Origin of the sequence: Winogradskyella epiphytica (assembly GCF_003217215.1) — a bacterium.
Classification (GTDB): Bacteria; Bacteroidota; Bacteroidia; order Flavobacteriales; family Flavobacteriaceae; genus Winogradskyella; species Winogradskyella epiphytica.
The window spans coordinates 74,654-132,324 of the sequence record NZ_QJTD01000002.1 but is presented as its reverse complement, the minus strand read 5'-3'; the positions used below and the strand labels follow the sequence as shown (position 1 = coordinate 132,324).

Below are 57,671 nucleotides of genomic sequence, written 5' to 3'. Positions count from 1 at the left end.
AAATGTTTATAGCTATGATATCTTAAATATGGAGCTAAATTTTTTCCTCGATAATCTTCAAAAGTGTACATACTATGTAAATAACTTTCTCCAGGTGATAACTTGAAATAACGTTTTCTAAATGTGAATGGTTTGCACTTTATGAACATATAGGCTGCAATGGTGTCGTTATCTTTTAGACCAATACAAATTTCACCATTTTTAAGATCTGACAACAAATCTTTTTGTTCTATACCTATAATGGTATTTTTAATGTAATTTATTTCGTCTTCACCGAAAGTTGAAACCTTAAAATTTTTATTACTTCCTCTAATTTGGGGTGGTTCAAATGGACTTGTTGCTTCTTTTACCCAATAGTACGGCATAAAATCAAAACCTATTTTGGCTAAATTATTTCTCACGCCATGCCAAAATAGTCCATGTTGTATTATATTAGAAAACCATTTAATACGATAGCTTATTCCTTTTTTATCTCCTTCCATACCAATAAATTAATTATAAATTCGCCCGTATCTTCCATGACCTGGCTCCATGTCCATTGTGGTCCGGAATTCAGTGGGCGTCATTACCTCTCGATTATTGGCTTTTGCTATTACATGTATACGTTCAATAAGTTCTGTATTTGTAGCCAACCTAGTTCTTTCTGCATCATACCATATATTATCTTCCAAGCCGACCCTTACTCCTTTTCCAATAGCTATAGCCAAAGAATTCATCATTAGTTGACATTTACCAATTCCTGCAATACTAACTAAAGCATCCTTAGGAATATCGTTTAACATCACTCCTGTATGTAGTAAATTAGATTGAGCACAGGCTATATTTCCAAACAGTAAATTATAATACAGCGGAGGACGGATATAATCTTTTTTAACTAAGTAGTACGAAAAATTAATCATTCCAACATCAAAAACTTCTAGCTCTGGAACAATTCCTTTCGTTTTCATGGTCTTCGCTAAGTCTTCAATCATTTTTGGAGCATTTGTACTAGCTACTTTATTAAAGTTTAATGAACTTAATGTCAAACTTCCCATATCTGGTTTAAGATAACCTTCTAACGAAAGAACATCAGCTCTTTTTTCTAAAGTATTAAAATTGCGCCCACTTAAAGATGCACAAATTACCAAATCAGGAGCATATTTTCTTATTCCTGATATCATTTCGGCATAAACTTCCTTTTTATACGTTGGTTCACCACTCTCTTCTTCTCTAGCGTGAATATGCGCCATTGTAATACCTAATTCATAAGCTCGATGAACATCTTCTACAATTTCATTAATTGATACAGGCACATGCGGAGTCATGTCTTTTGTAGGAATCATTCCTGTAGGTGTAAAATTAATTATAAGTTTATTCATACATTTAGATTTGACTAAATCTAATTAAATCAATGAAAAACAGATAATTAATTCGTTAAAATGTGATTATGTCTATATAAAAGGTTAGATCAAGAATTCATAAAACAAAAAACGCAATCAAATGAATGATTGCGTTTTTTATATTATCCTTCGTTAAGTTAAGGTTAAGCGAAGCTTAGTAGCTAGCTTACTTTACTTCTTCGAAGTCTACATCTTCAACATCACTGTTCTCATCTGCAGCTTGTCCGTTAGCACCTGCGTCAGTTGCTCCACCTTGTGGTGCTCCTTGCTCAGCTTGCGCTTTGTACATTTCTTCACTTGCTACTTTCCATGCTTCGTTGATTTTTTCTAAAGCTGGATCGATTACTGCGATATCTTTTGTTTCGTATGCTTTCTTTAACTCTTCAAGAGCAGCTTCAATTGGTTGTTTCTTATCATCAGATAATTTGTCACCAAATTCTTTCAGTTGACTTTCAGTTTGGAAAATCATAGCATCTGCTGCATTTAATTTATCAGCAGTTTCTTTTGCCTTAGCATCTGCTTCTGCATTTGCTTCAGCTTCTGCTTTCATCTTTTGGATTTCCTCTTCTGTTAATCCTGAAGAAGCTTCAATTCTAATGTCTTGTGACTTATTTGTCGCTTTATCAGTTGCAGAAACTTTGATAATACCATTAGCATCAATATCAAACGTTACTTCAATCTGAGGAGTACCTCTTCTTGCTGGTGGAATTCCATCTAAATGGAAACGACCAATTGTTTTATTATCTGCTGCCATTGGACGCTCACCTTGTAATACGTGAATCTCTACCGATGGCTGGTTATCTGCTGCTGTTGAGAACACTTGTGACTTCTTAGTAGGAATAGTTGTGTTTGCCTCAATAAGCTTTGTCATTACATTACCCATAGTTTCAATACCAAGAGATAATGGTGTTACATCTAATAAAAGAACATCTTTTACATCTCCTGTTAATACACCACCTTGGATTCCAGCTCCTAAAGAAACAACTTCATCAGGGTTTACACCTTTACTTGGTGTTTTTCCAAAGAATTTCTCTACGGCGTCTTGAACTGCAGGAATACGAGTTGAACCACCAACCAAAATAACTTGATCAATATCACTCTTAGTTAAACCTGCCGCTTTTAAAGCTGATTGACATGGGTCAATAGTGCGTTTTACTAAATCGTCGATTAACTGCTCAAATTTAGAACGTGTTAATGTACGTACCAAATGCTTAGGTCCAGAAGCTGTAGCTGTTACATAAGGTAAGTTGATTTCAGTTTGACCTGAAGATGATAATTCAATCTTAGCTTTTTCAGCTGCTTCTCTTAAACGTTGTAAAGCCATTGGGTCTTTACGTAAGTCCATATCTTCGTCAGCGATAAATTCTTCTGCTAACCAATCAATAATACGTTGATCAACATCATCACCACCTAAATGTGTATCACCTTCTGTAGATAATACTTCAAATACACCGTCACCTAATTCTAAGATAGAAACGTCATGAGTACCTCCACCAAAATCGAAAACTACGATTTTTTGGTCTGTACCTTTCTTGTCCATACCGTAAGCTAATGCTGCAGCTGTTGGTTCGTTAATAATTCTTCGAACTTTTAAACCTGCAATCTCACCAGCTTCTTTAGTAGCCTGACGTTGCGCATCGTTAAAATATGCTGGTACTGTAATTACAGCCTCACTAACTGATTGACCTAAATAGTCTTCAGCCGTTTTCTTCATTTTTTGAAGAATCATTGCCGATAATTCTTGAGGTGTATATAAACGGCCATCAATATCTACACGTGGTGTGTCATTATCACCTTTTACAACCTTATAAGGTACGCGTTCTGCTTCACTTTTAGACTCAGAATACTTATTACCCATAAAACGCTTAATTGAATAAACAGTTTTTTCAGGGTTTGTAATCGCTTGTCTTTTTGCTGGGTCACCAACTTTAATTTCACCACCTTCTACGAAAGCGATAACCGAAGGCGTTGTTCTTTTACCTTCAGCGTTTGGGATTACAACTGGCTCATTACCTTCCATCACAGAAACGCAAGAGTTTGTTGTACCTAAATCAATTCCAATAATCTTACTCATAATATTTATTTGTTAATAGTTTTCCGCTTACACGGAAATTATAGTTTGTTAATTTTAAATCTCGCTTAGTATTAGTCAATGATTATGCCATGACAAAAAATGTGACATGATGTCAGATTTATACATACGGTAATTCCTTTTTTTATCTGTTACTTTGGTATATACTTTGATAATATAAATAAACATCACCATGAAAATGAAGTTCTTAAAGCTAAATTGTGGAAGCTTTTTACAACTTTATGTTTTTAATGGTGAAGTTGAATTCGAATCGATAACTTTAAACATTAACTAAATAAAAACACTATCACATGAAACGTTTATTATCAGCTCTTTCAGTATTCGCTATACTTTTAACTTCTTGTACAGGAGAACAAGGCCCTCCAGGGTTTGACGGTCGAGATGGCCAAGATGGATTAAACGGAGTTAACTTTGTCGGTCAATCCTTTGAACGAACCATAGATTTTCTTCCGGAAAATAATTATGAAGAATATATTGTCATTCCTAATTCTATAGAACTTTTAGACACCGATATGACATTAGCTTATATTCTTTGGGAGCAGGACCCGAATACAGGTAACGATGTTTGGAGACTAATACCTCAAATTGTTTATACTGATTCCGGTGATCAGTTTCAGTACAATTACGATTATAGCTTTGATGAAGTCCGATTATTTATAGACGCACCTAATAATGTAGATCTAAACACCCTGTCGACAGGGGCGACATTAAATCAAACCTTTAGGATAGTAATTCTTCCGGTTGATTTTATTAATAGCAATAATATAGATGTCACAAATTACAATCAAGTCATAGATTACGTTCAATAAATTGAACATCAATAATTAAGAATACACTTTAAAAAGTCTGACATTAGTTTCAGGCTTTTTTTGTTTCTAAAACTTTATTGATTCAACAAACAAGGTCTATATTTGTATTACAACTAAATGATTTTTACATATGGAATGTATTTCTGTTTTTGATATGCTTAAAATTGGTGTAGGACCATCAAGCTCTCATACTTTAGGGCCTTGGCGAGCTGCAGAACGATGGATAAAAGATCTTAAAGAAAGAAAGCGCTTTGATAAAGTTGAAAAAATCACGGTAGATTTATATGGTTCCCTATCCTTAACAGGAATTGGTCATGCAACAGATTATGCTGTTATTCTTGGTTTGAATGGAGCCGATCCTGAGCGGGTGCCAGTTGATAATATCAATACTATTATTGAAGATGTTAAAACCAATCAAGTCTTAATGTTTAATAACGAAAGGGAAATTCCGTTTGATTTTAAAAATGATATTGTTTTTAATAAGAAGTTTTTACCATTTCACTCTAACGGAATGGAATTTACCGCATTAATCAAAGGCAAAAAATTTAAGTCAACTTATTACTCTATCGGTGGTGGATTTGTAGTTCAAGAAGAACGAAAAGTTTCTAAAGCCAAAGAGATTACCTTCTATTGTACTTTCCCGTACCCAATTTCATATGGCGAAGAAGCCCTTGGGTTTTGTAAACAATTAGATCTTCCTATTTCAGGAGTTGTATTAGAAAACGAAAAATCGATACGTGACGAAGCGACAATAGATTTTGAGTTGAAACGTATTTGGAATACCATGTTGGAATGCATGTACACAGGTTGTCACACTGAAGGGCACTTACCTGGCGGACTTAATGTAAGACGACGAGCTTACGATATGCATAAAATATTAATAGGTGATAATACTTATGAAAACCCAGAAGAATGGCTTCAATCTATTAGAAAATCAGAAGTTAAATTCCGACAAATTTTGAAATGGGTGAGTTGTTTTGCCTTAGCTGTAAATGAAGTCAATGCATCATTAGGACGAGTTGTAACCGCTCCTACCAATGGAAGCGCAGGTGTTATTCCATCGGTATTAATGTACTATTTAGTCATCGAAAATCATGAAGCCGACTTTGAACATATTAAAAAGTTCCTTTTAGTAGCCGGTGAAATTGGCAGTATCTTTAAAAAAGGAGCTACAATATCTGCCGCTATGGGAGGCTGTCAAGCTGAAATTGGGGTGTCTTCTGCTATGGCAGCTGGTGCTTTATGTGAATTACTGGGAGGTTCACCGGAACAAGTACTAATTGCTGCTGAAATTGCCATGGAACATCATTTAGGCTTAACCTGTGATCCGATAGGTGGTTTGGTTCAAATTCCTTGTATCGAACGAAACTCAATGGGTGCGATAAAAGCTATAAATGCTGCAGAATTGGCACTAGGAACTGATCCTGCTAATGTAAAAGTTCCTTTAGATAAAGTCGTGTCAACGATGTGGGAAACAGCAAAGGACATGAGCTCTAAGTATAAAGAAACTTCTGAAGGCGGTTTAGCTGTTGGTGTTAATTTGACAGATTGTTAAAATTCAAAGTGTTTCGAACATGAAAAAGAGGATTTTACTTATCGGATTGAAGATAAGTTGACAAATCTCATTATTTTTACAATTCAATAATCCACATATTATGTCAATAGCAAAAAAAGAATATAAGAGAATTACGGTTAAAACTTTAGTTGATATGAAGGCTAAAGGGGAAAAAATATCAATGCTTACTGCCTATGATTATACCATGGCTAAAATTGTAGATGGTGCTGGTATCGATGTCATATTAGTTGGTGATTCTGCTAGTAATGTTATGGCTGGACATGAAACTACTTTACCCATTACTTTAGATCAAATGATATACCATGCTTCTTCTGTAGTTAGAGGTATTGATCGAAGTTTAGTGGTTGTTGATTTACCATTTGGAACCTACCAAAGTGACCCAAAAGAAGCTTTGCGTTCTGCAATTAGAATTATGAAAGAATCAGGTGGTCACGCCGTGAAAATGGAAGGTGGTAAAGAAATCAAAGAATCTATTAAACGTATTCTTCATGCAGGAATACCTGTAATGGGGCATTTGGGATTAACACCACAGTCTATATATAAGTTTGGAACCTATACGGTTAGAGCCAAAGAAGATCAAGAAGCAAAACAACTAAAGGAAGATGCTTTAATGCTTGAAAAAGCCGGATGCTTTGCTATTGTTCTTGAGAAAATCCCTGCGGCCTTAGCTAAAGAAGTTGCGGAAAGTGTCTCTATCCCGGTGATTGGAATTGGTGCTGGCGATGGTGTTGACGGTCAAGTTTTAGTGCTACACGATATGATTGGAATGACCCATGAGTTTAACCCGCGTTTTTTACGTCGTTATATGAATCTTTTTGAAGATATGACTAAGGCGATTTCACAATATGTGGATGATGTTAAAACGGGAGACTTCCCTAATGAAAGTGAACAATATTAAACAATTTCAGTTTCTTAATTAGACTGAATTCTATTAATGATTTAATAACTACCAATCTTGAAGCTAGAGTCTTTCTAACTAAGCTAAGACCTGTCTAAAATTGCATTTGTGTCAAAAAAAATCCTTTCCAATAAGTCTAATCTACAAGTTCTCTATGAAGATAATCATATCATTATAGTCAACAAACGTGCAGGAGATATTGTTCAGGGCGACAAGACAGGTGATAAGCCACTGAGTGATGTTGTGAAGTCGTATTTAAAAAATAAATACAATAAAGAAGGAAATGTATACCTTGGGGTTGTTCATCGTTTAGACAGACCAACAACCGGAATTGTGATGTTTGCCAAAACCAGCAAAGCCCTGCCTCGTCTTAACAAACTATTTGCCGAAAAATCAGCAAAAAAAACCTATTGGGCACTAGTTAAAAACCCACCACCAAAAACGGAAGACACATTAGTTCATTGGTTAAAAAAGAATCCTAAAAACAATAAATCTACCGCATACCCAAAAGAAGTTGATGGCAGTAAAAAAGCGATTCTTCATTATACGCTAAAACAAACATTGGATAATTTCTATTTATTAGAAGTCGATTTACAAACAGGAAGACATCATCAAATTAGAGTACAATTATCTTCAATTGGTTGTCCTATTAAAGGCGATTTAAAATACGGTTTTGATCGCAGTAATAAAGATGCGAGCATTAGTTTACATGCCAGAACTTTAACGTTTACCCATCCTGTTAAAAAGGAAGAATTAACTATTACTGCTCCCTTACCAAATGACCCATTGTGGAATGCCTGTATTGTTTAAGCTATTTTGAAAGGATATTTTAAATTTAGAACTGTGCCTTTTCCAACTTCAGAATTTAGTTGCAAGCTTGCACTTACTAGTTCTGCTCTTTTTTTCATGTTTATAAGCCCTGCTCCTTTTTTTACAGTATCAACTTCAAACCCTACCCCATCATCTTGAATTTGAATACTCAACGAATCTAATTCATAAATAATTTTAACCACAAGTTGATTGGCCTCTGCATACTTCAATGAATTTGAAAAGAATTCTTGAAGAATTCTGAATAGAATCACTTCGTCTTTATGATTTTCAAAGTGAACTTTATCTCCAGAGATGGATAAAGAAGCTTCAATAAGGCCTGTTTTATTTAATCGGTTTATTTCATTTTGAACTGTGGCGTCGAAACCTAAGTTATAAATGACATCGTGATTCAACGAACGTGACAAAGCCCTTACCTCTTCTAAAGAATCCTTTAATACCTCAGAGGCATTCTGAACTTGAGTTTTCACACCTTCTTGAACGATAGAAGAAACAGCGCTCATTTGCATTGATGCTAACACTAACATTTGCCCAACATTGTCGTGCAACTCTCTTCCAATATATTTTAAAGTTTCTTCTTGAATTTCTTGTTGGGTCTTAATGAGTTCCTCATCAAATTGCTTCTGCTGCTTCACCTTATCTAACAATAATTGGTTTTTTCGTTTTTGGAACATCACAAAAAACATCACAAAAACCACAACTAAAGTCACGAGAAAAAATACCACATATGAAATAAGGGCTATCTCTTCATTGCTTAATGTTTTTTGTACTGAACCGTGTAAAGAAAGCCAAATGTATAGCATGAGTATAGCAAGGTGTTAGCAATTAATAAATATGATCTTTGAAATTTAATAAAGTCGGCATTAATAAGATTTAAATAAGCATCAAAAATAAATAATGGAGTTACACACAAATACCAGAATAACAAACCTGAACTTATGTAAAATATAGGTAATTTATAGAAATACAATATTCTGTCACTTTTCAGCAATTGCTTATAGTATAGCATCACGTATATAAATACTAGTAGTGTTTGTAATAAAATATCATAAGGTACCGATTTTGTAAAAAATGTGCCACTAATAATATAATAGGCAATAGTAAATATCACATATATTAAAACAGAAAATTTAATTATGTTTTTTGATAAATGGTCTTTTACAACCTTTAAATAGAATAAGGCAAAGACTATACTCGAGGCTAAATAGTAAGTATTATATAACCACGTATTTGAAGAGAAGACACTATTCTTTATCCAATTAATTATAGTATTATCGAAATTATTATAATTTAAATAACCATACATGCCAATAGTTTCTACGGCAACCGTTAACCATAAGTACCATACAAATATTTTAATTTGATGGTCTTTTGTTTTAAAATAATAGTAGGCTCCAGCAATAGCAGCTATAAGCTCTACCATGTGTTGAGCCATTAAACTATTGGACATATGTGAATTTTATTGAGGGTAATTTGCACTTGGAGGATAGCCGTGACCTGCTCTGTTTAATCCATTAGCTCCAGGAATATCATCACCTCCATCTTGGAAATAAAATAAACTACCTTCAGATTTATTCATATATCCGGTAGGTGCTAAAAACAATGTGGTTAACCCTTTTTCACTATTCGTATCAGGATACGCACCTAAATACACACGTAAACCATCTAAAATATAGCCCTTGCTCTTGGCTTGATCTTTTGCATACACCAAATAGTTTTCAATATCCTCCAATTTGTACCAAGAAGATCTGTTGTCTTTTTCCTTAAAGTCTTTAAAAAGTGAGTCGTTGATAATAGCATAGCGCACATTATAAGCTTGATCCATGGCTTTCATTTCATCTGGAGTCACAATGCCCGAAGGTTGACTTATAGGTGGTGTTGATACGTCTAAATCTTTATTCGTGTAATAATACATTGCTAGGGCACCAAGGATAATTCCTAGGATGAGTAATCCAAAATTTTTCATTTTTAATTAGTTTGGTTGATTAATAGAGCTTGTAAATTATTGTTTTTAATTCACATATAAAATATTTATGAAATGTTTCGATAAATTAAAGGCTTATTAATTGAAAGTTGATAGTATTACCTGTTGTTTTTTGACTTAAAATATTAATTGCTTTTTTAGTTAATTGTAATACACGAGGATATCCACCTGTGGTTTGTGCATCACGCATTAAAACGATTAATTGGCCTGATGGTGTAAGTTGAATAGTGCCAGGTAAAACAGGCCCCGTTAAGATTGGCTCTAAGTTATTTTTTAAGAAGGGTTGAAGTTGATACGCCATCCTGTTGTTATATTTTGAAACTTGAAAACTTCTTGAGACGAGTAGTGATTTTTGCTCTTTTGAAAGTTTATCGAATTCAGGACCTTCAAATGCTTCTAAAACTTGGTCATCCAGTATGGACGAATCAAACCTCAATGTTGCATTTTTACGTTTATAATTAATTGATAGGTTGCGTACATTTAATATAGATCCTGATTTTATGTTTACATCTTTGGTTATTGCTTTGGCCATACTCCTACTCCCTAATACTTCCTCTGTTAAAAAACCGCCTTCGACTCCTAGATATGTTCTGAAGCCTTTTATTGCATTCCCAAATGATAAAACATCTCCAGTTTTGACATTAATCGAATTAAACATTGGAATTGGTAAGTCATTTAATGTCGGTCTCATGTTTGCTCCTGTTATAGCTATAGCAGTTGATGTCTGAAATTTCAATTGAGCTCCAATCATGGTCATTTCTAAAACAGCTGCATTCTGAGTATTACCTAAAAGTGCGTTAGCAAACAGACTTGAATACGAATCCATAGCTCCTGAAACAGGAACTCCATACGTTCGATATCCAAAACGTCCTTGATCTTGAATTGTTGAGTAAAATCCTGATTTTAAAACTTTAATCATGTAATATCAGTTGATCTGTATTAAAATTTAAACTCTTCACCTCCTTCTCAATTTCCAGGTATTTAGATTTTGTAATTGGGTAGAATTTTACTTGGTCTCCAGCTTTTATAAAACATGGAGGATTATCTTTAGGATTAAAAAATTCAATAGGTGAATTGCCTATGACCTGCCATCCTCCAGGACTATCTTGAGGGTATATTCCGGTCTGTTTCCCACCGATTCCAACTGACCCTTTTTTAATACTTAGATTGGGTGTAGACTTACGGTCTAAATATAGTTTTGAATCAAGTCCTCCCAAATACAAAAATCCAGGTAAAAACCCTTGAAAATATACCGTATATTCAACCTCGGAATGACGCTTAATTATTTCGAGTTTTGACAACTTTTTTTGTTCTGAAAAACGCTCCAAATCTGGTCCTAATTCACCATCATAACATACAGGAATATGATAGGAAATCGTTTCCTTTATATTCGTGTTTTCTGTTTGTCTAAAAAGCTCTTTTAGTCTAAAAACTGCATCATTGATATTATCAATAGTATAATTGTAAATAATTAATAATGATGAGTATGTGTTTGCTACCTCAACTATTTCTTTAAATAAATTAGCACTTATAATTTCTTTATAAAAAAGTACGTCCTGAAGAATTTTTTGCTCTATTTTCATAGGCCATTCTACTAAAATGGAATTCTCGTCATACTGTAAAAACCGAAGATTATAAGCCATGATTTTCTACTGAATTTTAATGTGATTTTCATGTAATCCTGAGGTCAAATGCCTTAAAATATTTAAGGCATTTTTAGTGTCACTATGGACACAAAATGTAGATGCTTTTATAGCTACTTGTGTCCCATTTACAGTTCTAACTTTTTGATGTTTCACCATATTCAAAACATGATTTAAAATCTCCTTTTCACTCTCTAAAACGGCATTTTTATTTGCTCTTGAAACTAATGTCAAATCTTCATTATAATTTCTATCTGCAAAGGCTTCAAATTTAACAGTGACACCTTCATTTGCTGCCAAATTAGCCACGACAGAATTATAGGGTGCATATAATTTAATTGGAGAAGCAATGCTCTTTATGACTTCAACAATGACTCTAGCTGTTTTTTCATCTCTATTAGCTAAATTATATAAGGCTCCGTGAGGTTTAATATGATGTAGTTGTGCGTGTTCATTATGTAGCACCGTTTGTAACAGACGTATTTGATGTTTTATACTGGTATATAAATCTGCTGCAGACATCTCCATAATTTCTCGTCCAAAATTTTCTAAATCTGGAAACGAGGGGTGAGCTCCAATTTTAACTTTATGCGATTTCGCGAGTTGAACCACATTGGTCATAGTTTGTAAATCACCAGCATGACCACCGCAAGCAATACTACATGAAGTTAAGAATGGCATAAGCTCAGGTTCATTACCTATACCTTCACCTACATCTGCATTTATATCTACGCTTACAAATTCGTTCATCCTACACTAAATTAAATACGCTTAAAATTCCTTTAATCCCTAGAAAGATAGTGATAACTAAAATTATTAAGCCAAAGAAATTCTGTAGTTTCGAATTTTTATACGCACCTAATACGCTTGACTTGTTCATGATCCACAATAGAAATCCAGCAATCACAGGCAATAACATGCCATTGGCTACCTGTGCGAATTGTATAATTTCAATAGCCGAAAATCCAATACTTGAAAATACAACACCTAAAACTACAATAACCATCCAAACCGATTTAAACTTTTTAGATTTTAAATCTGCTTTCCATCCGAGACAACCACTTGTTACATACGCTGCTGCTAATGGTGCTGTAATAGCACTTGTGATTCCGGCGGCAAATAAACCGACGGCTAAAAAGTATTTCGCATAACTTCCAAATAATGGTTCTAAGCCAAGAGCTAAATCAGCAGCACTTTCAATAGATTGCTTTTGAATTGCTGAAGCTGCAATAATTATACACATAGATACCGTACCGCCTAAGACCACAGCGATTAATGTATCTCTTTTAGCCAGCGGTAAGTCGCTTTTGTCCTTCCATTTGGTTTTAGCTAAAGACGCGTGTAGAAAGAGATTATAGGGCACTACTGTAGTACCAATTAAAGCGATTACTGTTAAAACACTACCCTCAGGAGCAGTAGGAATAAAAACACTTTTAAAGATTTCAAAGAGATTCGGCTTGGTTAATATAGCTGCAGTAATAAAGGCGATACTCATTAGAATCACAAGGAAAACAAATGCCTTCTCTAGTACTTTGTAATTTCCTATATAAAGCAAAACAAAGGCTACACTTCCAATTATGACGCTTAAAATATTAAGTTTAAGACTTCCTATTTCTAAAACTATATCTCCAACTATAGTCTCCATTCCTAAAGCACCTCCGCTAATGTTCCCCGCTTCATAAGCCGCATTTCCAATAACAACAGCGCTAAGAATTAGTAGTAATGCCACCGCCTTTACCGCAGGATGTTTAATTTCTTCCCTAATAATTTCTGATAATCCTTTTTGAGAAACTATTCCCAATCGTGCCGCCATTTCTTGTAAAATAACAGTCGCAAAAATAGACAAAGCCATTGCCCATAATAAGGTAAACCCAAAATTAACTCCAGCTAAAGTACAGACCGTAACCGTGCCAGGACCAATAAAAGCAGCTGCTACTAAAGGTCCGGGTCCAATATTTTTAAAATATTTAATGATCATCAATCCATAGAGTTTAAGGCGTAAATAGCAAAGCTACCCAACCAATGACCGCCTTCATAGCTATCCCCAACAATACTTGGCCATGAATAATTTATATGTTTATTCGCAATATTTGTTAGATGTTGTAGTTCTGGTATATCTTTCGCAATAAAGTTCAAACTCCATGCGCGAGAAAAATTCACACCATCTAAATGCACTAACTTTCCATCCTCTCTGTCTGAAACCTCTCCGACAGACCAATCAAAGTTCACATCGTTTAATTCGGGTAGAAAATCATTAAACCAAACTTTAAATTCAGACATTGGTAACACTCGTTTCATTAAAGCAGCCTCTTCTAGACACGGCGATAGGAAATCGAACCCACTTGGCTCCCATCCTAAAGGGCAACTTTGGTCATCTTCATAAAACTCTATTGCCCTTTTCTCTATCAATTCTTTTAATTCGATACTATTAGCAACCAAAGCATAATCATAAGCAAAACTTAACCCGAAAGCCGTATTAGAGTGCTCACCAACTCGAATAGGATAGTTTAACTTTGGAAGGAATTCCATATATTTTTCTACCATCAAATCGGTTAAAGGTTTAAGATTACCTTCTAATTCACGCGCTATGGGACTATCCCAAGTATGTAGATCTTCTGCCAATTTTAGTACCCAAGCCCATCCATAGGTTCGCTCAAATGATGCATTGTGTTTTCCTTCGAAATATAGCACCTCCTGTTCAATATTTGCTTTTGATATATTTTGAAGTAGCATCTCTTCAATTTCAGCTTTGTTTTTTAAATCTGGAAAAGTTTTTAAGAGAGATACTAAGCTCCAATGCCCATGAACAGCAGAATGCCAATCAAAACAACCATAAAATGCAGGATGCAATTCTTTTGGTGACTTTAATTCTGAAGCATCAGCTAAAGTTTGATTGAGTTTGTTCGGGAATTCTGTATTTATACAATCAATAGGCAATTGCGCTAAACGATTAGCTTGTTCTAAATTCAAAGTAGGTTGATTTACAATTTCAACTTTATTTAATGTCTTTTGGCTGAAAGATTGACTTTTATTTGAATCTTTGCAACTTAATGTTATTAGAAACAAGAATAAGATATATAGGTTTTTCATATTTTGAAATTTATAGTGTTTTTGTAAGGAAGAATCACAACTGCGGTATTTATGCATTGGGCTCCAGATAAATTGATAACTAAATTGATTTTCTCAGCCCAACCATCCATCACGGTCCAAGCTACGATATTGAATGGCTTCACTTATGTGAGCGCCTAATACGTTTTCTGATTCTTCCAAATCGGCTATAGTTCGAGACACTTTTAATATTCTATCGTAAGCTCTCGCAGATAGGTTTAAATTGTCCATAGCTGTTTTTAATAATTGTAAAGACCCTTCATCTAGCTTACAAAATTGCCTAATTTGCTTGGTACTCATTTGTGCGTTATAATGAATGTTTGGCAAGTCCTTAAATCGTTCTGTTTGCTTTGCTCTCGCTTTAGTGACTCGTTCTCTAATTTTTACGGAAGACTCCCCTTTTCTATCATCTGACAGCTTTTCAAAAGGCACAGGCGTTACTTCTATATGAATATCGATACGATCTAATAAGGGGCCTGAAATTTTTCCCATATAGCGTTGCATTTCTGTAGGTGATGATGTTATTGGCGAATCAGGATCATTAAAATATCCGCTAGGACTTGGATTCATACTTGCTACTAACATAAAAGATGACGGATAGGTCACGGTAAATTTAGCTCTAGAAATTGTCACTTCCCGATCTTCTAATGGTTGACGCATAACTTCGAGGACTTCTCGCTTAAATTCCGGCAATTCATCCAAAAACAGAACACCATTATGGGATAATGAAATTTCCCCAGGCTGTGGGTAACTCCCACCACCAACTAAGGCCACGTTTGAAATCGTATGATGTGGACTTCTGAATGGTCGTTGCGCCATTAAACCGGTATGCTCTTTTACACGGCCAGCCACCGAGTGTATTTTGGTAGTTTCTAATGCTTCACGCAAAGTCATAGGTGGTAAAATACTTGGCAATCGCTTAGCTAACATGGTTTTTCCAGAACCTGGAGGACCAATTAAAATGATATTATGTCCGCCTGCAGCCGCAATTTCCATACAGCGTTTTATGGATTCCTGTCCTTTCACATCAGCAAAATCATACTCAGGAAAATCGAGCTTTTTATAGAATTCTTCACGTGTATTTATAATGGTTTGTTCTAATGGCTCCCCTTTATCAAAATGTTTAATGACTTGCATGATATGCTCTACACCAAAAACCTCTATGCCATCCACAATAGCCGCTTCTTTAGCATTTTGAATGGGTAAAATAAAACCTTTGAAACCGTCTTCTTTAGCTTTGATAGCAATTGGTAGAGCACCTTTAAAAGGCTGTAGACTACCATCTAAAGATAATTCGCCCATAATGATATAGTCCTCTAAATTTTCAGCTTTTATTTGGTTTGAGGCAGTTAAAATTCCGATGGCCAAAGACAAATCATATGCAGAGCCTTCTTTACGCAAGTCCGCCGGCGCCATATTAATAGTGATTTTTTTCCCTGGAATCCGGTAGCCGTTATTTTGAAGTGCAGCAGCAATACGATAATTACTTTCTTTAATGGCGTTATCAGGCAAGCCCACTAAATGATAACCAATTCCTTGATCTACGTTAACCTCAACAGTAATTGTAGATGCTTCTACCCCAAAAACAGCACTTGCGAATACTTTTTTAAGCATAATTGATTAGTTTTCATAAATCTACAAATTAAAGTTGATTAATAAAATCTAAAGCTCTTTGCTCGTTATAATAAATATTTCGCTTTCCTATAAAACCTACATGTCCTCCAAATCTTGGCATCTCTAAATGTAAATTAGGGTTTTCTTTTGCAGCTTTTATAGGGTAACATGTAGCAGACAAAAAGGAATCGTTTAATGAATTGATAATTAAAGAAGGGATTTCAATATGAGGAAGAAACTGGAGGCAACTCGACTTTTCATAATAGTCAAAAGCATCCTTAAAACCATGTGCTTTAGACGTATATACGTTATCAAAATCTATTAAAGTTTTTATTGAATTAAACTCTTCAATCGTCAATTTTTCAGGATATTGAGATAGCTTTGAAACTAATTTATCTTTTAAGTGAGCTAAAAAACGAATCGCATAATGTTTGTTTTTTAAACTTAATAATTCATCACAAGAACCCTTTAAATCACAAGGTGTAGATATACCAATTACAGCTTTAATTTCTTTCGGAATGGAATGGCCTTCACCAACATATTTTAAGGCTAAATTAGCACCTAAACTAACCCCTTTAATAAAAATTTCGTTGTATTGATTTTTAGTTAACACATGTTTAATTACAGCGTCTAAATCCTCTGTTGCACCAGAATGATAACTTCGAAATAATCGATTAGGCTCTCCACTACAACCTCTAAAGTTGACAGCCACAGCATCAACCCCATGATCATTAAACAACTTAGCCGAACCTGTAATGTATGGGCGTTGTGCATTTCCTTCGAGTCCGTGAAGCAGAATAATTAGTTTATTCGGTGTTTGCTCCGCATAACTCCAGTCCAAATCTAAGAAATCTCCATCAGGTAAATCTATTCGTTCTCTTGTTTGCTCTATACCATTTACACTTCTTACCAAACCTGAATATACCGTAGAAACAAAACTTTTCTTCGCCCAAAATGGTGGTTTGTATGTAGAATCTATTATTGGCATTTTTTAGAGTTAAATGTTTGTTTAATATGAAGATAAGTTAGCTTACCTAAAGATTTTTATGAACTGTTATCAATACAGATTTAACATCATCTATTTAAGAATTGTAAATTCGATTGCAGAGTCATTATAAACTTTATGAGTTTGTTTTTGAAAATCTTCTTCCTTGGCTTCAAAAATATTTTCGACATACGTTTGAGGATTTACGTCTATGTATGGAAAAAAGGTACTTTGCACTTGTACTTGGATTTTATGTCCTTTCTTAAAGGTATGAAACACATCTTGCAACTTTATATTCACAGCTGTTTTTTCATTAGGAACAAATGGTTCTGGATGCGTCATGCTATTTCTAAAACGTCCGCGTAACACTTCACTTCTTACCATCATATGATAGTTACTCAGCTTTAAATGATCTTGTATATCCTCTGTGTTTTTTGTGTCAGCAGGAAACACATCAATTACTTTCACTATCCAATCGGCTGCTGTTCCTGTAGTTGAAACATTGAGTTTAGCTAAAATATCACCGGCAAGTGTAACATCTTCTTCTAAAATTTCAGTTTCAAAAGTCAGAACATCCGGTCGTCTTGAAGCAAAGCGCTGATCGTCTGTCATGAATTTCCTCGGTGTAAAAACCACTTTGATATCTTCAGTATAAGGAACAGGTTTTTTAGGATCGCTTATAAAATCGGAAGATGCATATTTTTTGTTTGGTAGTTCCGTTAGTTGCTCATAAGGCTGCATATAATAGTTGGCCTTAATAGTGTTTTCTGGTGGCCAAGAATCAAAAGACTGCCATTCTTTTGTTCCGGTGTTAAACATTTGCGCTTCTGCTAAATCTAAATCTCCATTAGCCTCACCTTTTAAGAAATGATTAAAGAATTTAGTTTCAACATTTTTTTGAAAACGATCAGAGATACTATCTCCAAAATGAATATTACCAACGACTTGTCTCCCGTTGTTCCTAGCCCAATCACCATGACTCCAAGGTCCAAAAACTATGGCATTATAGCTATTACTATTCTCCTCAATACTTTTATAGGTGTTAAATGGCCCATATAAATCCTCAGCATCAAATAATCCGCCAACAATCAAGGTGGCAGGTTTAATGTCTTTTAGATGTTGAATAATCCCTCTACTCTGCCAAAACTCATCATAGGTGACATGATTTTTGATTTGATTCATAAACTCGTTCTCTTCACCATAAAATTTGTCGAGTTTACTTAAAGGTGTATGATCTAAGAAAAATTGGTGTTGATCTTCAGTTTTTATATCTGGAAATTCATACCAAGCTTCAGTAGTTGGATAATCTTTCAAATAACCAAATACGGCGGTTGCTCTCCAATAACTCAATAAAAAGGCTCCATTATGAATAAAATCATCAAAGAAAAAATCACCAATACAAGCTTGAGGCGACACAGCTTTTAAGGCTGGATGCGCGTCTAATAAAGAGTAAGTTGCGTAAAAACCAGGATACGAGATGCCGTAAGTACCAATCTTTCCATTGTTATTCTCAACATTATTTACTAACCATTCAATTGTATCGTAGGTGTCGCTGGCTTCATCAATTTGATTTTCGGTTTTATTGGGAATATAAGCTCTCATATTATCGTAAACCCCTTCACTATTCCAGCGTCCACGCACATCTTGATACACCATGATATTACCTTCCTCCATCAAATATTTATTCGGTCCAATCTGCGATCTAAATTTATCTTCTCCGTAAGGTCTACAGCTATAAGGCGTTCGCATCATAATCATAGGGTAAGTCTTAGAGGTGTCTTTAGGTGAGTAAATCGTAGTGTGCAATTTGATTCCATCACGCATTTCAATCATTACTTCTTTTTTGTTGTAATGGTCTTCAACATTATACGAGGCTTCAACTTCAAACTGTGAGGATTTAGGAGCGACGGGCTTTTCTGTTGTTTTGCAACTTGCAAATGCAAAAACAAGTATTAATAAAAAATAAATTCGGTTGGATTTCATTGTGGTTGGATTTTGAATGGTGTTATCTATATGTTGTAAACGATTTTTCTGTAAGAACTTAAAATACTTAGCGCTTTTAATAATCTTATACTTCCAATGGCGTGAATTCAAACTTTCCACCGTTAAAAAGTCCTTTATCACTTAATTTCAGAGCAGGAATCACCAATAACGCCATAAAAGACAAGCTCATATATGGTGCATTTAAGGTGCTTCCTAATGCTTTAGCCATTTTATCCAATTCGGCATAACGTTTTCCGATGGTTTCCGCATTTTGATCACTCATGATTCCAGCAACTGGTAACGGAATAACTTTTTCTTCTGAATTGCTCACAGCACAGATTCCGCCTTCATTTTCAATTAATAAATTAACAGCTTTACAAATGGCATCGTCCGAAACACCGACGACAATAATATTATGTGAGTCATGACCAACCGAACTTGCAATCGCGCCTTCTTTTAACCCGAAGTTCTTGATAAAAGCAATGGCTGGTTTTTGATTCCCATAACGATTAACCACAGCCATTTTTAAAATGTCAGTTTCTGTATTAGAAACGAGATTTCCATGATCAATAGTTGCTTCTTCAATTAGTTCATTAGTCACTAATTCGCCATCCATACACTCTATGACACGAATTTGTTTGGATTTTGATTCGAATCTAAAATCTGACACTTGTTTTTTGTCAGTATTGAAGTTATTTAAATTTTCAAATTCGACATGTTGAATTTTTGAAATACCATGATCAAAGACTAATTCGCCATTGATATAAGTTTGAAGCGTTTTAAAGTGCTTCAAATCTTCAATAATAATGCAATCGGCTGCATCGCCTAATTGTAATAAACCAACATCCAAATTATAATGCTTCACAGGATTTATACAGGCCGCTGTAAGGACTTTAAATACATCGACACCTTTTGCGACTGCTCTGTCGCATAATTGGTTTATATGCCCTAATAAGAGATCGTCAGGGTGCTTGTCATCACTACAGAACATCATGTTTTCATAATACGCATCTAATAAACCGATTAAAGCTTCAAAATTCTTTGCCGCGCTACCTTCACGAATAATCACTTTCATGCCTTTCTGAAGTTTTTCTAATCCTTCATTATAAGTAAAACATTCATGATCGGTTGAAATACCTGCAGAAATATACTTGCTTAAATCTTCTCCTCGTAATCCTGGTGCGTGCCCATCAACAGGTTTATTATAGTGTTTTGCCCATTCTATTTTTTTGAGCACCTCAGAATCATCATAAATGACTCCTGGATAATTCATCATTTCCGCCAAATACTTTATATCTGGATTCGACATTAGCGTTTTAATATCATCAGAATCGATAACTGCTCCAGCAGACTCAAAACTTGTTGCCGGCACACAAGATGGTGCTCCAAAATTGAACTTAAAAGGTGTTTTCTTTCCATTTTCAATCATGAACTCCACACCTTTTACCCCAAGCACGTTGGCAATTTCATGCGGATCTGAAACTGTAGCCACTGTTCCATGCTTAACAGCGATCTTAGCAAATTCCGATGGGACTAACATAGAACTTTCAATATGAATATGAGCATCTACAAAACCTGGAAGGATATAATGGTTTTCCTTGCAGTCTTTTTCTTCAATGCTTTTTATTTTACCATTTTCAATGGTGATTTCACCTTTAAAGATTTTACGGTTTTCAATATCTACTATGTTTCCTTTTAATTTCAAAATACTTGGTTTTAAATTGGCATCACCTGAGGATCAATACACTTATTTTTACAAATAAGCTCGTTCGAAAATAGAATGATGATTTAATTCTCTAGTGTTATTTTTACTATATGTTTTGTGCTATCGGTAACTTTAAAACGGTCATCCGCGCGTTTACCAATCACCCATACAACTTTGCCATTAGAATTCAACAAACATATTTTCTCCTTCTCTACTAATGATAATTTTTCGTCCTTAAGATACTTACTCACTTTCTTTTTGCCAGACATTCCAATAGGTTGAAAAACATCACCCTCTTCCCAAAGTCTAAGTTCTAACGGGAATTTTAAACGGTATTTATCTACATAAATACTATTATTTGATGTCGTTGTTATGTTTTCAACGGTATCAAATTTTAGTTCTCCTATTGGAGTAGAAATTCGTCCGTTCTGCAACTCATTTTCACTAAGGGTTACCGTTTTTATATTTATCTGTTTTAATTCTGCCAATATCAAATTCTCACGATGTTTAATTAAACGATGTGTATTTGATTTTACCATTTTTCCAGATTCTGCAACTAATAAATTAAGAACATCATTCCATTCTGTAAAACCGTAATCTTTAAACAGTTCGAATAAATAAGCTTTTGGATTAGCTGTCTTAGTGAATTCAGCGATACTATAGGATGTTCCGTATTGATCAGTGGCTACAACCGCTTGTTTCGTAAAGGACTTTATACTTTCATTTACAATAGATGCAGTATCATTAAGATTTGAGAGCGTGTTTTGAAAACTATCCAGTAAATGAGGATTAATTTCTTTTAAGATTGGTACAACTTCATGCCGCAGTTTATTTCTCAAATATTTTCTTGAGGCATTCGAGGCATCTTCTCTCCAAAGAATGCCCTCTGATTTAGCGTAAGCTTCAATTTGTTCTCTTGAAAAGACTAATAATGGTCTCGCAATATTCTCATTTAATACAGGAATTCCGGTGAGGCCATTTAAACCTGTTCCTCTGGAAAAGTTAATGAGAAACGTTTCTAAATTATCATCTGCATGATGTGCGGTAAGAACATAATCGAACTTTAATTGTGCTGCCAATTCTTTAAACCAATCGTACCTTAACTCACGAGCCGCCATTTGTATAGAGCGTTTGTTTTCTTTAGCGTAAGTTTCAGTATCAAAATTTTGAATAAATATCTCAACATCTAAATCTTCGGCTAGCTCCAATACAAAGCCCTCATCTTTATTACTTTCTTCCTCACGCAAATTAAAGTTACAATGAGCCATTGAAAATTTAAGTCCTAATGACTGACATAAGTGTGATAATACCACACTATCAATTCCACCAGAAACTGCGATGACTAGTTTGCTCCCTTTTAAAAACGGAAGATTGTTGTTTATATGGTTTGTGAAGTCTTTGAGCACCTTCCAAAGGTATTGAAATTATTTATTCTCTCAGTGGTCTAAAAAAAGATTCATAATGAATCATATACACCTTTTATTTAAGGGAAAACATATTTGATACATTCAATTTGTAGACAAATTATTTGAAACTATTATGACAAGAATTTTATTAAAATTAGAACTTTTTAGCTAACTTTAAGAAAACTAAATCATTAGGATTATGAGCATACGTGAAGAACTATCATCGAAATCTGCAAAGACGGCCTTTGATAAAAAGGTACTTTCTGCAATACCGCATTTGCATCCTTATGTAAAACACAGAATTTATATCGCTGAAACCACTGGTATTTTACCCAAAAATATGTTTTCGTCCAATGGACTTATTGACGAAAGTATTATCCTTCTCTACGACAAGGGATTTAATGTTGATGCGGAACCTATGGCCGTACGATTAGAATTATTTAAAATAGTGGATAATTTTATGAATGTACTTTTCAAAAATGAAGCTTATCATAAAAACACTATTAGTACAGATGAAATTCTTAAAAAAGAATTAGATAAACTCGGCGAGGATTATACGGTTGATGCGGACTTTGATTATATTTTAAATACTGAATTGAATGACATTTCGTATCATCAAGACCAGTCGGAACCTCTTCACTTATATTCAGATAAGGAAACATCTCTTTTAAAGGCATTCGATCTGAAAGATTTATCGAATCATCAATCTCCTAAGGTATTCGGACAACTCTATAATTGGCTTCCTTTCAATGTGTCAAATATTGTGGATTTATACATTTTTGGAAAATTAGATTTTGAATCAATTGCTAAGATTAAAAAGATTGAACAAAAACGCGTTGAAGATATTTTTAGCAAGGTGAAACGGACCTTTAGACGACATATTGAATAATTGTTATAACACAGAAACTCTATGTTATGGTGCAGCGTATGTTTAGACAGCTCTTTTAAACCATCACTGTTGAAAATTGAGATCTAATTTTCTAGAACCTCTCGCATAGCTTTCGCTTTAACTAAACATTCCTCGTATTCTTTTAGAGGATCACTCTTGGCTGTAATGGCGCTTCCCACTGAGTAGGACACATATTTCTTTGTTGAATTATAAAGAATACTTCTAATAATCACATTAAAATCGAAATCTCCTTTTGGTGTAAAATAGCCCACAGAACCAGAGTATAAACCTCGTTTAGTCTCTTCAAGTTCTTCAATAATTTTCATGGCTGAAATTTTAGGCGCTCCCGTCATACTTCCCATAGGAAAGGTGGTTTTTATAATATCTACGGGATGTATTTCCTCCTTTACATGAGATTGAATGGTAGAAATCATCTGATGAACTTGTAAAAAGGAATATACCTTACAAAGTTCTTTGACAAGAACAGTTCCTTTTGCTGCTGTATGCGATAAGTCATTTCGAACTAAGTCGACAATCATAATGTTTTCACTGCGCTCTTTAGGGTCTTTTGCTAAATCTTTGGCAAGTTGAATATCCTCCTCCTTATTTTCAGAACGTTTGGCAGTTCCTTTTATAGGTTGAGAAATAACGGTATTTCCATCCTTCTGAATATAACGTTCTGGCGAAGCAGACATCAGATACTTGTCTTCAAATTTTAAAAAACTTGCAAATGGTGGTTTAGAAATGTCATTTAATTTTTTGAACGTCTCTAATGGGTTTATTTCACTGTCTTCAGCATAAAATTCCTGACAAAAATTTGCTTCATAAATATCTCCTCTGTGAATATGAGCAAGCATTTTATTTGCTTTTTCGTGGTAATCGTCTTTATGGATTCTGAGTTTGATTTTGAGCTTGTCCGATTTTTGAGATTTCTCAATTTCGTTCAATATCTCCTTATTTTCTATGAACTTTAAATCTTCTTCAATCTCATCGTCAACCATTCTCATGCATTGAATTTCAACTTGATTATCCTTAAATAAAAATAGTTTTTTGGGTTGAAAAAAATACAAATCCGGAAACTCCAAGCCATCAAAGTTTTCGGACTTCAGTGATTCTGTAGTGTTCTTTAAATCATAAGTGAGGTAGCCAAATATCCAATCCTGAGTAGAGGTTTGGTAATCTTTTAAACGTTCAAAAGCATCAAAGAAATCCGTTTTAATTGAAGTAAATGCGTCAACCGCTAACACAGCATCATACTTGCTGTATAAATCTTTATGATTATTTGAATCTAACCAGACAACATCGTCATATTGTTGACTCCAAAGCAATAGATCTTGTTTAAAGCTTTGAATGTTTTTAGGCTGATGAAAATATTTTGTCCTCAATAGAATAATTATTAGCGCAAATTACCGAAATAAAAATTTGATTGGAAACAAAATTACGATTGAAGCCATAATATAAAAACCTAAGAATTGTATATTTCCAAAAATTATAATTTCCATGTATAGTTTAAAAAACGATTTACTACATATTAAAATAAAGTCAAAAGGTGCTGAGCTCTGCAATATAACATCCGTAAAAAATCACAAAGAGTTCATGTGGCAAGCAAATCCTAAGGTTTGGGGCAGTCATGCTCCCAATTTATTTCCCATAATTGGCAGTATGAAAGCTGATAGCTACATTTACAATGACAGGACTTACACTATGCCAAAACATGGATTTGTACGGCATAATGACAAGCTTACAGTATCCAACCAATCTAAGTCAAGTATTGCTTTTAAACTGGTTTCAAACGATGAATTGTATGAGTATTATCCTTTTTTATTCGAATTTGAAATCACCTATACGCTTTCAAACAATACATTGATAATCCATCATTCTGTAAAAAACAAAGACTCAAAACCTCTGTATTTTTCATTGGGTGGTCACCCGGCTTTTAATTGTCCTCTATTAGCAGATGAAAATTATTCGGATTATTTTTTAGAATTTGAAGTAGAAGAGCATAGTTCTACCTACTTACTTAATATGGAAAATGGTTTAGTAACCAATCGAACAAAACCGGTATTTTCAAACGGAAACAAAATTAAATTACATCCTGATTTATTTAATAATGACGCCTTAATATTTAAAGATTTAAAATCTAGAAAAGTTGATTTAACACATAACACGAAAGGAAAAGTGTTAACTGTCGCTTTCAAGGATTTTCCATATTTGGGTATTTGGGCAAAACCCAATGCGCCTTATGTTTGTATAGAACCTTGGTTGGGCATAGCAGACCATGAAAATACAGATCAAAAATTGGAGACTAAAGAAGGTATAATTAAACTTGAAGCTGATTCTACATTTAACGCTGAGTACAGCATTGAAATAGAACAAACGCATTTAGTGTAAGTAGATTATAAATAGTAAATTTGCACAAAACTACATACAGTGACTTTTAACGATCTTAATTTAAATACACCTTTATACAACGCATTAGACGATTTAGGTTTTACCACACCTACTCCAATTCAAGCAGAATCATTTAATGTGGTTGCTGCAGGTAAAGATGTCGTTGGAATTGCTCAAACAGGTACAGGTAAAACATTTGCTTATATGTTACCTATTTTAAAGAATTTGCCTTTTTCTAAACAAGATAATCCTAGGGTTTTAATCCTTGTACCTACACGTGAATTAGTTGTTCAAGTGGTTAGTGAGATCGAAAAGCTATCTAAATACATTAATAATCGTGTATTAGGTGTTTATGGAGGGACTAATATTAACACGCAAAAACAGGCTGTTGCTCAAGGTCAAGATATCATTGTCGCTACGCCTGGTCGTTTATACGATTTAGCGGTCAGTAGAGTTCTACAATTAAAGTCTATTCAGAAATTAGTAATTGATGAGGTGGATGTGATGTTAGATTTAGGGTTTAGACATCAACTCCTTAATATATTCGACATATTACCAGAACGTCGACAAAATATTATGTACTCGGCAACGATGACTAAAGATGTGGACGATTTAATCACCGACTTTTTTAAGAGTCCTGAGAAAATAGCGATTGCTGTATCTGGTACTCCACTAGAAAACATTAAGCAAGAACGTTACGATGTCCCTAACTTTTACACCAAAGTAAATTTACTTAAGCATTTGCTTCAAGATAAAGAGGAGTATTCTAAAGTTCTAATTTTTGTGGCTTATAAAAAAATGGCCGATCGCTTATTCGATCAATTAGAAGATATATTTCCGACCGAATCTTGTGTTATTCATTCTAATAAAACGCAAAACTACCGACTAAGAAGTATTGAACAATTTAGAGAAGGTAGCAACCGATTGCTTGTGGCAACAGATGTTATGGCTAGAGGTTTGGATATTGATAATGTCACTCATGTTATTAATTTTGACACGCCAGACTATCCAGAGAACTATATGCATAGAATTGGTAGAACTGGGCGTGCTGAAAGAGAAGGCCATGCGCTTTTATTCTCTACAGAGAAAGAACAAGAAGGGTTAGAACGCATTGAGGAATTAATGAAAATGAAAATTGACACCCTAACCATTCCTGAAGGTGTTGAAATTTCTACAGAACTTATTGAAGAAGAACGTCCACAAATTAGAGAGCGAAATAATCCAATTAAAAGACGTGATGAAGATGCTCCAGGTCCTGCCTTCCACGAAAAGAAGGATAAGAATAAAAAGGAAAATTTGGGTGGTTCCTATAAGTTTAAAATGGCTGAAAAATACAAGAAACCTAAAACACGTGGTGACAAAAACTACAATAGAAGAAATAAGAAGTAGTATATAACTACTTAACCCACTTCATAATCTGGAAACATCCTATTTATCCGAAATTATTTTCTAAATAATAATCTGAATATATATTTCAAATAAAAAACCCTAATCAAATTAATGAAAAGGGTTTTAATACATCAAGTACGCAGGATCGCATTTTATGTGAACATAAAACTACTATAACCCTAACCTTATAGCTGATCCTGCATTTGCACTTGATTTTCTACTAAATCATTTATAGGTACAATAAGTTTTCCTTTTGAGTTTTTTAACACCACTGAAATACTTTCTACGGCCTCAATTTTATAAGTCTCATTATTAAACACGATGTTTTGTCCTATTTCAAAAGTCTTACGAGCATAAAATGACTTTAATAATTTACCAACAATTTCTTTAGCTCCCAAGCCAAACGCAATCGCAAAGGCTAATAGGAATGCCGCAATAATCATATTGACATTGTTGGTTATGATTTGCGTATCAATTCCTGCTTGGTTTAAAGCTGTAATCGAAATAAACGTTAGCAATAAGAAAAATACGATTTGGCTAATCATCTTTCCGCCAGAAAGGTCCATAGACTCAAATAGTGATTTTAAACCTTTTTTTACAAAATTAGCGAATAGTAGCCCTAACATAAATATGACTAAGGCGGCAAATAATTGAGGTAAATATGCTAATAGATTACTAATTTGATTAGAAATTATTTCTAATCCCATGATATCGGAAGCCGTTATCAGTAAGACGATGTACATTATCCATCGCACAAAATTTGTTATGATTTTTATAGAATCAAAATTGAGTTGTTTTCCTTCAACAATTTCAATTTCATTTAATTTGTCATCAAGCTTATCGGCTTTAGCGATGATTAAAACTTTTCTGATAATTTTCACAATGAGCTTAGTCGCCAACCAACCTATGAGTAAAACAACCAAGGCTCCAATTATATTTGGAAATACTTTAGTCACCTCTAACCACATGGTTGTTAAGGATTGCATTGCTATGTCTTTGAATTCTGTTACTTTGTCCATACTAATAAGATAATGTTAGGGTTTATTAGTTATTATAAAATTAATTACTTCTTTCTGCTCTTAGTGACACTTTCAATGATATAACTAAGATTATACGAAAATAGCTCAGCCAAATCCATAATTAGCTTTGCCATAGCTATATCATGCATCACTTTATCTTTGAGTTCTGCCGGAACTTCCTTCAAAGGTTGGTTTATTTGTTTAAATGGATTCTCCATCTTTCGTATAATTTGTGTACTTAAGTATCAGTTTTTCTTTTGCTCTTTTCAATCGCATCTTAACCGCGCTTTCTCCAATATCAAAAGCTTCGGATAATTCTTTAATTGATAAATTATCTTGATATTTCAATAATAATATCATCTTTTCTTCTGGAGAAATAAGCTCCATAACCTTTTGCAATTGCTCTACCCTCATACTTGCAAACTCATGAGTAGAATCAACATCTTCACCTATATTTTGGATGTCAACATTTTCAGAACTAACTGATTTTTTTTCTAACTTCTTTGCCGTATTTCTAGTGACATAATTCACACAATGATTATAGGTAAATGCGTATAACCATGTAGAAAATTTAGACTTCCCTTTAAAGGTTTTTAACTTAATAAACACTCTTAAAAATACGTCTTGAGTTAAGTCTTTAGCTTCATCTTTTCCATTCGCAAATCCATAGCACATATTGTAAACCATCGAAGAATATCTATCATACAAAACCTCAAACAACATAGTGTTATTGGTTTTTACGATTGCTTCTACGAGCGCTTCATCGGTTAGGCTATGAGCAGCATCTTGCGTCAAGAGTTTATATGGTCGTTTAATCGTTAGTTATAAAGTAAGACACTAAGTTTTTAGTGAAGTCACTCTTAATCAAAAATAAGTGATACTTTTTTAAGAATTACCGCTTTCTTTTTAAAATTAATAAAAAAAGAATCGCACCAGGTAATTTATCGAAACGTCATACACATCTGAAAATGAAAAGAATGCAATTACAAAGTTTGGTATTTTATCTTCTGGATAGTTAGAGTGAGAATTTTTGATTCCTTTTAAAAATGTTATAACTTTATAGAAATAATATCCTAAATCTCAACGTTACATAATTCAGTTTATGTCTTGAACAGCTATTTAATGAACGATTATCTACATAGTACTATTCCTAATTTAAAACCATTTAATTATGAACGCCACCACGATTCTCATTTTATCAATCAGGATTGGGTTCTGGTGAATGGTATTTCTAAAAAGAAATCGATATATACCTTTAGAGAAGATAATATTCTTGAAATTTCAAGAAAAGATGTAGTAATTAAAACCTCTTGGAATATTAGTCTTCAAAACATTTTTACAATAGAGACTGAAGATGGATTAATACAGGTTAAAGCCTATTTTAAAGATGATGATATTTTAGTTCTCAATCATGTAAATAAGAATGAGTTTGCACTCTACATAAATATTACGAATTATGACGATGAATTAAGTTCTGTTGATGATATACAGGATTATTTAAAGAATAAATACCGGAAAAAAGTTAATTCTATTATTTATGATCATGAGTTCTATTATATAGAACGCTCTGAAGAATTTGGACCATTTAAAGTTGAAGAATTAGCGGAGAAGGTAAATTCTGGTGAGATTAGCGGATACTGCTTTGTACGAGATGTTAATGAATACGATTACAGTAATCGTTTGAGAGTTTTTGATTTAATCAATGAGCTCTAATCTCAAATTTTACTTTTAATAATGCTCCATAAAAAAAAAGCGAACTCAACGAGTCCGCTTTTTCTATATGATAATGATCTGCTTTCACAGATTTTTATTCTAAACGTGTAATGCTCTGTCTTCAGTTGCAGCTAAGGCCGCTTCTTTTACAGCTTCAGCAAAAGTTGGATGTGCATGAGACATACGTGAAATATCTTCAGCCGATGCTCTATATTCCATAGCTACAACAGCTTCGGCAATTAAATCGGCACAACGAGCACCAATCATATGAACACCTAATACTTCATCAGTTTCTTTATCTGCTAATATTTTTACAAATCCATCAATATCACCACTAGCTCTTGCTCTACCTAGAGCTCTAAATGGGAATTGACCGACTTTATACTCAACATTATCAGCTTTTAATTCCTCTTCAGTTTTACCTACTGCAGCTACTTCTGGCCATGTGTAAACAACACCTGGAATTAAGTTATAATCGATATGCGGTTTTTGACCTGCTATTGTTTCAGCAACAAATACACCCTCTTCTTCAGCTTTATGAGCTAACATAGCTCCTCTTACTACATCTCCAATCGCGTAAATGTTTGAAGCCGACGTTTGTAAATGTTCGTTAACCTCTACTTGTCCTCTATCGTTAATTTTTACACCTGCAGCTTCAGCATTTAAGCCATCTGTATAAGGACGACGACCAACTGATACTAAACAGTAATCTCCTTTAAACTCAACAAGTTCTCCTTTTTTATTTTCAGCTTTTACAACCACTTCATCTCCATTTCGCTCAACAGATTGAACTTTATGAGATAACTGCATACTGCATTTCGCTTTCTTGAAAACTTTATTCAATTCTTTAGATAGACCAGCATCCATAGTTGGGATGATTCTGTCCATATACTCTATTACAGTCACCTCTGCACCTAGACGACGATAAACCTGACCAAGTTCTAAGCCAATAACTCCACCACCAATAATAATTAAATGTTTTGGAATTTCTTTTAATTCTAAAGCTTCAGTAGATGTTATAATTCGCTCTTTATCTAAAGTGATAAATGGTAAGTTCGATGGTTTAGAACCTGTAGCGATGATAGTTTTCTTCGCTTCAATTTCTTGTGCATCTTTACCTTCGATTTTGATGTGTGTTGCGTCTACAAACGACCCTAAGCCTTCAAAAACGTCGATATTGTTTTTCTTCATTAAATAATCAATCCCACCTGTTGTTTGATCTACAACAGCTTGTTTACGACCAATCATTTTTTCCAAATTCACTTTGATATCACCAGGAATTTCAATCCCATGCTCTTCAAAATGCTTAGTTGCCTCTTCGTAATGATGAGATGAACTTAATAAAGCTTTACTAGGAATACAGCCTACATTTAAACAAGTACCACCAAGTACCGAATATTTTTCAATAATTGCAGTTTTCATTCCTAATTGCGCACAACGTATTGCTGCTACATAGCCACCAGGACCTGATCCTATTATTGCTACATCGTATGATTTCATAAGTGTAATTTTGAATTAAATTTAGATTAGGCAAAAGTACAATTTAGATTACTTATTTGCGAATGACTTGTCAATAAATTTTAACACTCGAAATTCTTAAAAAAAACAGTCCAAACTTTCAGATTAATTGAATCTTCTAAAAGAATGGACTTGTTTTACCCCTAAGCATTAATAGCCCTACAAAGTTGCAGATTTATATACAACCTAACAATACTCAATTTAAGTAATTATTGAATTTATAGCCAATGTTGATTTAGTTTTAACATCCCAACCAACTCACCTGTAGATGAAATATTAAGTTTTTTGAGAATGTTCCTTCTATGAGTATCCACGGTATGTGGACTAATATTAAGTTTTTCGGAAATTTCTTTACTCGATAGATGAAGTATGAGCAATCTTATCACATCTCGCTCTCTATTACTGATATTATCGTTTAATAATTTCTGTGAAAAATTATTAAAATAAATAGTTTCATATTCATTCTTAGCATTTAGCATTTTAGCAGAAGCCGTTATCTCCATTTTTATTTTAGGATGCAAAACGGTATAATGTGCCAATCCAATAATGGGTTTGCATTCTGAATCAAACACTAATGGTGTGGTATTTTGAATAATATTGACATAAGCACCATCGGCATTTTTGAATCTAAAATTCCATGTGTAATTGGCTTTATGTCGTTTGTTTTCTTCTATTTCGCTTAATGTAAATTCCATGAGATGGTTCAGCGCACTTAACCAAGAGTCAATATCGTCTGGATGAATTCGACTCCAGAAATAACGCATTCCTCGAGTCTTCAATTCTTTTGCATCTAAACCTAAACACGCTGCATAATTTTTACTGACATATTCAAAAGTTAAATCTTGAGTGTTGGTAACACAGAAAAAAGTAGAACTATAAGGTAAATACTCATCTAAATCAATAATCTTTTGGATGTGGTCTTCAAGATTTGGTTTATCGTAGGATTTAAATATGACTTTATATAAATCTTTAATTTGTGAATGAATCATGGTGTAAATTAAAAAAAATAATTCACACCTAAAGAGTTATAGCCGTTGTATGTTTAACCTCGTTTATCATAAACATGCTATACGTACTTCCAATATGGTCGATTTTAGTAAGCTTTTTTACCATGAAATTTCTGAACTCTTCCATGTCTTCCACCAATACTTTAATGAGATAATCGTAATCTCCACTAATGTGATAACATTCTAAAACTTCTTCGAGTTTTGCGACCTCTCTTTCGAATTTAACCACATATTCTTGAGTGTGTTGAATCAATTTAATATTACAAAACGCTACGAAATCTTTATCAACACTCTTTTTGTCTACTAATGCTACATACTTATTTATAACGCCATTAGATTCTAATTTTTTTATGCGCTCATAAACTGCTGTTACCGATAATCCCAATGCATGAGCTAAGGCTTTATTTGTTTGCTTGCTGTCCGACTGAAGAAGCTTGAGCAACTTTTTATCTATACTATCAAAAGTCATACTTATAAATTTTCTGATTAAATTGAATAATTTACATAAATCTAGATTTTAAATCTAAATAAATGTAATAATATAGTTTTATATTCTAAATAGAACAAGATACCTTGACAATACATCTAAAATGATTGATTTTTGATTATCTAATCAAAACAAAATTATATGGCATTCAAACCTGCAAACAATATTCAAGATTTACAATACTTCGGTGAATTCGGCGGAGTAAATCCTTCTATATCAGATTCATCTACTTACACCTTCTTATCGGCAAAAACGATGTTCGATACATTTGAAGGCAATGCTGATGGTTGTTATTTGTATTCTCGTCACTCTTCTCCATCTAATTTATATCTAGGAGAAGCTCTAGCCGCAATGGAAGGTACAGAAACAGCAACCGTTACAGCTTCCGGAATGGGAGCCATTACACCTGTATTACTTCAGCTATGTGGTGCTGGAGAACATGTTGTTAGTAGTAGAACTATTTACGGAGGTACTTACGCTTTCTTAAAAAACTTCGCGCCGCGTTTAGGGATTGACACGACTTTTGTAGATATCACTAAATTAGATGTCGTTGAAGCTGCAATAACTCCGCAAACAAAGGTATTATATTGTGAATCGGTGAGCAATCCATTATTAGAAGTAGCTGATATTAAGAGTTTAGCAGACTTAGCTAAAAAGCATAACTTAAAATTGGTTGTAGACAATACCTTCTCTCCTCTTTCTATTTCACCAATTAAATTAGGCGCCGACGTTGTGGTACACAGTTTAACTAAATTCATCAACGGATCTTCTGATACGGTTGGTGGCGTGGTTTGTGGTTCTCAGGAATTAATTGACGATTTACGAAATGTGAACAGTGGAGCAGCAATGTTATTAGGTTCTACTATGGATAGTCTACGTTCTGCTTCGGTATTAAAAAACCTAAGAACCTTGCATATAAGAATGATGCAACACAGTAATAACGCAACTTATTTAGCTGAACGATTTGAAAAAGATGGTTTAAAAACAGTTTATCCTGGATTAGCCTCTCATCCTTCTCATGAATTATTTAAATCCATGATGAATGAAAAATATGGTTTTGGAGGAATGATGACTTTAGATGTTGGTTCTTTAGACAAAGCCAATGCTTTAATGGAATTAATGCAAGAACGTAATCTTGGCTATTTAGCAGTAAGTTTAGGATTCTATAAAACCTTGTTTAGTGCTCCAGGAAGCTCTACATCTTCTGAAATTCCTGAAGACGAGCAAAAAGAAATGGGATTATCAGACGGATTAATACGATTCTCAATAGGTTTAGATGCCGATATCGAACGCACTTACGATATGATGAAATCGTGTATGAAAGAACTCAATATTATTTAATGCTACAATTAAAGTATTAATCTTTTACGGTTAGGTTCTTATAAACAATTAAGTTCCTAACCGTTTTTTATTGTAGCCAAATGCAACCTGTTTAATCCATTTGCATATGGTTTTACAAAATCGTAACATTACAACATCAAACTAAATTAGAATGCAAAACGACGAATCCTCTAACATTGAAGTTGAAGACCAAACTATAATAGACAATAAAGAACTTAATATTTTTGAAGCTCTTATACCTGTTGTGATATTAATGGGAATGCTTGCTTATAATATCTTTTTTGTTGAGGATAACGAGTGGTTTGGCGCTTATACAAATCAAATAATTCTTTTATTAGGAGGAGGCGTTGCTGCTATCGTAGGTTTATTTAATAAGGTATCCCTTAAAATGATGCTGAAAGAAATCTGGGAAAATTTAAGAAGTGTATTTGTTCCTATAATGATTTTGTTTTTGGTTGGCGCGCTAGCTGGTACTTGGCTCATTAGTGGAGTTATTCCCGCCATGGTATATTATGGATTACAGGTTTTAAGTCCAGAAATATTTTTACCAGCTTCTGTTGTGATAGCCGCTGTAATTTCTATTGCCACAGGAAGTTCTTGGACTACGTCAGCTACAGTTGGTATTGCTCTGGTTGGAATTGGAACAGCTTTAGGCATTAATCCAGGCATGATTGCTGGTGCGGTAATTTCGGGTGCTTATTTTGGAGATAAAATGTCGCCATTAAGTGACACGACTAACCTTGCTCCTGCTATGGCTGGTACTGACTTATTTACGCATATAAAATACATGGCCATTACTACCGTGCCTACCATTGTAATTACCTTAGTCGTATTCTCTATAATCAGTGCAAATATTGACCCTACAGGGAGTTCAGATACTGCATTTATTCTTGAAACTATTGATACTTATTTCAATATCACACCTTGGTTATTTTTAGTACCTATAGCAGTAGTTGGCCTGATTCTATTAAAGGTAAAGCCTTTAGCTGCATTAAGTTCTGGTGTTGTTTTAGCCATCGTTTTTGCCTTTGTTTTTCAATCTCCTCTTTTAGAAAAAGTAACAGACTCCTCTACTTCAACAATTGTAAATTCAGTATTAACGGATACAAGCATACAAATTGAAGAAGACGATTATTTAGTTGCATTGAATGAAGCTGATATTGCGAAAATAAATAATGACGAAAATCTTAAAAATGTTTTTGCAGATGATGATTTAAAAGGCATTTACACTACAAAGACATTAACCGAGTTCTTTTCAACCGACTATAACGATACCAAAATTGCTCAAACTAAAGCAGAAAATTTAGATAAATTAATCACCATTAAGCGTTTAAAGAAATTATTTAGCTCTGGCGGTATGAATGGCATGCTATGGACGATCTATCTAATTCTATGTGCTATGGTTTTTGGAGGAATCATGGATGGCATAGGTGCTTTATCGAGAATTACCAAGGTTTTACTCTCTGTAGCTACTACAATTTTTGGTTTGTTTGCTAGTACCGTAGTGAGTTGTTTAGGTTTAAATATTATCGCTTCTGATCAATATTTAGCTATTGTTATTCCTGGTAAAATGTTTAAACAAGCCTATGAAGATAAAGGACTTGCTCCTGAAAATTTAAGTCGAACCCTTGAAGACTCCGGAACTGTAACGTCAGTACTTATTCCATGGAATACTTGTGGCGCGTATCAAAGTGGAGTTTTAGGCGTAGGTGTTGGCGAATACTTCCTATATGCCATTTTCAATTGGTTAAGTCCATTCACCACGCTCCTATTTGCTGCTTTCAGAGTGAAAATCAAAATGATAGCTAGTAAATAGTTTTTAGTTATAGCTTTAAAAGTCTCTCATAGCTAAAACCTATCAACATATAAAATTTAAGAATTAGGTTTGGCTGATAATTTCACTAATGAAACTTATATTTGTTATAGAAAAAAATTAACAATTTAAAACTATAATAATATGGCATTAGTAGGAAGACAATTTCCAGATTTAGAGGTAAACGCAATGAACGAGATGGGCGAAACTTTTAGAGTGAACGTTCTTGAGGAAGCAAAAAATAACAACAAGAAAGTTGTGTTATTTTGGTACCCAAAAGACTTTACTTTTGTATGTCCAACAGAGTTACACGCGTTTCAAGAAGCATTAGGTGAGTTCGAAAAAAGAAACACTATTGTAATTGGTGCATCTTGTGATACTGCTGAAGTTCACTTTGCATGGTTAAACACAGCAAAAGACGATGGTGGAATTGAGGGTGTTACATATCCAATCTTAGCAGATTCTAACCGTAACTTAGCATCAGCATTAGGAATTTTAGACATCTTTAATGAAAGCTATGATGAAGAAACAGGACTTCTTACTGTAGAAGGAGATAACGTAACTTACAGAGCGACTTATATTATCGATGAAGAAGGAACAATTCAGCACGAAAGCATTAACAACATGCCTTTAGGTAGAAATGTAAATGAATACTTAAGAATTGTAGATGCTTTAACTCACGTACAACAAAAAGGTGAGGTTTGTCCAGCAAACTGGGAAGAAGGAAAAGATGCAATGGAAGCTAGCGCCAAAGGTACAGCTGCATACTTATCTACTCACTAATAACTCACATTAGTATTGCGAGTCTGTTGAAAGAACAGACTCGCATCACTAATTAAAACACGACAAGATTATGATACAAGAATTAGAAAAAGACAATTTACAAGACATAATATCAGGAAACGATACCGTAATTGTACAGTATTCTGCAGGTTGGTGTGGTAATTGTCGAATTATGAAACCAAGATTTAAGAAATTAGCAACAGAGCATGAAAATGCAACATTCGTTATTGCAGATGCTGAAAAATTTCCTGAAAGTAGAAAATTAGCAACGGTTGACAATTTACCAACATTTGCTACATTTAAAAATGGCGAATTTAAAGGCCAAGTACAAACGAATAAGTTCGATGTTTTAAAGGAACTTGTTGAAGAAGTAATTTAATTATGAAGCTACCTGTAATTAAGCATTTAACGGAATTCATCGAGAAGAACGATGAAGATTATATCATTGAAACGCTTGAGACTTTGGAATACTTAACAGAGCTACCTTCATTAAAAGATGAAGAACTAGACGTTATTGGTGAAGTTATTTCCAATATGTATGGTGCTTTAGAAGTGAATAAGATGGTGAAAGAAGGCAGCCCAAAGAAGGAAGCGTTAAATGCGTTTATGAAACGTGTAATGGGTTCAATTGACACCTAAATCTCTACAATAAGTCAATCCAGATAAAGCGTTATTACGCTTTAACTTTTTACCTATATGAAGCTTGAAGTAAAAACTCAATCTAAAATTATAGGATTATATAAAACACAATAAAACCACTTTGTTCTTTTGAGAATGACGTGGTTTTTTGCATTTAATTACATGACTCTCAACCTATTTTAATTAATAAAAATTAAATCGACCACTGTTAAATTATTGTAAATGACATAATTGATTCTTACTTTTAAAGTAAAAATCATGGTTTTTAAGAGAACAAATGTTGAAGAGCAGCTACAGTTGTTGAAAAGAAAGCAACAAAATGAAATAGCGATTTTAAATGATGTACGCACCATTTTAGAACAAGATGATGCTAAAGACCGTAAAATCTATGAGGCCTTATCATCAGACCAAACTTCGAGCTGTAACCAATTTAAGTTCGAGTTATTAGACACGAAAAACATCTTTCATATCGATCAAATCAAGTCGATATGTATAGATTATAGATTGCGTTTTTTAGATACCAAATATTTTAAAGGCGAATTACCTTATGAAGCCATTATTAAGATTAAACAGTTAGAAAAAACTCATAAAACAGACCTCCAAGGTTTTAAAATAGTAGCGCCTAGTAAACTGTTTAAACTTGAAAATGCAGACGACCCTCTACTCTTTGCTCCCATTGGAAACGGATACTATTTTTTAATTCATAAATGGGGAAATGATTTACATCCATTTCGAAAATTATTAATGCATCCTTTTAAAAACATAGAAAACCTTGCGATTACAACATTATTGGTAAGCATTTTTGTGACAGGACTAATTCCTGACGGTTTTTTTGGAAATCAAGACACTTCCTCTCAAGCAGGGGTCATTTTTTTATTCATATTTAATATGATCGGTGGTCTGGTCATATACTACGGCTTAGCTACGGGTAAAAACTTTAATCATGCGATTTGGGATAGTAAATATTATAAAACCTAACTATAAAAATAATAGTGCATCATACTTATCTTTTTTGTAACTTACTATATAATTAAAACCCATTTGTATGAGTACTTCAGAATACACCAAAGTTTATTACGGTAATTTTATTTTAGCCATTCGTATTAAAGATGAATTAGAACGTATTGGTATTGTTCCCATTATTAAAGATGAAGGAGAGTCACAACGTTTAGCCGGGTACGGCTCAATGAGCCAAGGTATTCAAGAAATATATGTGCATAATGATGAATTGAAGAAAGCACTTGAAATTGTCGCTCAAGTCAAATCTGATATGGAAGCTTCTTCAGAATCATAGAAAATCTGCGATTGAAGGATATCATATAGTTGTTTTATAAATTTAGAGAAGCTTAATTCACTAGTCTAATTCGTTTAAAACAATTCAAAAATAAAAAAGTTGGTGTCTAAAAAACACCAACTTTTTTATGTATATGATTTTACTGTGTTAAATACAGTCAACAACAATATAATTATGCATTTACCGCATACATCTTATCGCGTTGTTCTTTTATCTTTTTGTCACTCATATACTCATCAAACGTCATATAACGATCAATAACACCATTTGGAGTTAATTCGATGATTCTATTACCAACAGTTTGCGCAAACTCATGATCGTGCGTTGTTAATAATATCGTGCCTTTGAAGTTTTTTAATGAGTTGTTAAACGCTGTAATACTTTCCAAGTCTAAGTGGTTAGTTGGCTCGTCTAACATTAATACGTTAGCTCTCATCATCATCATTCTACTTAGCATACAACGTACCTTTTCTCCTCCAGATAATACGTCAGAAGTTTTTAAGGCTTCTTCCCCACTAAATATCATCTTTCCAAGGAAACCACGAATATGAACTTCTTCTCGTTCTTCTTCTGTTGTTGCGCATTGACGTAACCAATCAACTAGAGTTAATTTGTTATCAAAAAACTCACTGTTATCTAGTGGTAAATAAGACTGTGTCGTTGTTACGCCCCAATCAAACTTTCCTGCATCAGGCTGTTCTTTACCATTTAAAATTTGATAGAACGCTGTAGTTGCTCTAGAATCTTTTGAGTACACAACTACTTTATCACCTTTATTCAAGTTAATATCAATATCTTTAAAAAGAATATCCCCATCTAAACTTGCGGCCAAACCTTGAACATTTAAAATTTGATCTCCTGCTTCACGATCTCGTTCAAAAATAATGGCAGGATAACGACGACTAGAACGCTTAATATCTGAAATGTTTAATTTTTCAATCATTTTCTTTCTACTCGTAGCTTGCTTTGATTTTGCTACGTTCGCTGAGAAACGACGAATAAATTCTTCTAACTCCTTTTTCTTCTCTTCAGCCTTTTTGTTTTGTTGCGCATGTTGTTTTGCCGCTAATTGAGACGACTCATACCAGAATGTATAGTTCCCTGAGAAATGGGTAATTTTCCCAAAGTCAATATCCGAAATATGCGTACAAATGGCATCTAAAAAGTGTCTATCGTGAGATACTACTATGACACAGTTATCGTAATTCGCTAAGAAGTTTTCTAACCAGGAGATTGTTTCATAATCTAAGTCGTTGGTAGGCTCATCCATGATTAACAAATCAGGATTTCCAAATAAAGCTTGTGCTAATAACACACGTACTTTTTGCTTACCATCTAAATCCTTCATCAAAGTATAATGGTGCTCTTCCTTTATACCTAAGTTAGATAACATGGCTGCAGCATCACTATCTGCATTCCAACCATTCATTTCTTCAAACTGCACTTGAAGCTCACCAATCTTTTCAGCATTCTCATCCGTATAATCGGCATAAAGTGCATCAATCTGAGTTTTTAATTTATATAAAGGCTTATTTCCTTTTAAAACCGTTTCTAAAACTGTATCCTCATCATGCTTATTATGGTTTTGTTCTAGGACAGACATACGTTTTCCCGGTTCTAAATGAACAGATCCAGACGTAGGGTCCATTTTTCCCGCGATAATTTTTAAAAATGTAGATTTACCCGCACCATTGGCACCAATAATTCCGTAGCAATTGCCATTATTAAATGTAGTGCTTACTTCATCAAAAAGTACGCGCTTTCCGAATTGAACCGAAAGATTAGAAACTGATAACATATCTTATAACTTTAAACTGTTGCCTTAATAATATTTTAAGGTAATTTTTTGAGAATGCAAAAGTAGAAAAATAAACACAATTTCTCCTATATAACTGAATCAGGAATCATAAAATATCCTTAAAACATGACATTTCACACGATTTATCATCAAATTATAAATTCTGTGAAATTGAATTGTTAGACTTACTGACTTTCAGTCAAATAATCTCTTAAGTTTTAACGAGGCCTTAACAAGAGATACGCCTTACAACCTATATTTTTGTTCTATTAAACCCATATTTAGCCATTTTATGTTACGACGTATAGTTTTTGCCCTCACTTTATTATCTACTACCTACGGTTGTCAAGTTGACCTAAGTAAGAAAAGTAGCTATGCGTATATTGGAGGGGAAATTATTAATCCGAAAAATAAAAATGTACTCCTTTACAATACTAAAGGGAAAATTGTTGACTCACTGACCTTAGACAATAACAATAGATTTATTCATAAGATCGATAATCTTGAACCAGGACTGTATTCTATCACTCATGGTGGCGAATATCAAATGTTATTGTTAGAACCAAAAGACAGTATTATGTTTCGACTAAATACATACGATTTTGATGAGTCTTTAGTGTTTACTGGAATTGGAGCAAGGAAGAATAACTACCTTTTAAAAACCTATTTATCCAACGAAAAAGAGGCAAAAAACTTGGTGAAATATGCAAAAATGGAACCTGAAGATTTTAATGCTTTTGTTGAAAAACGCAAGCTTCAACAATTGGATGAATTTCAAGAGTTTTTAAATCATAATAAAGAATCAGAATTTTTTCAATCTATAATCAAAGCGAATATAAATTATAGCTCTTATGCCGATAAAGAAATCTATCCTTTCGCTTATTTCGGAAATAATAAACTAATTCACGTAAAAGATTTACCTGAAGAATTTTACGAGCATAGAAAGCACATCGATTATAATGCCAGCCATTTAAGTCAGTTTTTCGCCTATAATAGATTTTTATTTTCTCATATAGATAACTTGGCTATCCAAGATTATTATAAAAATCATGAATATCACAGTAAGTTTAATAGACATGCGATGAACTATAACAAGTCTAAACTAGATTTGATTGATAGTATCATTACAGATAAAGGCATTAAGAACAACTTATTAAAGTATAAGGCAAGAGAATTTATTAGCCATAATCACACAGAGAATGAAGCTAATGAACTTCTCGAACATTATTTAGCGAAGACAACCAATGAAGAAGACAAAATATATATGCAAGATTTGGTGTCTTCATTAAAGCTCTTACGTCAAGGAAATCCTTTACCGAATATTTCATTAGTAAATTATAACGATACAGAGCACTTTATCACTTCAATCATCAACAAACCAACAATTATCTATTTCTGGTCTTCAAACTCAAAATCGCAGTATAGAAATAGTCATTATATGGTAGATAAGTTGAAGCTAAGATTCCCACAAATGGACTTCATCTCAATTAACGTTAACGATAATGACGATAAGTTCTGGAAGAATATTATTGATAATTATAACTTCCCAACAGTAAACGAATTTAAGTTTAAGAACTCTAAGCAAGCGCGTAAAACACTTGCGGTTAATTATCTTAACAAATGTATTATTGTTGATGAAAATGGTATTATACTAGATGCTAATGCAAACATCTTTAGCTCAGATTTCAATGAAACCCTTGAAGAATTGCTAGAAAAAAAGCATCTTATTGTACAACAAGATGCTCTTTCTAAATAATCTAAATCTGCTTAGTTTTTCTGTAGAATATAAAATCTAAACGGATAATATCTTTATTAATTTCCTTTTTTATAATCAGCTAAGAATTTCTCTAAACCAATATCAGTTAAAGGGTGATTTAATAATCCTGTGATTGAACTTAAAGGACCTGTCATAACATCTGCTCCTAATTTAGCACAGTCTATAACATGCATAGTATGACGCACTGACGCTGCTAAGATTTCTGTATCAAAAGAATAGTTATCATAGATATGACGAATCTCTGCAATAAGATTTAAACCATCGGTAGAGATATCATCTAAACGACCAATAAATGGCGATACATAAGTAGCACCAGCTTTTGCTGCTAATAAGGCTTGACCTGGAGAGAATACTAAAGTTACATTTGTTTTAATTCCTCTATCTGAAAAATATTTACAAGCTTTAATACCATCTTTAATCATAGGTAATTTAATCACAATTTGATCGTGAAGTTCAGCCAAGGCCTCACCTTCTCTTACCATACCTTCAAAATCAGTTGAAATAACTTCAGCAGAAACATCTCCATCTACAATATTGCAAATGTCAACATAATGCTTTAATATATTATTTGTTCCTGTAATGCCTTCTTTAGCCATTAACGATGGGTTTGTAGTAACACCATCTAAAATACCCATATCTTGAGCTTCTTTAATCTGCTCTAAGTTTGCTGTATCGATAAAAAATTTCATAGTAAAACTTGTTTTGAATGTTGTGTTTTATGTTGTCGCGAATTTACGACTTTAAGCCTCATTTATAGAAATGATTTCTTAGAATATATTAACAACAGAGTTTAAAAGAGATACACTTATAGCTTATAGTGGTTCATTAACATCTTCTCATAAACTTTATCCGGAAGAATTCGTTTTAAAATGATGGAGAACTTCTGCATAAATGCTCCCACCTTATAGTGAATTTTTGGGTTTTTGGTTTCAATGATCTTATAAATAGCTTCCGCCATTTGTTTAGGATCTCCTCCACTATCCACATGTTCATCCATTAATCTCAATGTTTTCCCATAAACCTCTCGATATGGTGAGTCATCTAAAACCGGCGCATGATAGCGTCCTGCAGCAATATTAGTAGCAAAATCTCCTGGCGCCACATTCGTCATAACTATATTGAAATCTTTCAATTCCATTCTAAAAGCTTCGGTAATTAATTCCAAAGCCCCTTTACTAGCACTATACACACCTCTATAAGGTAAACCCATATAGCCAGCAATTGAAGTTACATTTATAATTAAACCCGCATTTTGCTTTCGCATCGTTGGTAAAACCGCTTTAATTACATTTATAGGGCCAAAGAAATTGGTCTCGAAGTTGCGTTTAATTTCTGCATCAGGAATTTCTTCAATAGGACCTGTGATTCCAGCTCCCGCATTATTCAGGAGCACATCAATTCTAGATTCTTTCTCTATGACTTCAGAAATACATTTTGAAATGGTTTCAGGCTGCGTTACATCTAAAGCCACAATTGGAAATTTACTGTTCGGATAGTTTTTCGGATTTCTACTTGTTCCATAAACTTTGATTCCTTTAGCTTGAAGAAACTCACCAACAGACTTTCCTATTCCAGATGATCCGCCTGTTATTAATACAACTTTAGACATAATTACTTATAAATTTCAATATCGAAAATACAAATTCCTAAATTAGTAAACGTTTAAAGTCAGAATTCAGCTATGACTAGAACCTACTTTAAACAAAAAAATCTCGAACCGCCTAAGCATTCAAGATTTCAATTTTGTGTACAAAAAAAGGCAAGCTACCTACATCACACCGCTACGACCATCTACCTTTGCTGCGTTCCCGCCCTGGAGGATTCAACAGGAGCTGGTTGTGTAGGACTTGCCCGCTGCAAAGATACTATCTTTTCATACTTTCGCAATGTTTTAACATAGATTTTTAAACTGATTTTTATTTAATAACTTGCTCTAAAATAAAATTGACAACATGGAGTTTCGTAAATATTTCATTCTCTTAACATTAGCCCTATTTATCACAAATTGTGGCGACACTAATGCTTCAAAACAATCTGGATTATCTCTTAAATTGTCTGCAAAATCTTATATGCTTGGAGATACCTTAAAGTTATCTTTAAATAATCCTAAGCAACATGAAGTTACAAAAGTAACTTATCAACTTAATGGGGAGCCAATTGAAGTGAATAGCATTCTATCTGATATTACTTTAGGAGAGAAAGAAATTACAGCTGTAGTTAATTACGGCGACAAAACAGAAACGATTACCCAGACTATTTTGGTATACAATAATATTATTCCTACTTATTATACCTACGAAATCATTAATACCTATCCGCATGATATTACATCTTATACTCAAGGCTTGGAGTTTTATAATGGAGACCTCTATGAAAGTACAGGGCAACGTAAAAAATCAAAACTGAGAAAAGTGAATTTTGAAACTGGAGAGGTTTTAAAAAACATCAATTTAGATGATGCTTATTTTGGTGAAGGCTTAACCGTTCTAAACGATAAAATCTATCAGTTAACATGGCAAGCCAAACGTGGTTTTGTTTACGATGTAAATACCTTTGAAAAACTTCACACGTTTAATTATGGTACAAGTAAAGAAGGTTGGGGAATTTGTAATGATGGTGAGATTCTTTATAAATCTGATGGAACAGAAAAAATCTATTTTGTAGATCCAAATGACTTTTCAGAAAGTGGACATATTGAAGTATATACCGAAAAAGGGAAAATTCCTAATCTCAATGAATTGGAGTGGATAGACGGGAAAATATATGCAAATATCTACCAACGCAACGGTGTGGTAATTATTGATCCAAAAACTGGTGGTGTTGAAGGTGTTATCGATTTTAAACCTTTAAGAAAGTTAGTAACACAACATCCAGAACTTGATGTATTAAATGGTATCGCCTACCACCCAGAGCGTGGCACTATTTTCGTCACTGGAAAAAACTGGGACAAACTTTTTGAAGTTAAAATAAAGAAGCAATAGATTATTAGTTGTTATTGGAAAAAAGATAATCTATTATTAAAGGGTTATTCTTTTTATTCCAATCGTTCACAGAATAAAATTTATAGAAGCAACCTTTTAAGTTAAAACAGAAAAAGTGCAAGTTTTTGAAAAAACAATAACCGTCACAGAAGACGACCTTGACGACTTAAACCACGTCAACAATGTGCGTTATGTGCAATGGGTTCAAGATATTGCCAAAGACCATTGGCTGGCTTATGCTACACCAGAAATTTTAGAAAGCTATGCTTGGTTTTTAGTGAATCATTATATCGAATACAAAAGTCAAGCATTGTTAGGAGACCAACTTATTTTAAAGACCTATGTCCCGAAGGTTGATGGTGTAAGCACCATAAGACACGTCGAAATTATTAATGCTAAAACAGAGCAATTAGTTGTATTGTCTAAAACAAAATGGTGCCTTATTGATACCACAACATTAAGACCAACTCGTATCCCTCCAGTTATTTCTGAACTTTTTTAATTAACATTTTCTTAGGTTAAAGTTTTTGTAATACATGATTGTGTTTCAATGGATTCTTATTTCTTTATGATACCAATGAACACCAACCATGCGTCAACTTATTTTCTTTGTCTTACTTTTTTGTTTGCCTACCCTTCAATATGCCCAAACATTAAAAGGAATTGTTTATGATGCCAACGGCATTGTAAAAAATATTAAGATTCACAATAAAACCCAAAATCGCTTTACAATTTCAGACGAAGAAGGTCTTTTTAGTTTAGTGGCCAAAGTAAACGATAGCATTTATTTTGAATCCGTTTTTTATCATGGGAAAACCATTAGATTAAAACCATCTCATTTTGAAGATCTCGCTGTTTTCGAACTGAAGGAAATTCTAACCGAATTAGATGAAGTAGAAGTTAAAGAAGAAGCTAAACAACCCATATTCCATCAAGACACCTATAATTACGAACTCCAAGAGTTAATTAAAGCCGACATAAAAAATAATCCTCATTTATATTTACCAGAAAACGCAACCTACGGTGTAGATTTAGTTTATCTAATTGGTGCTGTGGTAAAACTTTTCAAAAAGAACAAAAAACGAGATCCAGTCTACCAACCTATTACCTATAAGCAATTGGACTCGCTTTTCGATAACAGTTCGTTTTTTAATAAACAATTGGTTACAGAAAGCTTAGAAATTCCAGAAGATAGAGTGCATTTGTTCTATGATTTTTGCGAAGGGAGACAAATCAGTTCCGAGCTGTTAAAAGAGGAAAAGAAAATGCAATTACTAGAAGAACTCGTATTGAGTAGTCAATTATTTTTAATTTTGTTGGAAGAGTACGGACAAGAAAATATAAATAAAGATTAGTCCAATTCTATAATTGACCGAATTCCATATAAACTTAATAGTGACTCGTTTTTCGGTCTACCATAAGAATATCTAAAGGAAACAGAGATTCAGGAAATATCTAGACTTTCATTATTAATCCTAACTTCAAAAGTTATATTTTTAAGCCTTAATTATAATTACCTATTATGAAACGATTGTTGTCATTCTTACTTTGTTTTGGAATTTTGATGTTTTGGAGTTCATGCCGAAACGATTTTGAATTTACACCAAGTAAAGGAAACCTAGAATTTGCCAAAGACACGATTTATCTAGACACGGTTTTTTCAACTATTGGCTCAAGTACCTATAACTTAAAAGTATATAATCGCAGTAATGACGATATCGTAATTCCAAGCATTCAATTTGAAAATGGAATCAATTCTTTATACCGAATGAATATTGATGGTTCTACAGGATTACAAGGTGCTCAAGAAGGAAAACTATTTGAAAACGTTGAACTTTTAGCTAAAGACAGTTTATTCATATTTATTGAAACCACAATAGATATTTCAACTTTAGGCGCTTTAGAAAATCAATTCTTATATACCGATAAAATTCTATTTGATTCTGGGAGCAATCAACAAGATGTCGATGTGGTCACCTTAGTTAAGGATGCGGTTTTTATATATCCAAATAAAGACGAAAACACAGGTATTATTGAAACTTTAGTCTTTGATGTTGATGGTGATGGCACAGACGATGAAACTACTTTACAAGGTCGTTTTCTCACCGATGAAGAACTGACGTTTACTAACGAGAAACCCTATGTTATTTATGGTTATGCAGGTGTTGGCGCGGGTAAAACTTTAACCATGGAAGCTGGTGCACGTGTTCATTTTCATGCCGACTCCGGAATTATTGTAACTGATAATGGGTCGCTAAACATTAATGGATCGCTGAGTACAGATCAAGAAACTTTAGAAAACGAAGTAATTTTAGAAGGAGATCGTTTAGAACCTTTATACGAAAACATTCCTGGACAATGGGGAACCATTTGGTTGTTTAACGGAAGTGTAAATAATACTATTAATTATGCCACTATAAAAAATGCAACGATTGGCGTTCTTGCTGAAGGCAATCAAAATACAACTAATGATAAATTAACGATTACTAATTCTCAAATTTATAATGCAAGTAGTTTTGGTTTATTAGGACGAGCGACTTCGATTACAGCAGAAAATGTAGTGATTAACAATTGTGGACAATCGTCTTTCGCCGGAACCTTTGGTGGAAAATATAACTTTACACATTGTACCATTGCTAATTATTGGAATAATAGTTTTAGACAATTCCCTGCCCTACTCTTAAATGATTTTATCGTGGATGCGAACAATACTATTATTACTAATGATTTAATTGAAGCTAACTTTACCAATTGTATCATCTACGGAAATGATAATCCTGAGTTTTTATTGGAAAATGAAGGTGATGTTTTCAACTTTAATTTCACAAATAACCTATTGAGATTCGATAATAACAATCTTGAAGGCAACGGAAATTATATTTTTGATGACCCGACGTTTTATGTATCTAATATATTTAATCAACTTCCAGATTTTCAAGATCCGTATGAAAACCTAATGCATATTGGACAAGTTTCTGGAGCTAAAGGCCAGGCCTTAGCCCTATCGCCTGCTGGTTATGATATTTTAGGTCAACCGCGAGATGGATCTAATCCTGATATTGGCGCTTATAATTACACAACTTTTGATGAATAGAATACGTGTAATTTATAGGTCTACCATCTTTTTCTTAGAATAATTACAATAGGTCATAATTGCAGTTAAACAGCTGATGCTCGATTAACAGATAGCACATAAAAAAGCCTTTCAAACTAAATTGAAAGGCTTTTTAAATCTTTATAAACTTCAAGCTTTAAGCATTAAACAATGCACGTCCACTCATGAGTTCATTTACTTTTTTACCGATTCCTTCAAGAACCGTATCGTTATCATGATTCTTAAGAACTTCATCAATAAGATCTACCACATAAGCCATATCCTCTACTTTTAAACCTCGTGTGGTTACGGCTGGTGTTCCAATTCTAATACCAGAAGTTACAAATGGCGATTCAGTATCAAACGGAACCATGTTTTTGTTTACGGTAATATCTGCTTTTACTAAAGCGTTTTCAGCATCTTTACCTGTAATATTTTTATTTCTAAGGTCGATAAGCATCATGTGATTATCTGTTCCTCCAGAAATTAAATTATAATCCTTAGCTACAAAAGCCTTTGCCATGGCCTCGGCGTTATGCTTCACTTGTAACATATAATGCATAAACTCATCCGTTAAAGCTTCACCAAAAGCAATGGCTTTAGCAGCAATAATATGTTCTAATGGTCCTCCTTGATTTCCTGGGAATACACCGGAATCTAAAAGGCTAGACATTTTACGTAAATTACCATTCTTCAATTTAATTCCAAATGGATTATCAATATTTTCGCCCATCATAATCATACCACCTCTTGGTCCTCTTAAGGTTTTATGAGTGGTCGTTGTTACAACGTGACAATGAGGCATTGGGTCGTTAAGAATTCCTTTTGCAATTAATCCCGCAGGATGTGAAATATCCGCTAATAAAACGGCACCTACACTATCGGCTACTTCTCTGAATTTCGCAAAATCCATATCACGAGAATAAGCAGAAGCACCTGCAATAATCATTTTTGGTTTTTCCTTTTGCGCTTGATCCGCTAACATATCGTAATCAATAAGACCTGTGTCTTTCTTTACACCATAAAATGTTGGTCTGTATAATTTACCTGAAAAGTTTACAGAAGACCCATGAGTTAAATGTCCACCATGAGACAAGTCAAAACCTAAAATGGTATCACCTGGATTTAAGCAGGCATGATACACCGCTGTGTTTGCTTGACTTCCTGAGTGAGGTTGTACGTTTGCATAAGCAGCTCCAAACAGTGTCTTGGCTCTATCAATAGCAATCTGCTCTACTTCGTCTACCACTTCGCAGCCTCCATAGTAACGTTTTCCAGGATAACCTTCAGCATATTTGTTGGTTAAAACAGAACCTGCTGCTTCCATCACTTGATTGCTCACAAAGTTCTCTGAGGCTATTAATTCTATACCATCAATCTGGCGTTCTTTTTCGGCTTGAATGAGTTCAAAAATTTGTTCGTCGCGTTCCATATTTAAAGTTGTTGTTAAATCAAGACAAAAATAGTGAATACATTAGTTTAAATATCAAAATTTATGTAGGTTTGAATGAAATTAATGAACATTTAATCAACAAAATCATATGCCAATATCAGCTAACAATCCAGATCGTACCTCGTGGTTACACGTTGGTAAAAACTCCGATTTCCCAATTCAGAACATTCCCTTTGGTGTTTTTCTTACAAGGGATGATATAATTACTATTGGAACACGAATTGGAGATACTGCAATTGACCTAGGTGCTTTACATCAGTTAGGCTATTTTGAAGGCATTCCGTTAACAGACGATATTTTTCTGCAAGACACGCTAAACGATTTTATCGCTGACGGTAGAAAAACTTGGCGCTTAGTAAGAAACAGAATCGCTGAGATTTTTGATGCTGAAAATGATACCTTAAAAAATAATATACCTCATAAAGAAACCATTTTATTCCGCTTGGATGAAATTGAAATGCAATTGCCAATTCAAGTTGGTGATTATACAGATTTCTATGCAAGTAAAGAGCATGCTACTAATGTAGGTACTATGTTTAGAGATCCTAACAACGCCTTATTACCTAACTGGGTACATATGCCGGTAGGTTATCACGGAAGAAGTTCTTCTATTATTCCTTCAGGAATTCCTATTCATCGTCCACAAGGACAAACTATGCCAGAAGGTGCTGACAAGCCTGTTTTTGGACCATCAAAATTAGTGGATTTCGAATTGGAAATGGCTTTTATCACTACGGATGCAAATGACTTAGGGGAACCAATTCCTATTGAAGAAGCTGAAGAGTACATCTTCGGATTGGTATTATTCAATGATTGGTCGGCTCGAGATATTCAAAAATGGGAATACGTCCCATTAGGCCCATTTTTAGGGAAAAGTTTCGCCTCTTCTATGTCACCATGGATTGTAACTTTAGATGCTTTAGAACCATTTAGGGTAGAAAGTCCTAAGCAAGATCCTAAACCATTAGAATATCTACAAACTAAAGGTAAAAAGAGTTTCGATATTAATTTAGAAGTTGGTATTCAGCCAAAAGGTGCTAAGGAAGCAACAGTTTGTAAATCGAACTTCAAATATATGTACTGGAATATGGCACAACAATTAGCTCACCATACCGTTAATGGTTGTCCAGTTAATTCAGGAGACATGATGGGAAGTGGTACTATTTCTGGTCCAACGGAAGATTCTTACGGTTCGATGTTAGAATTGAGCTGGAAAGGCACAAAACCTTTAAAAATGAAAGATGGCACAGAGCGTAAGTTTATCAACGATTACGATACCGTTATTATGAGAGGTTATTGTGAGAAGGATGGTACTAGAATTGGATTTGGATCTGTAAAGACCCAATTATTACCAATCTTCAATCCTAAGAAGAAGAAAAAATAAATATACACTAATACCTGTTAAAAGGAAGACTGAAATCTACGGATGGATGTCTTCCTTTTTTTGATTGATGGGTTGTTACGCAGAGTTGCTCGAAGGAAGCACAAAGGCTAACAGAGTTTTAATTTTTTAGAAGTTTAATCTCTAAGGTTTAAAGTGATATTACGAAGAGTTGCTCGGAGGAGACACAGAGACGCACTGAGTGTTAATTTTGTTGATGATTTAATTATACTATTTGAAAAGTTATTACGCAGAGTATCACAGAGGTGACATGGAGACTCACAGAGTTTTAATTTTTAGAAGTTTAATTTCTACCGTTTAATGTGATATTACGCAGAGTTGCTCGGAGGCGACACAGAGATGCACTGAGTGTTAATTTTGTTGATGATTCAATTCTACTATTTGAAAAGTTATTACGCAGAGTTTCACAGAGGTGACATGGAGACTCACAGAGTTTTAATTTTTTAGAAGTTTAATTTCTACGGTTTAATGTGATATTACGCAGAGTTGCTCGGAGGCGACACAGAGATGCACTGAGTATTAATTTTGTTGATGATTCAATTCTACTATTTGACAAGTTACTACGCAGGGTTTCACAGAGGTGACATGAAGACTCACAGAGTTTTAATTTTTAGAAGTTTAATCTCTACCTTTTAATGTGATATTACGCAGAGTTGCTCGGAGGAGACACAGAGACGCACTGAGTATTAATTTTGTTGATGATTTAATTCTACTATTTGAAAAGTTATTACGCAGAGTTTCACAGAGATGACATGGAGATGCTCAGAGTATTAACCTTGTTAGAATAGAAGGATTTTGTTGTTTGAAAGACCTTCACAACCCAAACAAAATGTAGAAACCGAGTGCTTTAAAAAGGGGCTTCACATGTAAAACTTACCCATTCTCGTTTTACCGGATGTTCAAAACTTAACGTTTCAGCATGAAGGTGTAAACGATTCGATGGCATTCCGTATAAATCATCTCCAACAATTGGAGTATTCAAACCTTTATGATGTGCTGCGTGGACTCTCAATTGATGTGTTCTTCCTGTGATGGGATAAAAATGAATTCTGGTTTTGTTATTTTCAATACTAAGGACTTCATAGTTGGTTTTAGCTTGTTTTCCATGTTCATCACATACCAACTGCCTTGGACGATTGTTTAAATCCACACGAAGTGGTAAATCGATAGTCCCTTCTTTTGAGGCTATTACACCATTCAATAAAGCGACATAACGCTTTTTCACTTTGCGATCAATAAATTGTTTTTGAAGCTTTTTGTGTGTGCGTTCATTTTTAGCGACCAATAATAATCCTGAGGTGGACATATCTAAGCGGTGCAATAATAAAGGTCCCGTGGCCTCAGGTAAGTAAACTTGCATTCGTGTTAGAACCGAATCTTTTATAGTCTTTCCAGGCACGGATAAAAACTCATGAGGTTTATTTACGAGAAGAAGAAAATCATCTTCAAAGATAATTTCTAAGTCACCCGAAAACTTTCCGGCCGATTCAATTGGATTAGCTTCAACAGTCAAACCTTGCATCATATGACCTAAAATCGGCTCACATTTACCACGACATGAGGGATAAAATTGTCCATGCCTACGTACTTCTGATTTAGGTGAAGAGCCCCACCAAAACTCAGCCATGGCCACAGGCTTAAAGTTATTCTCATAGGCATACTGAAACAATTTTGGAGCGGCACATTCTCCTGCCGCTGCAGGCGGTTGTCCTAAATCTGTAGCCTTAAAAATAGAAATCAGATCTTTTTCTTCTCCTTTAGCATTCAGAAAGTGATACTGATTATGGATTTCCTTTTGTAATCGAGCAGATAAAGATTTTCGTTCTTGCTTTAGAGCTTCAATGGGCTGCAATAACGCATCTAATTGTTTTTCGGCGGCTCTAATATCTGCTTCACATTTCAACTTTAAGTATTTTAAATCGATATTAGATTGTATACTTTCTTGTTTTAACTGTTCAAGAACTACTTCAAGTTCAGAAGAAGTCATGCACTGCTCTGCCTCTACTCTTAATTGTTTTCGTTTTCGTTTATTAGATCTCACATTTAGTTTGAAATCTTCAAGCACCTTAGAACTTTCAAGCTTTATTTGTTCTAATTTTAAGTGCGCTTTTTCGATTTTAGGTTTATTTTCAAGAGCATCAATTTCTGCATTTAATGCATTTAATACGGCTTCACCTTGTTTATAAAACCCATTAGTGTTTAAGGTATCATAAATCGGTGGCACAAATCCTTTTAAATGATTGCTTTTAGCTAGTTTTCCTGAAAAAGCCGTGAGGTAACCCAATTGTCCTTCAGCGGTTAACACAACCATAACTCCGAACATTTTGCCAATTTTTAAACCTTGTTTTGAAGGATCTAATCCGAAGTTATGTTCAAAATCATTCTGATTTTCTAAATAAGCTTTGACCTCGTTAGCGGCTGTTACGCATAGCGGATTTGGTGTATAATAAAACGGGAAGGTGAATTGTTCCGGAAGCGCTTCCGAAGCCTGATTTTCTAGAGAATGAAAACAATTATTTTCCGTATTAAACATCGCTGTGGATTGGACTGCAAAGAAACAAAAATATAGATGAGATTTATAAGTGATATTTGAAAAAGTTCGGGATTTGTTCCTGCTATAATTTGACTATAATTAGTCTCTTTTCTATAATTTATTCATTTAAAACTTATGGAATTAACAAAACATTTATACTTTGGCATCAAAATTGAAAATGTTAAAAATATTAACCTCTTAAAATACAAGATTATGAAACGAATTTTACTTTTAACAGTCCTTGTTTCGGTACTAATATCTTGTAGTGCCAAAAAACAAATGGAAAGCGCTATTAGTCATGGTAATTACGACCAGGCTATTTCTGAGGCATTGAGAAAGCTTGAGAATAACAAGAACAAGAAGCGTAAACAAGATTATATTGCTCTACTTAAAGAAGCGTATTACAAAGCTTTGGATGAGGATCTTGAAACGATCAAGCAGCTTAAAAAAGATGGTAACCCTGAACAGTTCAAAACCATCTACACTATATACACTGATTTAGAAGCGAGACAACAAGCTATTAAACGTGTGATGCCATTAAAAATCAATGGTAAAACATTGAAACTAAAGTTTAATGACTACAGTGCAGATATTGTTGACTACAGATATAAAACCTCTGATTATTTAATCAATCAAGGTATTGCTTTATTAGATTCAAATGACAAGTTGAATGCGAGAAAAGCTCATGAGATTTTCACATATATAGAACAGATTAATCCAAATTTTGAGGAGAACAGAAATTTAATTAAAGAAGCTCATTATAAAGGTATAGATTATGTTTTAGTGTCTATTGAAAATCAAACAGATCAAATTATTCCGCAACGTTTGGAAGCTGATTTGTTAGATTTTAATACCTATGGTTTAAATCAATTTTGGACCACATATCACGCCAGACCAGATGATTCCTTAGATTATGATTTTGCCATGCAATTGCAATTGAAGCAAATAAACATTTCGCCAGAACGTGTTAATGAACGTCAGTTGTTACGTGAGAAAGAAATTGTAGATGGATGGGAATACGATTTAGACAGACATGGGAACGTTAGAAAAGACAGTCTTGGAAATGATATTAAAATAGATAAGATTGTTACTGTAAAAGCTCGATTTTTAGAAGTATTACAAACGAAGTCAGCACAAGTCATTGCTGATGTGGTCTATAAAGATTTAAAGCAGAAACAGATTCTTGATACTTTTACTATTGATAGTGGGTTTGTTTTTGAAAATATCTTTGGGAAATTTTCTGGAGATAAACGCGCTTTAAACAAAGAAGATAGGGATCTTTTGCGAGCACGACAAGTCCGTTTTCCAAGTAACGAACAAATGGTTTTTGATACTGGAGAAGACTTAAAACTTCAACTCAAAGACATTATAAGTTCTTATCGAATTAATCGGAGCTAAAAAACACAATTAAAAAACCGCTATAGATTTTATTCTCTGGCGGTTTTTTTTTGTGAATTTGAGTATTCGAAATACCACATTACTCATAATCTTCTATTTGATCGGGATAAATAAAACTCATTCCTTTTAAGCCCTATTAAAACGACTACAAATCACACTTACAATACCTTATTACTGTTAGTTAATAAGCCCATTCTATAAGGAAAGAAATTAGCCATAAAATGGGAAAAATAGTTTTAATTTAAAATATAAGTATTAAAAACTGAACAGCAAGTAACATTTAGCTTCTAACCCCCTAATTTACTGATAGTTCATACAAAGATATTTTATGCTATTCAACGGATTTTTAATGAACTATCTCGCCTATTAGCTATATTCGCGACACCCTATTGAATTATTAATATTTTATTAAAAAAACAAGACTTTAAGTCTCTAAGTATAAAGTTATTGAAAACTAAAGAAACATTTTGATTAGTATAACCAATCTTTAGAATTTGTTCTGGCTTAAAAACGTTGAAAATGAAGTTTTTATAATGGTCTTTTAAGATCTAAGGCTTCTATTGTTAATGAAAAATTATGTATTTAAAGGGCTAATTAGTGTTTAAAACACCTATTTTATACTCTTCATAACAACCTCATTACCACGTACAACAAATTCGAATAAGATTGCGAACTATAAGTAAAATCGCATGTTACGAGCTATTGTAGAACATAATTAAAAATTATTTCAACTACAAAAAAAAACGCTTCATCGATATAAATTTGCACTTTATCGATGTTTTTTGTTTGAAAATAACTTTTAAGGTTCTATATTTGTTAAATTATTGATATGTAGTATTATATAACATTAATAAAAAATACCAAATTGAACCTTAGCCCTTAAATGATGTTCAATGATATAAAATATAATTGGATTCATTTCATAAAAATGATTTGTTACCTATAAAAATTGCTATTACGATTCCTGATAAAATCTAGTGTTATGATTAAAAAAATTACAATTTCTATGCTATTAACCGCCACTGCTTTAATAAGCTTTAGTGCGTTTCTAAAATTGGATGAAGAAATCATAAAAGATAATAATCTCAATCGATTATATAGCCTTAACACTAATACAGATAGTGAATGGAACTCAATAAAGAGTAGTCATTCCATATTGGTGAATGATGTAGCAGATGCAATAGCAAATGCACAATGTAAAGATATTACAGTATATTTAGACCTGACTGGTAACGCTACCATCGGTTTTGAAGATATTAATGATGGTAGCACAGAAAGTGGTGATATAACATATAGTATTTCACCAAATTCTTTTGATTGTTCTAATATTGGTGATAATACAGTCACCCTTACAGTGACCTATGATGTTGGTTCTGATTCGTGTGAAGCCACTGTAACTGTGGTAGATAATACAGCACCAACTCCGGATGTAGCAACACTTCCTGATGTAACGGCACAATGCGAAGTCACTACTTTAACCCCTCCTACAGCTACAGATAATTGTTCAGGAACTATCAATGGTACAACGACAGATCCGTTAACTTATAATACACAAGGAACCTACACTATCAATTGGACCTATGATGATGGCAATGGAAATACTTCTACGCAAGCACAGACAGTTATTGTGGATGATACCATCGCCCCTGTTCCGGATGTTGCTGCTTTACCTAATGTAACTGGCGAATGTTCTGCGACGGTTACAGCTCCTACAGCAATAGATACTTGTTCGGGTACAATCACAGGTACAACGACAGATCCGTTAACTTATAATACTCAAGGAACCTTCACTATCAATTGGACCTATGATGATGGCAATGGAAATACTTCTACGCAATCACAGACAGTTATTGTAGATGACACCTCGGCCCCTGTTCCGGATGTTGCTATTTTACCTAATGTAACTGGCGAATGTTCTGCAACGGTTACAGCTCCTACAGCAACAGATAATTGTTCAGGAACTATCACTGCTACAACTACTGACCCATTAACTTATAATACTCAAGGAGCCTACACTATCAATTGGACCTATGATGATGGGAATGGAAATACTTCTACGCAACCACAGACAGTTATTGTAGATGACACCTCTGCCCCTGTTCCGGATGTTGCTACGCTACCTGATGTAACTGACGAATGTGATGCATCAGTTACAGCTCCTACAGCAACAGATACTTGTTCGGGTACAATCATAGGCACAACGACAGATCCGTTAACTTATAATACACAAGGAAGCTATACCATTAATTGGATCTATGATGATGGCAATGGAAATACTTCTACGCAAACACAAACAGTTATTGTAGATGACACCTCTGCCCCTGTTCCGGATGTTGCTGCTTTACCTAATGTAACCGGCGAATGTTCCGCAACAGTGACAGCTCCTACAGCTACAGATACGTGTTCAGGAACTATCACTGCTACAACGACAGATCCGTTAACTTATAATACTCAAGGAACCTACACTATCCATTGGACATATGATGATGGCAATGGAAATACTTCTACGCAATCACAGACAGTTATTGTAGATGACACCTCTGCCCCTGTTCCGGATGTTGCTGCTTTACCTAATGTAACTGGCGAATGTTCTGCAACGGTTACAGCTCCTACAGCTACAGATAATTGTTCAGGAACTATCAATGGTACAACGACAGATCCGTTAACTTATAATACACAAGGAACCTACACTATCAATTGGACCTATGATGATGGCAATGGAAATACTTCTACGCAAGCACAGACAGTTATTGTGGATGATACCATCGCCCCTGTTCCAGATGTTGCTACGCTACCTGATGTAACTGGCGAATGTGATGCATCAGTTACAGCTCCTACAGCAATAGATACTTGTTCGGGTACAATCACAGGTACAACGACAGATCCGTTAACTTATAATACTCAAGGAACCTTCACTATCAATTGGACCTATGATGATGGGA

51 protein-coding genes and 1 other RNA gene (1 of these 52 cut by a window edge) are annotated in these 57,671 nt (G+C 34.0%); 23 read left to right on the top strand and 29 right to left on the bottom strand.

Annotation, left to right across the window (positions count from 1 at the left end):
* The 3 genes from DFQ11_RS05870 to dnaK all read right to left on the bottom strand — a co-directional run.
* Positions 1–482, bottom strand: partial view of a GNAT family N-acetyltransferase gene (locus DFQ11_RS05870; protein ID WP_110474942.1) — the 5' portion only. It extends 160 nt beyond the left edge of the window; 482 of the gene's 642 nt are visible here — the first part of the coding sequence; the start codon lies at positions 480–482; its stop codon lies beyond the left edge, outside the window.
* Positions 483–491: 9 nt separating this feature from the next.
* Positions 492–1,358, bottom strand: a complete 867-nt coding sequence (locus DFQ11_RS05865) for a BKACE family enzyme (protein WP_110474941.1) — start codon at positions 1,356–1,358, stop codon at positions 492–494.
* A gap of 187 nt (positions 1,359–1,545) precedes the next feature.
* Entirely contained in the window at positions 1,546–3,453 is a 1,908-nt protein-coding gene (gene dnaK / locus DFQ11_RS05860) for a molecular chaperone DnaK (protein WP_110474940.1), read from the bottom strand.
* A 308-nt stretch (positions 3,454–3,761) separates the two neighbouring features.
* On the opposite strand from dnaK, the gene DFQ11_RS05855 reads away from it, so the two are divergent.
* From DFQ11_RS05855 to DFQ11_RS05840, 4 genes are all read left to right on the top strand, one after another.
* Entirely contained in the window at positions 3,762–4,280 is a 519-nt protein-coding gene (locus tag DFQ11_RS05855) for a collagen-like triple helix repeat-containing protein (protein WP_110474939.1), read from the top strand.
* A 130-nt stretch (positions 4,281–4,410) separates the two neighbouring features.
* Positions 4,411–5,835: an L-serine ammonia-lyase gene (locus tag DFQ11_RS05850; RefSeq protein ID WP_110474938.1), complete on the top strand. Its 1,425-nt coding sequence runs from the start codon at positions 4,411–4,413 to the stop codon at positions 5,833–5,835.
* A gap of 100 nt (positions 5,836–5,935) precedes the next feature.
* Positions 5,936–6,754, top strand: a complete 819-nt coding sequence (gene panB, locus DFQ11_RS05845; protein WP_110474937.1) for a 3-methyl-2-oxobutanoate hydroxymethyltransferase — start codon at positions 5,936–5,938, stop codon at positions 6,752–6,754.
* A gap of 108 nt (positions 6,755–6,862) precedes the next feature.
* Positions 6,863–7,564 carry an RluA family pseudouridine synthase gene (locus tag DFQ11_RS05840; RefSeq protein WP_110474936.1) on the top strand — a complete coding sequence of 234 codons (702 nt, stop codon included), beginning with the start codon at positions 6,863–6,865 and terminating at the stop codon, positions 7,562–7,564.
* Here the strand turns inward: DFQ11_RS05840 and DFQ11_RS05835 are convergent.
* The 13 genes from DFQ11_RS05835 to tilS form a co-directional block, all read right to left on the bottom strand.
* Entirely contained in the window at positions 7,561–8,385 is an 825-nt protein-coding gene (locus DFQ11_RS05835; protein WP_110474935.1) for a sensor histidine kinase, read from the bottom strand. The two genes, DFQ11_RS05840 and DFQ11_RS05835, sit on opposite strands and share 4 nt — an antisense overlap.
* Positions 8,337–9,032, bottom strand: coding sequence for a hypothetical protein (locus tag DFQ11_RS05830; protein WP_146221504.1), 696 nt, complete (start codon positions 9,030–9,032; stop codon positions 8,337–8,339). The genes DFQ11_RS05835 and DFQ11_RS05830 overlap by 49 nt, the downstream gene beginning before the upstream one ends.
* A gap of 9 nt (positions 9,033–9,041) precedes the next feature.
* Complete coding sequence (locus tag DFQ11_RS05825) at positions 9,042–9,548, bottom strand: hypothetical protein (protein ID WP_110474933.1); 507 nt, start codon at positions 9,546–9,548, stop codon at positions 9,042–9,044.
* 85 nt (positions 9,549–9,633) lie between these two features.
* Positions 9,634–10,485: a 5-oxoprolinase subunit C family protein gene (locus DFQ11_RS05820; protein WP_110474932.1), complete on the bottom strand. Its 852-nt coding sequence runs from the start codon at positions 10,483–10,485 to the stop codon at positions 9,634–9,636.
* Positions 10,478–11,209, bottom strand: coding sequence for a 5-oxoprolinase subunit PxpB (pxpB, locus tag DFQ11_RS05815; protein WP_110474931.1), 732 nt, complete (start codon positions 11,207–11,209; stop codon positions 10,478–10,480). The genes DFQ11_RS05820 and pxpB overlap by 8 nt, the downstream gene beginning before the upstream one ends.
* 6 nt (positions 11,210–11,215) lie before the next feature.
* Positions 11,216–11,959: a 5-oxoprolinase subunit PxpA gene (gene pxpA / locus DFQ11_RS05810; RefSeq protein ID WP_110474930.1), complete on the bottom strand. Its 744-nt coding sequence runs from the start codon at positions 11,957–11,959 to the stop codon at positions 11,216–11,218.
* 1 nt (position 11,960) lies between these two features.
* Entirely contained in the window at positions 11,961–13,187 is a 1,227-nt protein-coding gene (locus DFQ11_RS05805; protein WP_110474929.1) for an Nramp family divalent metal transporter, read from the bottom strand.
* On the bottom strand, positions 13,187–14,299 hold the full coding sequence (locus DFQ11_RS05800; protein ID WP_110474928.1) for a DUF2891 domain-containing protein: 1,113 nt from the start codon (positions 14,297–14,299) through the stop codon (positions 13,187–13,189). The genes DFQ11_RS05805 and DFQ11_RS05800 overlap by 1 nt, the downstream gene beginning before the upstream one ends.
* 93 nt (positions 14,300–14,392) lie before the next feature.
* Positions 14,393–15,931, bottom strand: a complete 1,539-nt coding sequence (locus tag DFQ11_RS05795) for a YifB family Mg chelatase-like AAA ATPase (RefSeq protein WP_110474927.1) — start codon at positions 15,929–15,931, stop codon at positions 14,393–14,395.
* Between the two features lie 28 nt (positions 15,932–15,959).
* Positions 15,960–16,919: a YheT family hydrolase gene (locus DFQ11_RS05790; RefSeq protein WP_110474926.1), complete on the bottom strand. Its 960-nt coding sequence runs from the start codon at positions 16,917–16,919 to the stop codon at positions 15,960–15,962.
* Positions 16,920–17,009: 90 nt separating this feature from the next.
* A complete protein-coding gene (locus DFQ11_RS05785) occupies positions 17,010–18,899 on the bottom strand; it encodes a CocE/NonD family hydrolase (RefSeq protein WP_110475514.1) in 1,890 nt (629 codons plus the stop codon).
* Between the two features lie 85 nt (positions 18,900–18,984).
* The gene (gene ade, locus DFQ11_RS05780; protein ID WP_110474925.1) at positions 18,985–20,604 is read right to left on the bottom strand and encodes an adenine deaminase; all 1,620 of its coding nucleotides are present in this window, start codon (positions 20,602–20,604) and stop codon (positions 18,985–18,987) included.
* 83 nt (positions 20,605–20,687) lie between these two features.
* Positions 20,688–22,010, bottom strand: coding sequence for a tRNA lysidine(34) synthetase TilS (tilS, locus tag DFQ11_RS05775; RefSeq protein WP_110474924.1), 1,323 nt, complete (start codon positions 22,008–22,010; stop codon positions 20,688–20,690).
* Between the two features lie 199 nt (positions 22,011–22,209).
* Between tilS and DFQ11_RS05770 the strand changes: the two genes are divergently transcribed.
* Complete coding sequence (locus DFQ11_RS05770) at positions 22,210–22,899, top strand: hypothetical protein (protein WP_110474923.1); 690 nt, start codon at positions 22,210–22,212, stop codon at positions 22,897–22,899.
* Positions 22,900–22,982: 83 nt separating this feature from the next.
* Here the strand turns inward: DFQ11_RS05770 and DFQ11_RS05765 are convergent, their stop codons facing one another.
* A complete protein-coding gene (locus DFQ11_RS05765) occupies positions 22,983–24,284 on the bottom strand; it encodes an anthranilate synthase component I family protein (protein WP_110474922.1) in 1,302 nt (433 codons plus the stop codon).
* 115 nt (positions 24,285–24,399) lie between these two features.
* Between DFQ11_RS05765 and DFQ11_RS05760 the strand changes: the two genes are divergently transcribed.
* Together DFQ11_RS05760 and DFQ11_RS05755 are read left to right on the top strand one after the other, a co-directional pair.
* Entirely contained in the window at positions 24,400–25,290 is an 891-nt protein-coding gene (locus DFQ11_RS05760; RefSeq protein WP_110474921.1) for an aldose 1-epimerase family protein, read from the top strand.
* Positions 25,291–25,329: 39 nt separating this feature from the next.
* Positions 25,330–26,679 carry a DEAD/DEAH box helicase gene (locus tag DFQ11_RS05755; RefSeq protein ID WP_110474920.1) on the top strand — a complete coding sequence of 450 codons (1,350 nt, stop codon included), beginning with the start codon at positions 25,330–25,332 and terminating at the stop codon, positions 26,677–26,679.
* Between the two features lie 185 nt (positions 26,680–26,864).
* Here DFQ11_RS05755 and DFQ11_RS05750 read toward each other — a convergent pair whose 3' ends face one another.
* Genes DFQ11_RS05750 through DFQ11_RS05745 form a run of 3 tightly spaced genes read right to left on the bottom strand, consistent with a single transcriptional unit; the run spans position 26,865 to position 28,493 of the window.
* Positions 26,865–27,698, bottom strand: a complete 834-nt coding sequence (locus tag DFQ11_RS05750; RefSeq protein WP_110474919.1) for a mechanosensitive ion channel family protein — start codon at positions 27,696–27,698, stop codon at positions 26,865–26,867.
* Between the two features lie 44 nt (positions 27,699–27,742).
* Positions 27,743–27,916, bottom strand: coding sequence for a hypothetical protein (locus DFQ11_RS15250; protein WP_189343007.1), 174 nt, complete (start codon positions 27,914–27,916; stop codon positions 27,743–27,745).
* Positions 27,900–28,493 carry an RNA polymerase sigma factor gene (locus tag DFQ11_RS05745; RefSeq protein ID WP_110474918.1) on the bottom strand — a complete coding sequence of 198 codons (594 nt, stop codon included), beginning with the start codon at positions 28,491–28,493 and terminating at the stop codon, positions 27,900–27,902. The genes DFQ11_RS15250 and DFQ11_RS05745 overlap by 17 nt, the downstream gene beginning before the upstream one ends.
* 327 nt (positions 28,494–28,820) lie before the next feature.
* Here DFQ11_RS05745 and DFQ11_RS05740 point away from each other — a divergent pair, with 327 nt between their 5' ends.
* Positions 28,821–29,411, top strand: a complete 591-nt coding sequence (locus DFQ11_RS05740) for a hypothetical protein (RefSeq protein WP_110474917.1) — start codon at positions 28,821–28,823, stop codon at positions 29,409–29,411.
* A 99-nt stretch (positions 29,412–29,510) separates the two neighbouring features.
* On the opposite strand, the gene lpdA is transcribed toward DFQ11_RS05740, so the two are convergent.
* The 3 genes from lpdA to DFQ11_RS05725 all read right to left on the bottom strand — a co-directional run bounded on the left by lpdA (position 29,511) and on the right by DFQ11_RS05725 (position 32,405).
* The gene (gene lpdA / locus DFQ11_RS05735; protein ID WP_110474916.1) at positions 29,511–30,911 is read right to left on the bottom strand and encodes a dihydrolipoyl dehydrogenase; all 1,401 of its coding nucleotides are present in this window, start codon (positions 30,909–30,911) and stop codon (positions 29,511–29,513) included.
* Positions 30,912–31,147: 236 nt separating this feature from the next.
* A complete protein-coding gene (locus tag DFQ11_RS05730) occupies positions 31,148–31,918 on the bottom strand; it encodes a LuxR C-terminal-related transcriptional regulator (protein ID WP_110474915.1) in 771 nt (256 codons plus the stop codon).
* Between the two features lie 28 nt (positions 31,919–31,946).
* Positions 31,947–32,405, bottom strand: coding sequence for an Lrp/AsnC family transcriptional regulator (locus tag DFQ11_RS05725; protein WP_110474914.1), 459 nt, complete (start codon positions 32,403–32,405; stop codon positions 31,947–31,949).
* Between the two features lie 159 nt (positions 32,406–32,564).
* Between DFQ11_RS05725 and DFQ11_RS05720 the strand changes: the two genes are divergently transcribed.
* The 7 genes from DFQ11_RS05720 to DFQ11_RS05690 all read left to right on the top strand — a co-directional run bounded on the left by DFQ11_RS05720 (position 32,565) and on the right by DFQ11_RS05690 (position 38,293).
* Complete coding sequence (locus tag DFQ11_RS05720) at positions 32,565–33,764, top strand: aminotransferase class I/II-fold pyridoxal phosphate-dependent enzyme (RefSeq protein ID WP_110474913.1); 1,200 nt, start codon at positions 32,565–32,567, stop codon at positions 33,762–33,764.
* 151 nt (positions 33,765–33,915) lie between these two features.
* Entirely contained in the window at positions 33,916–35,580 is a 1,665-nt protein-coding gene (locus DFQ11_RS05715; RefSeq protein WP_110474912.1) for a Na+/H+ antiporter NhaC family protein, read from the top strand.
* 141 nt (positions 35,581–35,721) lie between these two features.
* The gene (locus tag DFQ11_RS05710) at positions 35,722–36,360 is read left to right on the top strand and encodes a peroxiredoxin (RefSeq protein WP_110474911.1); all 639 of its coding nucleotides are present in this window, start codon (positions 35,722–35,724) and stop codon (positions 36,358–36,360) included.
* A gap of 70 nt (positions 36,361–36,430) precedes the next feature.
* On the top strand, positions 36,431–36,739 hold the full coding sequence (locus DFQ11_RS05705; protein WP_110474910.1) for a thioredoxin family protein: 309 nt from the start codon (positions 36,431–36,433) through the stop codon (positions 36,737–36,739).
* Between the two features lie 2 nt (positions 36,740–36,741).
* Positions 36,742–36,999, top strand: a complete 258-nt coding sequence (locus DFQ11_RS05700) for a DUF6952 family protein (protein WP_110474909.1) — start codon at positions 36,742–36,744, stop codon at positions 36,997–36,999.
* 258 nt (positions 37,000–37,257) lie between these two features.
* Positions 37,258–37,977 carry a hypothetical protein gene (locus DFQ11_RS05695; RefSeq protein WP_110474908.1) on the top strand — a complete coding sequence of 240 codons (720 nt, stop codon included), beginning with the start codon at positions 37,258–37,260 and terminating at the stop codon, positions 37,975–37,977.
* A gap of 67 nt (positions 37,978–38,044) precedes the next feature.
* Positions 38,045–38,293, top strand: a complete 249-nt coding sequence (locus DFQ11_RS05690) for a putative signal transducing protein (RefSeq protein ID WP_110474907.1) — start codon at positions 38,045–38,047, stop codon at positions 38,291–38,293.
* Between the two features lie 172 nt (positions 38,294–38,465).
* On the opposite strand, the gene DFQ11_RS05685 is transcribed toward DFQ11_RS05690, so the two are convergent.
* Positions 38,466–40,091 carry an ABC-F family ATP-binding cassette domain-containing protein gene (locus DFQ11_RS05685; protein WP_110474906.1) on the bottom strand — a complete coding sequence of 542 codons (1,626 nt, stop codon included), beginning with the start codon at positions 40,089–40,091 and terminating at the stop codon, positions 38,466–38,468.
* Between the two features lie 292 nt (positions 40,092–40,383).
* Here DFQ11_RS05685 and DFQ11_RS05680 point away from each other — a divergent pair, with 292 nt between their 5' ends.
* A complete protein-coding gene (locus DFQ11_RS05680) occupies positions 40,384–41,847 on the top strand; it encodes a TlpA family protein disulfide reductase (RefSeq protein WP_110474905.1) in 1,464 nt (487 codons plus the stop codon).
* Positions 41,848–41,903: 56 nt separating this feature from the next.
* Here the strand turns inward: DFQ11_RS05680 and fsa are convergent, their stop codons facing one another.
* From fsa to ffs, 3 genes are all read right to left on the bottom strand, one after another.
* Positions 41,904–42,557 carry a fructose-6-phosphate aldolase gene (gene fsa, locus DFQ11_RS05675; RefSeq protein WP_110474904.1) on the bottom strand — a complete coding sequence of 218 codons (654 nt, stop codon included), beginning with the start codon at positions 42,555–42,557 and terminating at the stop codon, positions 41,904–41,906.
* A 116-nt stretch (positions 42,558–42,673) separates the two neighbouring features.
* Positions 42,674–43,477: an SDR family oxidoreductase gene (locus DFQ11_RS05670; protein ID WP_110474903.1), complete on the bottom strand. Its 804-nt coding sequence runs from the start codon at positions 43,475–43,477 to the stop codon at positions 42,674–42,676.
* Between the two features lie 145 nt (positions 43,478–43,622).
* Positions 43,623–43,721, bottom strand: an RNA gene (ffs, locus tag DFQ11_RS05665) — signal recognition particle sRNA small type.
* Positions 43,722–43,820: 99 nt separating this feature from the next.
* Here ffs and DFQ11_RS05660 point away from each other — a divergent pair.
* The 4 genes from DFQ11_RS05660 to DFQ11_RS05645 all read left to right on the top strand — a co-directional run bounded on the left by DFQ11_RS05660 (position 43,821) and on the right by DFQ11_RS05645 (position 47,943).
* A complete protein-coding gene (locus tag DFQ11_RS05660; protein ID WP_110474902.1) occupies positions 43,821–44,849 on the top strand; it encodes a glutaminyl-peptide cyclotransferase in 1,029 nt (342 codons plus the stop codon).
* A gap of 115 nt (positions 44,850–44,964) precedes the next feature.
* Positions 44,965–45,351 carry an acyl-CoA thioesterase gene (locus DFQ11_RS05655; protein WP_110474901.1) on the top strand — a complete coding sequence of 129 codons (387 nt, stop codon included), beginning with the start codon at positions 44,965–44,967 and terminating at the stop codon, positions 45,349–45,351.
* A gap of 88 nt (positions 45,352–45,439) precedes the next feature.
* Positions 45,440–46,204: a hypothetical protein gene (locus DFQ11_RS05650; RefSeq protein ID WP_110474900.1), complete on the top strand. Its 765-nt coding sequence runs from the start codon at positions 45,440–45,442 to the stop codon at positions 46,202–46,204.
* A gap of 167 nt (positions 46,205–46,371) precedes the next feature.
* Positions 46,372–47,943: a right-handed parallel beta-helix repeat-containing protein gene (locus DFQ11_RS05645; protein WP_110474899.1), complete on the top strand. Its 1,572-nt coding sequence runs from the start codon at positions 46,372–46,374 to the stop codon at positions 47,941–47,943.
* A gap of 157 nt (positions 47,944–48,100) precedes the next feature.
* On the opposite strand, the gene glyA is transcribed toward DFQ11_RS05645, so the two are convergent.
* Positions 48,101–49,375 (bottom strand): serine hydroxymethyltransferase, encoded by a 1,275-nt coding sequence (glyA, locus tag DFQ11_RS05640; protein ID WP_110474898.1) that lies wholly within the window; start codon positions 49,373–49,375, stop codon positions 48,101–48,103.
* 109 nt (positions 49,376–49,484) lie between these two features.
* Here glyA and fahA point away from each other — a divergent pair, with 109 nt between their 5' ends.
* On the top strand, positions 49,485–50,780 hold the full coding sequence (gene fahA, locus DFQ11_RS05635) for a fumarylacetoacetase (RefSeq protein ID WP_110474897.1): 1,296 nt from the start codon (positions 49,485–49,487) through the stop codon (positions 50,778–50,780).
* 865 nt (positions 50,781–51,645) lie between these two features.
* On the opposite strand, the gene DFQ11_RS05630 is transcribed toward fahA, so the two are convergent.
* Positions 51,646–53,331: an RluA family pseudouridine synthase gene (locus DFQ11_RS05630; protein WP_110474896.1), complete on the bottom strand. Its 1,686-nt coding sequence runs from the start codon at positions 53,329–53,331 to the stop codon at positions 51,646–51,648.
* Between the two features lie 213 nt (positions 53,332–53,544).
* Between DFQ11_RS05630 and DFQ11_RS05625 the strand changes: the two genes are divergently transcribed.
* Positions 53,545–54,729: a hypothetical protein gene (locus DFQ11_RS05625; RefSeq protein ID WP_229791266.1), complete on the top strand. Its 1,185-nt coding sequence runs from the start codon at positions 53,545–53,547 to the stop codon at positions 54,727–54,729.
* Between the two features lie 982 nt (positions 54,730–55,711).
* Positions 55,712–57,671: HYR-like domain-containing protein (locus DFQ11_RS15160; protein ID WP_449441477.1), on the top strand; the 1,960-nt coding region annotated here is incomplete at its 3' end.

Bases quoted from the DNA above. Each gene is read 5' to 3' on its own strand.
- DFQ11_RS05865 (WP_110474941.1), bottom strand. From the start codon at position 1,358: ATGAATAAACTTATAATTAATTTTACACCTACAGGAATGATTCCTACA.
- dnaK (WP_110474940.1), bottom strand. From the start codon at position 3,453: ATGAGTAAGATTATTGGAATTGATTTAGGTACAACAAACTCTTGCGTT.
- DFQ11_RS05855 (WP_110474939.1), top strand. From the start codon at position 3,762: ATGAAACGTTTATTATCAGCTCTTTCAGTATTCGCTATACTTTTAACT.
- DFQ11_RS05850 (WP_110474938.1), top strand. From the start codon at position 4,411: ATGGAATGTATTTCTGTTTTTGATATGCTTAAAATTGGTGTAGGACCA.
- panB (WP_110474937.1), top strand. From the start codon at position 5,936: ATGTCAATAGCAAAAAAAGAATATAAGAGAATTACGGTTAAAACTTTA.
- DFQ11_RS05835 (WP_110474935.1), bottom strand. From the start codon at position 8,385: ATGCTATACATTTGGCTTTCTTTACACGGTTCAGTACAAAAAACATTA.
- DFQ11_RS05830 (WP_146221504.1), bottom strand. From the start codon at position 9,032: ATGTCCAATAGTTTAATGGCTCAACACATGGTAGAGCTTATAGCTGCT.
- DFQ11_RS05825 (WP_110474933.1), bottom strand. From the start codon at position 9,548: ATGAAAAATTTTGGATTACTCATCCTAGGAATTATCCTTGGTGCCCTA.
- DFQ11_RS05820 (WP_110474932.1), bottom strand. From the start codon at position 10,485: ATGATTAAAGTTTTAAAATCAGGATTTTACTCAACAATTCAAGATCAA.
- pxpB (WP_110474931.1), bottom strand. From the start codon at position 11,209: ATGGCTTATAATCTTCGGTTTTTACAGTATGACGAGAATTCCATTTTA.
- pxpA (WP_110474930.1), bottom strand. From the start codon at position 11,959: ATGAACGAATTTGTAAGCGTAGATATAAATGCAGATGTAGGTGAAGGT.
- DFQ11_RS05805 (WP_110474929.1), bottom strand. From the start codon at position 13,187: ATGATCATTAAATATTTTAAAAATATTGGACCCGGACCTTTAGTAGCA.
- DFQ11_RS05800 (WP_110474928.1), bottom strand. From the start codon at position 14,299: ATGAAAAACCTATATATCTTATTCTTGTTTCTAATAACATTAAGTTGC.
- DFQ11_RS05795 (WP_110474927.1), bottom strand. From the start codon at position 15,931: ATGCTTAAAAAAGTATTCGCAAGTGCTGTTTTTGGGGTAGAAGCATCT.
- DFQ11_RS05790 (WP_110474926.1), bottom strand. From the start codon at position 16,919: ATGCCAATAATAGATTCTACATACAAACCACCATTTTGGGCGAAGAAA.
- DFQ11_RS05785 (WP_110475514.1), bottom strand. From the start codon at position 18,899: ATGAAATCCAACCGAATTTATTTTTTATTAATACTTGTTTTTGCATTT.
- DFQ11_RS05770 (WP_110474923.1), top strand. From the start codon at position 22,210: ATGAGCATACGTGAAGAACTATCATCGAAATCTGCAAAGACGGCCTTT.
- DFQ11_RS05760 (WP_110474921.1), top strand. From the start codon at position 24,400: ATGTATAGTTTAAAAAACGATTTACTACATATTAAAATAAAGTCAAAA.
- DFQ11_RS05750 (WP_110474919.1), bottom strand. From the start codon at position 27,698: ATGGACAAAGTAACAGAATTCAAAGACATAGCAATGCAATCCTTAACA.
- DFQ11_RS15250 (WP_189343007.1), bottom strand. From the start codon at position 27,916: ATGGAGAATCCATTTAAACAAATAAACCAACCTTTGAAGGAAGTTCCG.
- DFQ11_RS05740 (WP_110474917.1), top strand. From the start codon at position 28,821: ATGAACGATTATCTACATAGTACTATTCCTAATTTAAAACCATTTAAT.
- lpdA (WP_110474916.1), bottom strand. From the start codon at position 30,911: ATGAAATCATACGATGTAGCAATAATAGGATCAGGTCCTGGTGGCTAT.
- DFQ11_RS05730 (WP_110474915.1), bottom strand. From the start codon at position 31,918: ATGATTCATTCACAAATTAAAGATTTATATAAAGTCATATTTAAATCC.
- DFQ11_RS05725 (WP_110474914.1), bottom strand. From the start codon at position 32,405: ATGACTTTTGATAGTATAGATAAAAAGTTGCTCAAGCTTCTTCAGTCG.
- DFQ11_RS05720 (WP_110474913.1), top strand. From the start codon at position 32,565: ATGGCATTCAAACCTGCAAACAATATTCAAGATTTACAATACTTCGGT.
- DFQ11_RS05715 (WP_110474912.1), top strand. From the start codon at position 33,916: ATGCAAAACGACGAATCCTCTAACATTGAAGTTGAAGACCAAACTATA.
- DFQ11_RS05710 (WP_110474911.1), top strand. From the start codon at position 35,722: ATGGCATTAGTAGGAAGACAATTTCCAGATTTAGAGGTAAACGCAATG.
- DFQ11_RS05705 (WP_110474910.1), top strand. From the start codon at position 36,431: ATGATACAAGAATTAGAAAAAGACAATTTACAAGACATAATATCAGGA.
- DFQ11_RS05700 (WP_110474909.1), top strand. From the start codon at position 36,742: ATGAAGCTACCTGTAATTAAGCATTTAACGGAATTCATCGAGAAGAAC.
- DFQ11_RS05695 (WP_110474908.1), top strand. From the start codon at position 37,258: ATGGTTTTTAAGAGAACAAATGTTGAAGAGCAGCTACAGTTGTTGAAA.
- DFQ11_RS05690 (WP_110474907.1), top strand. From the start codon at position 38,045: ATGAGTACTTCAGAATACACCAAAGTTTATTACGGTAATTTTATTTTA.
- DFQ11_RS05685 (WP_110474906.1), bottom strand. From the start codon at position 40,091: ATGTTATCAGTTTCTAATCTTTCGGTTCAATTCGGAAAGCGCGTACTT.
- DFQ11_RS05680 (WP_110474905.1), top strand. From the start codon at position 40,384: ATGTTACGACGTATAGTTTTTGCCCTCACTTTATTATCTACTACCTAC.
- fsa (WP_110474904.1), bottom strand. From the start codon at position 42,557: ATGAAATTTTTTATCGATACAGCAAACTTAGAGCAGATTAAAGAAGCT.
- DFQ11_RS05670 (WP_110474903.1), bottom strand. From the start codon at position 43,477: ATGTCTAAAGTTGTATTAATAACAGGCGGATCATCTGGAATAGGAAAG.
- DFQ11_RS05660 (WP_110474902.1), top strand. From the start codon at position 43,821: ATGGAGTTTCGTAAATATTTCATTCTCTTAACATTAGCCCTATTTATC.
- DFQ11_RS05650 (WP_110474900.1), top strand. From the start codon at position 45,440: ATGCGTCAACTTATTTTCTTTGTCTTACTTTTTTGTTTGCCTACCCTT.
- DFQ11_RS05645 (WP_110474899.1), top strand. From the start codon at position 46,372: ATGAAACGATTGTTGTCATTCTTACTTTGTTTTGGAATTTTGATGTTT.
- glyA (WP_110474898.1), bottom strand. From the start codon at position 49,375: ATGGAACGCGACGAACAAATTTTTGAACTCATTCAAGCCGAAAAAGAA.
- fahA (WP_110474897.1), top strand. From the start codon at position 49,485: ATGCCAATATCAGCTAACAATCCAGATCGTACCTCGTGGTTACACGTT.
- DFQ11_RS05630 (WP_110474896.1), bottom strand. From the start codon at position 53,331: ATGTTTAATACGGAAAATAATTGTTTTCATTCTCTAGAAAATCAGGCT.
- DFQ11_RS05625 (WP_229791266.1), top strand. From the start codon at position 53,545: ATGAAACGAATTTTACTTTTAACAGTCCTTGTTTCGGTACTAATATCT.